Below are 57,671 nucleotides of genomic sequence, written 5' to 3' on the forward strand. Positions count from 1 at the left end.
TATTCTCCTAAAGACGACAGCGTCATCAATGTCCATCGATGCACTTTCTTTGCCAAAGGAAAGCCGCCCATCGATGGCGCCGTCTAGGCAGTAATGTATTTTTTGACGGCAGCGCGCAAATCGTCAATATCAAACGGCTTGGCAAAATGCATAAGCGCCCCGAGCTCTTTCGTTTCTTGAATCATATCAAGCTCCCCGTAGGCGGTCATGATGATCACCTTAATATCCGGATCGATGTCTTTTAACCGTTTTAAAATTTCAATGCCGTCCATGCCAGGAATTTTCATATCAAGAAGCACAAGATTGGGGTGATGTTTGCGGGCGATTTCGAGCGCCTGCATGCCGTTGGCTGCTTGATACGTTACATACCCTTCCCGCTGAAACACTTCATTGAGCAAAATGCGGATGCCATACTGGTCGTCGACAATCAAAATTTTGTTTCCCACCGTTATGCACCTCTATTCCCTGTTTTCTCCCTATTAATGTTTCGCATTTGGCAAACCCATTTCCTGCTTGCTTTTCTTGTTGTTTGCCGATTTTGTATAATAGCGGCGAAGGGAGGCCGAACCGTGAAAATTTTGACGACGCAAACGATCGGATTGTTGCAAAAAATCGCCGCGGACGAGGAGCTGGCGCTCGAAGACGGGGCGCGTCTGCTCGCTCAGGCCGCCATCGGCGATGGATGCATTTGGCTGTATGGCATAGGCGAACTCGATGCGGTCGTCACCGCCGCGCTTCTTGGCCCCGATCCGCTGCCAAAAGCCAAACGGCTTGAGCCGACAGCAACCGATGACTGGCAGGAGACGGACCGAGCGCTTTTGTTTGCCCGCTTTTCCAATGATCCTGAGGCCATTCGCCTTGTCGAACAGCTGCAGAAGCACGGCGTCGATGCAGTCGCCGTCGCGGCGCTCGTCAAGGATGAACCCGGACTGGCCGATATGGCCGCCGTCTTTATCGACAGCAAACTTTCCCGCCCGCTCGTGCCGACCGAAGACGGCCGCCGCATCGGCATGCCGACGATCATCACGGCTTCCTTTGTCTACTACGGGCTGCGTGTGTTGCTCGATGAAATTTTGGCGGAATATGAGTAACGGCCGCCATCCAAACGAGCCTCTCCCGCCGGCTGAAGGCAAAGAAGAAGAGAAGCCGTGCCTAGCCAAACGAGCATCGTGCTTGAAAAAAAGAAAGGGGGCTGAACCCAAAAGGCCGTTCGGCGGCTTTTTGGGACAGCCCCTTTTTCGTCACTGTTTCAGCGACGCTCTGACAAACTCGCGGAACAGCGGCTGCGGCCGCGTCGGGCGCGAGGTGAATTCCGGATGAAATTGCGCGGCGACGAACCACGGATGGTCCCTGAGTTCGATCACTTCAACCAACCGTCCGTCCGGGCTCGTGCCGGAAAAGACGAAGCCGTGCTCTTCCATGATCGGCCGGTATTGGTTGTTGAATTCGTACCGATGGCGATGGCGCTCGTAAATGACTTCATCGCCGTAGGCGGCGTAAGCAAGCGTTCCTTCCTGTAGCTTGCACGGATACAAGCCGAGGCGGAGCGTGCCGCCTAAATCTTCGACATCCTTTTGTTCCGGAAGCAAGTCGATGATCGGATGCGGCGTGTTCGGGTCAAACTCGGACGAATGGGCGCCGGACAACCCGACAACATGGCGAGCAAATTCAATCGAGGCGAGCTGCATTCCTAAGCAAATGCCCAAAAACGGCACGCGCTGCTCGCGGGCGTAGCGGATCGCCTCAATCTTCCCTTCGACCCCGCGGTCGCCGAACCCGCCCGGAACCAAAATGCCGTCCGCTTCTTTCAGCAACTCCGCTGCATTGTCGCGCGTCACGTGCTCCGCATTCACCCATTGAATGTCAATATCCGTATCAAACGCATAGCCGGCATGGCGAAGCGCTTCGACCACGGAAATGTAAGCGTCCGGAAGCTCGACGTATTTGCCAACCAAAGCGATTTTCGTCGTTTTCGATAAGTTGCGCACTTTCTCGACGAGCGCCTTCCATTCGGTCATATCCGCTTCGCGGCAGTTGAGGCGCAAATGTTCGCACACGATTTGGTCCAGCTTTTGTTCTTGAAGCATAAGCGGGACCGCATACAGCGTATCCGCATCGCGCGATTCAATGACCGCTCTCGGGTCAATGTCGCAAAAGAGGGCGATTTTTTCTTTCATTTCTTGCGGCATCGGCATTTCCGTGCGCACGACGATGACGTTCGGCTGAATGCCGAGGCTGCGCAATTCTTTCACGCTATGCTGCGTCGGCTTCGTTTTCATTTCCCCAGCAGCCTTGATGTACGGCACGAGCGTGCAATGGATGTACATGACGTTTTCGCGGCCGACATCGCTTTTGATTTGGCGGATGGCTTCTAAAAACGGAAGCGATTCAATATCGCCGACCGTGCCGCCGATTTCCGTAATGACGACATCGGCGTTCGTCTCTCTTCCGGCACGGAAGACGCGCTCTTTAATTTCGTTGGTAATGTGCGGGATGACTTGCACCGTGCCGCCCAAGTAATCGCCGCGCCGCTCTTTGCGGATGACGGCGGAATAAATTTTTCCTGTCGTCACGTTGCTGTATTTGTTCAAATTAATATCAATGAATCGTTCATAATGCCCCAAGTCCAAATCCGTTTCCGCCCCGTCGTCGGTGACGAACACCTCGCCGTGCTGGTACGGGCTCATCGTCCCTGGGTCGATGTTGATGTATGGGTCAAACTTTTGAATCGTCACGTTCAACCCGCGGTTTTTCAACAAACGCCCGAGCGAAGCCGCCGTAATCCCTTTTCCGAGCGAGGAAACAACGCCGCCTGTCACAAAAATGTATTTCGTCATTTTGTCTTCCCCCTTGCCGAAATTGCGGTAACAGTTTCAGTGTTTGCGAAAGGCGCAAATAAAAAACGCTCCGCTTACCGTACGTAAGGGAGCGATCCATTTGTTCGTTTTCAAGAGCCCAACACACATTGTACCGGGTTCCCCTGGCAAAGTCAAGCGGTTATTCGTCTTCCTCCGGCTCTTCGAGATCAAGTTCTTCATCGAGCGGTGCATCGTCGAGCTCAAACTCTTCATCGCCAAGGAGGTCGTCGTCAAACGCGACATCTTCGTCCAAATCGAATTCTTCATCTTCCAAGAGCTCGTCTTCATCAAGCTCGAGCTCTTCCTCATCATATTCATCCAAATCGTCGTAATCGAGATCTTCTTCGTCAAGCAACTCATCGTATTCATCGTATTCATCATCAAGCGCTTTTTTCTTCTTCGGCTTGACGATCGTCACCGTTTCGTCTTCTGTCTGGTCGAACGGATACCATGCGCGCAATCCCCAGACGTTTTCTCCAACGCAAATAAACCGGCCGTCGATGTTTAAATCGGTGTAATATTGGGCCAGCCGCGCCTCCATCTCTTCTTCCGATATGCCAGCCAGCGCTGCTGCTTCACGGACGAGTTGATCAAACGGCAGCGCCTCCCGCTTGTCAAGCAAAATAAGGTTCGCCAGCTCGACGAACGACATTTCCTGCAATTCCTCTTGAGAGTATTGCTGCTGCAGGCTCAAGTTCAGCACTCCCCTTCTATATAATGAAACCAATGAATGCAAGTGTGGAATACATACCATTCATTATAAACAAATTGTCGGGGTTTATGCTACCCATTTGCCGAAAAAAGCAAAAGAGGGCAACCCTGCGGCGAGGGCAGCCCTCCTTCCGACATATCCGTTGTCAAAGTCACCTTTGGTCACGCCGCTCCACTTTTCCTTACGAAGCCAATTCGTCTTGATCTTTTGGCCCAATCCGCGTTCCGTTCGTTTCGCTTCCGGCGGGCCGGCACGCCAACGGCCGTTGCTGATCATTCTACCGATCCACCAAAGGACAACGGGCCGTTGTCCATTGTGATCGAGGCCGCCCATCTAAAGCCGCAAACAACGAAACGCCCTTGAATTACATATTCCGCCGGTATTGTCCGCCAACTTCGTACAAGGCGCGGGTGATTTGCCCGAGGCTGGCCGTTTTAACCGTTTCCATCAATTCTTCGAAAATGTTGCCGCCGCTTGTTGCCACTTGTTTTAACCGTTCAAGCGCCGGGCCGGCTTTGTCTTTGTTCCGCTCTTGGAATTCGCGCAAGTTGCGGATTTGCGTCTCTTTTTCTTCATACGTCGCCCGGGCGAGCTGGATGTTGTTCAGTTCCTCCTCTGACGGCGGGTTCGGGTTTAAGAATGTGTTGACGCCGATGATCGGCAGTTCGCCGCTATGTTTCTTCGTTTCATAGTAAAGAGATTCGTCTTGAATTTTGCCGCGCTGGTATTGCATCTCCATCGCCCCGAGCACGCCGCCGCGGTCGTTGAGCCGTTCAAACTCTTGCAACACCGCTTCTTCGACCAAGTCGGTCAACTCTTCAATAATGAACGACCCTTGGAGCGGGTTTTCGTTTTTGGTCAGGCCAAACTCTTTCGTGATAATGAGTTGGATCGCCATCGCCCGACGAACCGACTCTTCGGTCGGTGTCGTGATCGCTTCGTCATAGGCGTTCGTATGCAGCGAGTTGCAGTTGTCATAAATCGCCAGAAGCGCCTGCAACGTCGTGCGGATGTCGTTGAAGTCGATCTCCTGCGCGTGCAACGAACGGCCGGACGTTTGGATATGGTATTTCAGCTTTTGGCTTCGTTCATTAGCGCCGTATTTTTCGCGCATGACGATCGCCCAAATGCGGCGGGCGACGCGGCCGATGACCGAATACTCCGGATCGAGGCCGTTGCTGAAGAAAAACGACAAGTTCGGCGCAAAATCGTCAATGTGCATGCCGCGGCTCAAGTAATACTCGACATACGTAAAGCCGTTCGCAAGCGTAAACGCCAATTGCGTGATCGGGTTCGCCCCCGCCTCGGCGATATGGTAGCCGGAGATCGACACCGAGTAGTAGTTGCGGACGCGGTGCTTGATGAAATACTCTTGAATGTCGCCCATCATTTTTAAGGCGAAATCGGTCGAGAAAATGCACGTGTTTTGCCCTTGGTCTTCTTTCAAAATATCGGCTTGCACCGTGCCGCGCACCGTTTGCAGCGTCCATTCCTTCACTTGTTCGTACTCTTCCGGCGTGAGCGGGCGGCCAAGCTCGGCTTCCTTTTTCTCGACTTGCTGGTCGATCGCCGTATTCATAAACATCGCCAGCAAAATCGGAGCCGGTCCGTTGATCGTCATCGACACCGATGTGAGCGGGTCGCACAAGTCAAACCCTTTGTACAGCTTTTTCATATCATCAAGTGTACAGACGCTGACGCCGCTTTCTCCGATTTTGCCGAAAATGTCCGGACGATAGTCCGGGTCTTCGCCATAGAGCGTCACTGAGTCGAACGCGGTGCTGAGCCGCTTCGCCTTGTCTTCTTTGCACAAGTAATGGAAGCGGCGGTTCGTGCGCTCCGGCGTCCCTTCGCCGGCAAACTGCCGTTTCGGGTCTTCGCCTTGGCGCTTGAACGGGAAGACGCCAGCCGTATACGGGAACGAGCCAGGGACGTTTTCTTTATACACCCAGCGCAAAATCTCTCCGTAGTCTTTGAATTTCGGCAAGACGACTTTCGGAATGTCCAAACCGGACAACGTTTTCGTCGTCAGTTCGGTGACGATTTCTTTATCGCGCACTTTCGTGACAAATTGTTTTGCCGCATATTTTGCTTTTGTTTCTTCCCATGTCGCTAAAATGCGCTTCGATTCGGGCGTCAATTTCGCCTCATAATCCGCTTTGAGCGTCTCGAGCGCGCGGATGACGTCTTCAGCTTCGCCCCGTTCCTTTGCCGCTTCGATGGCCCCTTCGATTTGGAAGAGGCGGCGCGCAACCTCGACTTGCTGCTCGGCGCGGCGGTGGTACGAGCGGACCGTTTCCGCGATTTCGCGCAAATAGTAGCGGCGCTCGTTCGGAATGATGACATTATGCTTTTCGACATTGGCGACCGTTTTTAAACTCGTCTTCCAGTTCGTGCCCGTTTTTTTGTTGATCGTATCAACGAGCGCGACAAAGAGCGTATTCGTGCCCGGATCGTTAAACTGGCTGGCGATCGTACCGTACACCGGCATTTCCGAAACATCGCGGTCAAACAGCTGATGGCTGCGCTGATATTGTTTTTGCACTTGCCGTTTTGCGTCTTCTGACCCTTTGCGCTCGAATTTATTAATGACAATCAAATCCGCGTAATCGATCATGTCGATTTTCTCAAGCTGCGTCGGCGCCCCGAACTCGCTTGTCATGACGTACATCGACACGTCGCACACTTCGGTAATGGCGGCGTCGCCTTGGCCGATCCCGCTCGTTTCAATGATGACAAGATCAAATCCGGCCGCTTTGACAACCGAAATGGCATCGCGGATCGCCGGCGACAGTTCCGTGCGGGAATGGCGCGTCGCCAAGCTTCTCATGTACACGCGCGGCGAGTTGATCGAGTTCATCCGGATGCGGTCGCCCAACAACGCCCCGCCCGTTTTTTGCTTCGTCGGGTCGACTGACAAGATCGCGATTTTGATATCAGGAATTTCGTTTAAAAAGCGGCGGACGAGCTCATCGGTGAGCGAGCTTTTCCCCGCTCCGCCTGTGCCGGTGATGCCGAGCACCGGCACGCGCTTCTCGAGCGCCTTCACTTGTTCAATGGCGGCTTCCGCCGCCGCGGCCGCCTCTTTGTTTTCCCCCTCGGCGCGATATTCGCACAGCGTAATCAGTCGGGCGATCGCCTGCACATCACCGGACGCGAGCCGTTCGATTTCATCGGTCACCGCCGTCACGGTCGGAAAATCGCACTCTTCAAGCATGACGTTGATCATCCCTTGCAAGCCGAGGCGGCGGCCGTCTTCCGGCGAGAAAATGCGGGCGATGCCATATTCGTGCAGCTCTTTGATTTCACGCGGAATGATGACGCCGCCCCCGCCGCCGTAAATGCGGATGTGGGACGCCCCCCGCTCTTGGAGAAGATCGTACATATATTTAAAAAATTCCATATGCCCGCCTTGATACGAGGAGACGGCAATGCCTTGGACATCTTCCTGAATGGCGGCATTGACGATTTCCTCCACCGAGCGGTTATGGCCTAAATGGATGACCTCGGCGCCGCTCGCCTGCAAAATGCGGCGCATAATGTTGATCGAGGCGTCATGGCCGTCAAACAAGCTCGATGCGGTCACAAAGCGGACGTGATGCTTCGGACGGTAAATGTGCGCCATTGTGTCTCTCCCCCTTTTACACTCGCTGTTTCTCCATAATCCCCTTTAATAAAAACTCGGTTTGCAGTTCGATATATTCATCGAGTGTATACATTTTCCGCAGCACCCAACGGCGGAACGCCCACATTTGCCCAAGAACGACGATGTTGTGGGCGAACAGGCGGATTTCGCTTTCAGAAAGCTGCAGCGCCCCGTTCTCAACGCATGCGCGCAAAATATGTTCGAAAATCGCCGCCATATCGAGTTCTTTATTCAACACATACGGCAGCGATTCTTTGCTTAGCGCTTTCACTTCTTGGTACATGACGAGCACTTCATCATCGAGTTCATCAACAACGCGGAAATAGTGGGCAATGGCGCGCCTCAGCCCTTCGATCGTGCCATGGTGGGCACCGAGGTCTTGTTCCGTCCGCTCCCGCACTTCGTCGTAAATGCGGTCGCACACGAGATAGAGGACGTCTTCTTTCTTGCGGATGTACTCGTACAACGTGCCGATGCTAAAGCCGGACGCTTTGGCGATCTCCCTTGTCGTCGTTTGGTGGAAACCTTTTTGTTTAAACAACGAAATCGCGCCTTTGATCATCTCATTGCGCCGTTTTTTCACGAGCTTTTCGTCTTTGACCGATGCAATCACTTCCCGTTTTTTCATGTTCGTTGTCTCTCCCCCATTCCCATTTGACGGCGGGGCGCCGCCCCGCCCCATGCCTATCCGTGCGCCCTTCCCCAAAGCGCCAAGCCACCGTTCAGCTCCAAAACCATTGAAATGACGCACAATGTTTCAATCGCGCGCTAACATGCGCGAAATGACAAGGCGCTGAATTTCTTGCGTTCCTTCGTAAATTTGCGTAATTTTCGCGTCGCGCATGAACCGCTCGACCGGGTAGTCTTTCGTGTAGCCGTTGCCGCCGAAAATTTGCACCGCTTCGACCGTCACTTTCATCGCCGTGTCGCCGGCAAACAGCTTCGCCATGGCGGATGCTTTGCCGTACGGCAAGCCGTTCGACTCAAGCCATGCCGCTTGATAGGTCAAGAGCCGCGCCGCTTCAATGGCTGTCGCCATGTCGGCGAGTTTAAAGGCAATCCCTTGCTGTTCGATGATCGGTTTACCGAACTGGATGCGCTGTTTCGCATAGTCCACCGCCGCATCCAGCGCGCCTTGGGCAATGCCGACCGCTTGGGCGGCGATGCCGTTGCGTCCGCCATCGAGCGTCATCATGGCGATTTTAAACCCTTCTCCTTCTTGACCGAGCAAGTTTTCTTTCGGAATGCGGCAGTCTTCAAAAATGAGCTCCGTCGTCGGCGACGAACGAATGCCGAGTTTCTTTTCTTTTTTGCCGAACGAAAAGCCCGGCGTTCCTTTTTCCACGATAAAGGCGCTGATCCCTTTATGCCGCTTTTCCGGGTCGGTGACGGCAAACACGACGTAAATTTCCGCTTCGCCGCCGTTGGTGATCCATACTTTTGAACCGTTTAAAATGTAATGATCCCCGTCTTTTACCGCACGCGTTTTCATCGAGGCGACATCCGACCCCGCCCCCGGCTCGGACAGAGCGTATGCCCCAAGTTTTTCCCCAGTCGCTAAGGCGCGCAAATACTTCTGCTTTTGTTCTTCGTTGCCGAACTTGTAAATCGGCCAGCTGGCGAGCGATATATGCGCGGAGAGCGTCACCCCGGTCGAGGCGCAGACGCGCGACAGCTCCTCAACGGCAATGACATAGGCCAAATAATCGCTGCCAATGCCGCCGTATTCTTCGGGCCACGGAATGCCTGTTAAACCGAGTTCAGCCATTTTGTTGAAAATGCCGCGGTCAAACCGCTCTTCTTCGTCGCGCTCAGCGGCAGTCGGCGCTACCTCATTTTCGGCAAATTCGCGCACCATTTTTCGCAGCATTTCATGTTCTTCGCTCAATCGAAAGTTCATCGTTTCATTCCCCCGTTTTTTCAATATCTAAAATCCTCGTCCCCCGTATTAGCGTGATCACTATTTCGCTATATCCACACAAGGGGAAAGTTTCACATATCGCTGTTCCAAAAGCAGGACATTGATTTGTCTACTGTCGAAAGCAAGCCTCCAGCTTGCCACGCCTTGGCGTAGCAGCACGGACAAGCAACTGCATCCTCGACTAATGCATGGGGCTGGAAGCGATGTTGTTCGGCCACCTGACTGTTGATGAATGTCGGTCGGCTTCTCCATTCCATACGTATGAATCATAAATGTTTGCTGATGACGATGCGCTGAATCTCGCTCGTTCCTTCGTAAATTTGCGTAATTTTCGCATCGCGGAACAGCCGCTCGACCGGGTAGTCTTTCGTGTAGCCGTTGCCGCCGAAAATTTGCACCGCCTCGATGGCATTGTCCATCGCTGTTTGTGAAGCAAAGAGCTTCGCCATCGACGCCTCTTTGCCGCACGGCAACCCTTGCGCGCGCAGCCAAGCGGCGCGGTAGACGAGCCATTTCGCCGCTTCCGCCGCCGTCGCCATGTCGGCAAGCTTGAAAGCGACGCCTTGCTGCTCGATGATCGGTTTGCCAAACTGCACCCGCTCTTTCGCGTAGGCGACTGCATGTTCGACCGCCGCCTCCGCGATGCCAAGCGCTTGGGCAGCGATGCCGATCCGGCCCACGTCAAGGTTCGCCATCGCGATTTTAAATCCTTCCCCTTCTTGACCGAGCAAGTTTTCCGCCGGCACTTCGGCGTCTTCAAACGTAATGGTCACCGTCCGCGACCCGTGCAACCCCATCTTCTTCTCATCTTTGCCGATCGACATCCCCGGCGTCCCTTTTTCGACGATAAACGCAGAAATGCCACGGCTTCCGATTTCTTCCGGGTTCGTGCGGGCGAAGACGATGTACGTATCCGCCTCCCCGCCGTTGGTGATGAATATTTTTGAGCCGTTTAGCACATAACGATCACCACGGCGCACCGCTTTCGTCTTCAAGCTTTTCGCGTCCGAGCCGGCGCTCGGTTCAGTAAGGCAAAACGCCCCCAAGTACTCACCTCGGGCGAGCTTTGTCACGTATTTTTGTTTCTGTTCTTCGGTGCCGAAATACAAGATCGGATTCGTGCCGACCGACGTGTGCACTGATAAGATGACACCGACGGTCGGGCTCACTTTAGAAATTTCATGAATGGCGATGATGTACGAAACAAAGTCCATACCCGCGCCGCCATATTGCTCCGGGACAGTGATGCCCATTAGGCCGAGTTCGGCCATTTTCGCTAAAATCGGGCGCGGAAACTCCCCTTGTTCCATGCGCTCGACAAATGGGGCGATCTCCGCCGCGGCGAACTCGCGCACCATTTGCCGCATCATTTCCTGCTCTTCGGTGAAGCGAAATTCCATGAAATGGCCTCCTTCCGATGTCGCTGACACAATGGTGTTTTCAGGCGCTCCTCCGCTCCATGGGGCAGCCAGCAGGCAGCTGAACGATTCTATAGATTTGCCTTATAGGCTGTAAAACAGCGTTCCCGCATGCACCTAACGTGCGGCGTTACGGTCGGCAGACAGCATAGCGGGCGCCGCCCCACGCACATTGCGGTACGCTTCGGCGTTGTCCTGGATCGACGCCAAGCGGTTTATTCATACGTGTAAAATCCGCGGCCCGTCTTGCGGCCGAGCCAGCCGGCTTTCACATATTTGCGCAAGAGCGGGCATGGGCGGTATTTGTCATCGCCGAACCCCTCATGAAGCGTTTCCATAATGTATAAGCACGTATCGAGCCCGATAAAATCAGCGAGCGTCAGCGGACCCATCGGATGGTTCATGCCGAGCTTCATCACTTCATCGATGGCTTCTTTGGTCGCCACCCCTTCGTACAAGGCGTAAATCGCTTCGTTGATCATCGGCATGAGAACGCGGTTCGAAATAAAGCCCGGAAAGTCGTTCACTTCGACCGGCACTTTGCCGAGCTTGCGGGCAACGGCTTCGATCGTTTCATACACGTCATCAGCCGTCGCCAATCCGCGGATAATTTCGACGAGCTTCATCACCGGCACCGGGTTCATAAAGTGCATGCCGATCACTTTCTCTGGCCGTTTCGTCGCGGCGGCAATTTCCGTAATCGGCAGCGACGACGTGTTCGACGCTAAAATCGTCTCCGGGCGGGCGAGCGCATCGAGCTCGGCGAACAGCTTTGTTTTCACGTCCATGTTTTCGACGACCGCTTCAATGACAAGATCCGCTTCAGCGGCGGCATGCAAGTCGGTCGAGCGGGCAAGCCGCGCGAGCGCTGCGTCTTTGTCCACCGCTGTCATTTTCCCTTTTTCCACTTGGCGGGCGAGCCCTTTTTCGATGTTGGCGATTCCTTTGTCCAACTGCGCTTCGCTAATGTCGTACAAAAACACTTGATAGCCGGCGACGGCGCACACTTGAGCGATTCCTGACCCCATTTGTCCGGCGCCGACGACCATGATTGTTTTCACATCCATCTTCTGTTCCCCCTATCGTCCGCTTTGCGTTTCCTGTTCCGCGCCTAAACTCATATGTCTCACTGCCGCCAGCAGCCAACGGCAACCGGTCTTTGCATCGTCATCACAACAACCCCTGCTGTCAACCGTTGATGCCGCGGCTGTTGCGGCAATGAGCAACGTGCCGTACGCTGCGGCAGAGACAGCGGCGGCATGCCGCACCATATGGCGCGATGCCTCATGACGCAACGCTTGGGGCAGACGGTCACACGCCGCATCCTATGCCTTGGCGCAACACTGGAAGGCGACGGCGGCATGCCGCTTGCCCGCCGCGCCCCGCTCGTTATACCTCGACCAAGATGGCGTCGCCTTGGCCGCCGCCGCTGCAGATGGCGGCGATGCCGAGGCCGCCGCCGCGGCGTTTCAGCTCATAAATGAGCGTGAGGATGATGCGTGCGCCGCTCGCGCCGATCGGGTGGCCGAGGGCGACAGCGCCGCCGTTGACGTTCACTTTTTCCGGGTCAAGGCCGGCGATTTGGATCGCAGCAAGAGCAACAGCGGCAAACGCTTCGTTTATTTCGAACAAGGCAATGTCGTCGACCGTTTTTCCCGTTTTGCGGAGCAGCTCGTTGATGACAAGTCCCGGCGTTTTTGGGAAATCTTTCGCCTCAACGGCGATGGCGGTGTGGGCGACAACAGTCGCGAGCGGCTCAAGCCCCTCGCGGGCGGCGCGCTCCTCGCTCATCAAGACGAGCGCCGCGGCGCCGTCGTTGACGCCCGGGGCGTTGCCGGCAGTGATCGTTCCTTCCGGGTCAAACACCGGCGGCAGTTTCGCCAACGCTTCAAGCGACGTGTCTTTGCGCGGCGCCTCGTCGTGTTCGACGACAAGCGGCTCTCCTTTGCGCTGCGGAATCGTCACCGGAACGATCTCTTCCGCGAGCCGACCGGCTTCGATGGCGGCAATGGCTCGCATATGGCTGCGGTACGCCCACTCATCCTGCGCCTCGCGTGTAATGCCAAGTTCACGCGCTGTATTCCCGCCATAAACGCCCATATGGACGCCGGTAAAACTGCATGTCAAGCCATCATACACCATTAAATCCTTCACCGTGCTGTCGCCCATTCGCAACCCCCAGCGCGCTTTCGGCAGCACGTACGGGGCGTTGCTCATCGATTCCATCCCGCCCGCGACAACGACATCGGCGTCGCCTAAGCGGATGAGCTGATCCGCGAGCGTCACGGCGCGCATGCCCGATGCGCATACTTTATTGACCGTCTCGGTGCGAACATGCCACGGAATGCCGGCATGGCGCATCGCCTGCCGCGATGGGAGCTGTCCTTGTCCGCCTTGCAAGACGGTGCCTAAAATGACATGATCGACTTGTTCCGCGCTCACATCCGCGCGGGCAAGCGCTTCTTTCACGGCAATGCCGCCGAGTTCTGACGCTGACAGCGCTTGCAAGGCGCCGCCCAATTTTCCAAACGGGGTGCGCGCCCCGCTGACAATCACTGTTTTTCCCATATTCCTCTCCCCTTTTCATCGGATAAGAAAGCGATTACAAAACACAGACTGAACGCTCGCTCGGTCGTGGTGCGAAAGAGAAGGTGTACGATCATACACCTTCTCTTTCATTATACTTATTATTTTAAAAAATAGAAATTGTCTTCGCAACTATTTTTACGACGCCGCTTCTTCTTTTTCTTCACCAAATACTGATTTTGCCAAAATCTCGGCGACATCGTACGTAAAGACGCGGTCTTCCACTTCCTTGGCCTTCGTGCCGTCTGACAACATGGTCAGACAGTACGGACAGCCGGAGCTGATGACCGTCGGATTGACAGCGAGCGCTTGCTCAGTGCGGGCGACGTTGATCCGGTTGCCGGTCGTCTCCTCCATCCACATGAGGCCGCCGCCGGCGCCGCAACACATGGCGCGTTCGCGGTTGCGCTCCATTTCGACAAGCTCGACGCCCGGGATAGCGCGCAAAATTTTCCGCGGCGCGTCATAGACGTCATTGTAGCGTCCTAAATAGCACGAGTCATGGAACGTAATGCGTTCATTCACTGGATGTTTCGGCACGAGCCGCCCTTCTTCGATGAGCTTGGCGAGCAGCTCGGTATGATGATACACTTCGGCCTCGAACCCAAAATCCGGGTATTCATTTTTGAACGTATTGTAAGCGTGCGGGTCGATCGTCACGATTTTCTTGACGCCCGCTTTTTCAAATTCCGCGATGTTGTTCGTCGCTAATTCTTGGAACAAAAACTCATTTCCTAACCGGCGCGGCGTATCGCCTGAGTTTTTCTCCTTGTTGCCTAAAATCGCAAACTTGACGCCCGCTTCGTTCAGCAGTTTGGCAAACGCAAGGGCGATTTTTTGGCTCCGGCTGTCATACGACCCCATCGAGCCGACCCAGAACAAGTACTCGATTTCCTCTCCCGCTTTCGCTGCCTCTTTGACGGTCGGCACATGCACATCATCGCGCAGCTCGCGCCAGTTCTCCCGCTCTTTTCGGTTCAAGCCCCACGGATTGCCTTGGCGTTCGATGTTCGTCATCGCCCGCTGCGCGTCCGGGTTCATCCGTCCTTCCGTCAGGACAAGATAGCGGCGCAAGTCGATGATTTTATCGACATGCTCATTCATGACCGGGCATTGGTCCTCACAGTTGCGGCACGTCGTACAGGCCCAAATCTCTTCTTCGGTGATGACATCGCCGATTAAGCTTGGCATTTCGATCGTCGCCGCCTGCTCCGACGCCGCGGCGAACGCGAGCTGATTGCCCCTTGTATGTTTGAAAGCGAACGCGGGCACCCACGGCGTGCGTGACGTGACGACCGCCCCTTTCTCCGTCAAATGGTCGCGCAATTTTAAAATCAAATCCATTGGCGACAACATTTTCCCCGTGCCGGTCGCCGGACACATGCTTGTGCAGCGGCCGCATTCGACACAGGCATACAAGTCGATCAATTGCTTTTGCGTGAAATCCTCAATTTTGCCGACGCCAAACGATTCTTGGCTTTCGTCTTCAAAATGGATCGGCGCAAGCTTCGGCCGCGTCAGCCGGCTGAAAAAGACGTTGATCGGCGCAGCGATCAAATGGGCGTGCTTTGATTGCGGCACGTACACGAGGAACGTGAGCAAAATCAACAGATGCACCCACCAGGCGATAAAGAAGAGCACCGCAGCCCCCGTTTCGCCGACCCAGGAAAACGCGGCAGCAATAAGCGAGGCGACCGGCTCGCTCCATGTCGCTTCTTCGCCGTGCCAAATGATGCTCATCCCGTTGCCGAACAACACCGACAGCATGAGCCCGGCGATGAAGATGAGGACAAGCCCAGCTTTCAAGTCGCGCTTTAAACGGACGAGCTTTTCAATGTAACGGCGGTAAAAGGCGGCGAGCACCGCGATCAAAATAAGCAAGGTAACGATTTCTTGGAAAAACGTAAATCCCGCATACAGCGGCCCAAGCGGCAAATGCGCCCCCGGCGCAAGCCCTTTGATGATGAAATCAATCGCGCCAAATTGGACGAGAATAAAGCCATAGAAAAAGACGACGTGGATCAGTCCGCTTTTTTTGTCCTTGAGCAGCTTTTTCTGGCCGAACACGTTGACCCAGATGTTTCGCAGCCGCTCTTTTACTTTGTGGTCAAACTCGAATTTTTTGCCGAGTTTGATGTACATCGCCCGCGTTTTTACGACATATGCAAACAAGTAAATTGCGTAAGCGGTTACAAGCAAAAACGCGAGCCAGTTCACCACCAACAAGGCATTCATCTTCTCTCCCCTTCCCCCGTTTTTCGAGCGAATGTGTTGCCATAACAAAAGAAATTTTCAGAATTCGCTTTATGTCTATTGTACAAATGAATGAGCATTCAGTCAATAGCCTTTTTTCATCCCAGCCGCGAAAACTTTCCCTTTGCAACGGAGCGGTCGCGGGGGAATCATCGATTTGTTCAGCCCTCTATAGACTCCCATGACGAAAAAAATTCATCAATATGGAAATTTTATTCATTTGGAGTTTGGGTATGTTCACGGTAGATGCAATTTGAAACGTTTTGCGCGTTCTCGGGCACATTAATAAATACCGAATCGACATAGGAGGAGAAGATATGGTCGTCATTTCCGTCATTGCCATCGTATTGCTGCTCGTTTATCTTGATGACAAGCTTGGACAGTTCATCTTCCGCAATGGGCGCAAAAAAGTCGTCTACCCGGAGCGGAGAAGCGATATTTCCCTCTATATCAACGGCAGGCATTTATTTTCTGATTACTTCGCTGAACTAGGCCGCGCCCGCGATCATATTCACGTCTTGTTTTACATTATAAAAAATGACGAAACGAGCGCGCCATTTTTCCAGATTTTAAAGGAAAAAGCAGCTGCCGGCGTGAAAGTGCGAGTGTTGACCGATTGGATCGGCAGCTTTGGACTGCCGAAAGCGCTCATCCGTTCGCTCGAGGAAAGCGGGGTGGAGTTCGCCTATGCCCGAAAGCCGCGCTTTCCGTTTTTCATTTACCGCCTCAACCGCCGCAACCATCGGAAAATTACGGTCATCGACGGTCGGGTCGGCTACATCGGCGGCTTTAACATCGGCCGTGAATACAACGGAAAAGACGCCAACTTCGGCGAATGGCGCGATTACCACTTAAAAGTGAACGGCGAAGGGGTTCACGACTTGCAAGAACAGTTTTTGCACGACTGGGAAGAAGCAACGGGCCGGACGGTGCCTGACAAATATCGCTACTTCCCGCCGCTTTCGGCCGGAGCCATTCGCCATCAGCTCGTCGCCACCGACGGCGCTGCCCTTGAAGAACAGTTTATCGAGGTCATCCGCCAGGCGAAAAAAGAAATTATGATCGGCAGCCCATACTTCATCCCAAGCCGACCGCTGTTTAACGAGCTGATGCAAGCGCTTCGGCGCGGGGTGCGCGTGACCGTCCTTGTGCCGCTGAAAGCGGACCATTTATTTGTCAAAGAGGCCGCCTATCCGTACTTTTATCGGCTCCTTAAAGCCGGCGCGCGCATTTACCGCTTTTACCAAGGATTTTACCATGCAAAAACGCTCGTCATCGATGAGGAGTGGTGCGACGTCGGCACAGCGAATTTCGATCGGCGCAGCTTGTTTTTGAACGGTGAAATCAACTGCTATGTGTTTGACCGCGCGTTTACCCGCCTCGTCAAACGGGCGATCGAGCGCGATTTGTTGCGCGCCGAGCCGCTGACGGTCGACTTTTGGCAAAAACGTTCGCTTCTTGACCGCGGCAAACAGTCGATTTCCCAGCTCATCTCCGCCTGGCTTTGACCGATCCGAAGTTCCATTTCTCTCCCAAACAACAGAGGAAGCAAAAAACCCGGCCGGCGCTTCCGGCGGCTTGATGCTGCCAAAACTGCGCCAGCCGGGATTCTGTTCCCCGCTTGATCATGCAGTGCTTACTTCCAAAGCATCATGAACCATTGAAACAGCCGCATGCCGAGATACACCCCGACGATGCCGGCGATGCCGGCCAACGCCGGGGGGGCGGGAATCGGCAACCGAAGCAAGGTGAACAAAAAGCCGACAACGATGCCGGTGATGAGCGATAGTACAACTTCTTTCATTTGTTGATCCTCCACCACTGTTTTTCTTTCGAATGCCCAAACAAAAGAGGGAGCAGTCGCTCCCCCTCGTTCGTTTACATTTGTTCCGGCGCTGAAACACCAATGAGCGCTAACGCATTTTGCAGCGTAATTTGCACCGCCTTGACAAGCGCGAGGCGGGCTTTTGTTTTTTCGATGTTGTCCAGATCAAGCACTTTTTCTGCGTTATAAAAGCTATGGAGCGCGGAAGCCAAATCGAATGCATAGGCGGTGACGCGATGCGGCATCCGCTTGAGCGCCGCCTCGGCGACGACATCGGGGAAATCGCCGAGCACTTTGAGCAGCTCGATTTCCTTTTCCGTTTCCACAAGATGGTGAAGCGCTAAGTCGCCGTCATAAGAAATGTGTTGTTCCTCCGCTTGGCGAAGAATGCTCGAAACGCGGGCGTGCGCGTATTGGACGTAGTAAACCGGGTTTTCATTCGACTGCGACACGGCCAAGTCCATGTCAAAATCCAAATGCGTATCGCCCGAGCGCATCGCAAAGAAATAGCGGACGGCATCGACGCCGACTTCTTCCATGAGCTCGCGCATCGTCACCGCCTTGCCGGTGCGCTTGCTCATTTTGACGCGCTCACCGTTTTGGTATAGGTTCACCATTTGAATGATTTCCACTTCGAGCGCCTCCGGATCGTAACCGAGCGCAGCGATCGCCGCCTTCATGCGCGGAATGTAGCCGTGGTGGTCCGCTCCCCAAATGTTGATGAGCTTTTTGAACCCGCGCCGCAGCTTGTCTTGATGGTAGGCGATGTCCGGAAGCAAGTACGTATATGTGCCGTCCTGCTTAATTAAGACGCGGTCTTTGTCGTCCCCAAACGCCGTCGAACGGAACCATGTCGCCCCGTCCTGCTCGTAAATGTAGCCGCGCTCGCGCAAAGTGGAAAGCGCTTCATCGATTTTTCCGCTTTCATACAACGATGTTTCCGAATACCAGACGTCAAACGGCACGCGGAAGTCGGCCAAATCTTTTTTGATTTTTTCAAGCTCATAGCGGAGCCCATAGTCGCGGAAAAAGGCAAGCCTCTCCTCTTCCTCCATTTCGACAAACCGGTCGCCGTACTCTTCGGCAAGCTTTTTGCCGATTTCGACGATATCGTCGCCGTAATAGCCGTCCTCCGGAAGCGGCATATCGGTGCCGAGCGCTTGGAAATAACGGGCTTCGACTGATTTCGCCAAATTGTAAATTTGCTTGCCGGCGTCATTGATGTAATATTCACGCGTCACGTCAAACCCGGCTTTCGCCAAAATGTTGCAAAGCGAATCGCCGACCGCCGCGCCGCGGGCATGGCCTAAATGCAGGTCTCCGGTCGGATTGGCCGAGACGAACTCGACTTGCACTTTTTCCCCATTGCCGACGTTCGATTCGCCATACGCTTGTCCCGCCTGCAAAATCGCCGGCACGACCGCCGTCAAATAGCGGTTGTCCATATAAAAGTTGATAAAGCCCGGCCCGGCGATCTCGATGCGCTCGACCGATATGCGCTCGCGGTCAAGCTGCCCGACAATGGCTTCGGCGATCGCCCGCGGCGGTTTTTTCGCGATGCGGGCGAGCTGCATGGCGATGTTCGTCGAGTAGTCGCCATGCACCTTGTCGCGCGGCACCTCAAGCAGCACTTCCGGCAGTTCGTCGGCTGAAGCCAGTCCTGCTCTCACCGCCGCCTGGCGGATTTCTTCTTTCATCTTTTCTTTTATTTGTCCGACAATGTTCACCGATTATACCCCCTTAAATGTCAACGTCAACGTATGGCGCCCGCTTCGCTCATGCTCTAACGCAAGTTCATATGAGAGAAAGAGCCGCCCCTTTTTCTGCCGGTCGTCATATTGAAATTCCATGGCGCTCGTTTTCGTCGAAAGCGCCCACCGCCCGAACACCGTCCCGTAATGGCCCGACGTTTCCTGGCGGCGGCGGAACGTTTGCCGCATCTCGACCGCTCCGGAACGAAGGACGGTTACCTCGTCAGGCGCGATTTTCACAATGTTGTTCACCCGCCCGAGTTCGTTTTCTTCGGCAAACTGCAAATAAACGGTTTCCCCTTTTATGTAATACATACCATCCGCCTCAAGCACGACTGTCTCTTGGCGCGGGCCGTCGCGAATGACAGCCACTTGGCGGAGCCGCACCGGAGTGCCGCTCGTTTCCTTCATCATGATGAACACACCTTTGCGAACAAGCAATCATAACAATAAGTATAAAGAACTGTTCCGCCCGATTCAAGGGGCCAAAAAGTTTGCAACCCTCGTCAGGGATTGATTCCGGAACTCCACCCACAAATATTTTACTCACACAGAACAAAGGAAGGACCCGAAGCTGACGCTTTGGGCCCCTCTTTTTTACGATGATGTCTTGACGTTTTGCAACACGTTAATAGCGAAAAGGATCCGCAACGACGCGGTATAGGCGCTTTTTCCTAATCTCAAGAAGATGTCCATTGCCGTGTTTCGGATCTCTGGTTCATCCAACCGGCTTTTTTGTCCCCATCTTGTCATACATACAAACCAAACGAAGGAAACGGCCCCATTCAACGGCTGGACGGCGGCCTGGCTCCTTCCTATTTCGTCCCCTTCGCCACCCAGCCAAGCAGCATTTCCCGAACAAGCTTGCTCGCCGTATTAGCCGTTTGTTCGGAATGGTCGTAAATCGGCGCGACTTCCACCAAATCGGCGCCAACGACACGCACATCGGAATGCGCGATCTCATGGATGGCCGCCAACAGCTCTTTTGACGTAATGCCGCCGGCATCGACCGTTCCGGTGCCTGGGGCATGAGCGGGATCAAGCACATCGATGTCAATCGTCACATACACCGGACGGCCAGCGAGCTTCGGCAGCACGGAGCGGAGCGGCTCGAGCACCTCAAACTTGGCGATGTACATGCCGTTTTCTTTCGCCCATTCAAACTCTTCCTTCATGCCGGAACGGATGCCGAACGAAAAGACATTCGTCGGGCCGATCAGGTCAGCGACTTTGCGGATCGGCGTCGCGTGCGACAGCGGCTCGCCTTCGTAATGTTCGCGCAAGTCCGTGTGCGCATCCATATGAATGACGGCCAAATCCGGGTAGTATTCATACACCGCTTTAATGACCGGCCAGGAGACAAGATGCTCTCCGCCAAGGCCGAGCGGAAATTTGCCGGCGTCAAGCACCTTTTTCACGAATTGTTCAATCAGCTCCAAACTGCGGGCCGCATTGCCAAATGGCAGCGGAATGTCCCCAGCGTCAAAGTAGCGGATGTCTTTGAGTTCGCGGTCCAAATATGGGCTGTACTCCTCAAGACCGATCGACACTTCGCGGATGCGGGCCGGGCCAAACCGCGAGCCAGGCCGGTAGCTGACCGTCCAGTCCATCGGCATCCCGTAAATGACCGCTTCGCTTTCTTCAAAATTCGGATGGCTGCCGATAAACACGTTGCCCGAATAGGCTTCATCAAATCGCATCGCCTGCGCCCCCTTACTTCGTTAAATCCGCGACAAATTTCGGCAAGACGAAACACGCTTTGTGCAATTCTTTCGTGTAATATTTCGTCTCAATGTCATGGAACCGGTCGTCGCTCACTGCGAGCGGGTCGTATTTTTTCGAGCCGAGCGTAAACGTCCATAGCCCGCTCGGGTAAGTCGGGATGTTCGCCGTATACAAACGGGTGATCGGGAAAATTTCTTTCACATCGCGGTATACGTTGCGAATCAAATCGGCCTTAAACCACGGGTTGTCCGTTTGGGCGACGAAAATGCCGTCTTCCTTCAACGCGTTGGCGATGCCGGCGTAAAACCCTTTTGTGAACAAGTTGACCGCTGGGCCGACCGGTTCGGTTGAGTCAACCATAATGACGTCATACTCGTTTTCGCTTTTGGCGATATGCATAAACCCGTCATCGACTTTCACTTCGACGCGCGGATCATCGAGTTTACCGGCGATGTCCGGCAAGTAGGTTTTCGAGCACTCGATCACTTTGCCGTCAATTTCGACAAGCGTCGCTTTTTTGACGCTTGGGTGCTTCAGCACTTCACGAATGACGCCGCCGTCGCCGCCGCCGACGACAAGCACGTTTTCCGGATTGGGGTGGGTGAACAACGGCACGTGGGCGACCATTTCATGATAGACGAACTCGTCTTTTTGCGTCGTCATGACCATGCCGTCTAGAATGAGCATGTTGCCAAACTCCGCCGTTTCAACCATATCAAGTTTTTGGAACGGCGTTTGTTCTGTATGTAAAGTGCGGATGATGCGTGCGGTGATGCCAAAATGCTCCGTTTGCTTTTCGGTAAACCACAGTTCCATCGGTAACATCCTTTCTCCGAACGTTGCTTACTATACAAGTTTTCCTTGCCAACAAAAAACTAAACATGAAAAAGTATAGAGCAATCTAGCAAAAATGCAAGAGGAACAAGTTTAAAATAAAAAAATTTTTTTCATACTGGTAAGAAAAAGCGGAAAACCTCGCTGGCGAAGCCTTGACAAAAGCAAGGCGGCGCATTCAGCCGGGCGTCCGCCCGCATGTCTGAAACAACGCCAAAACCGTTGAGGTGATGCGCAATGGAACCGATCCCGGGCAGCCGTTTTCGCGGCACGTGGAAATATGTGCGCGCCGCCGTCTTTATCGGCTTTTTTCTCGCCATCTTTGCCTTCGCCGTTCTCGGGAGCTTTGTTTTGTTCGCGAAAATCGAAGGCGCCCCGCCGGTCGCCGTGCCGCAGACGACGATTTTTTATGCCGCTGACGGCAGCAAAATCGGGGAAAGCGACCATGGGCAAAAACGCTATTGGGTTCGGCTCAAAGACATGTCCCCGCACGTCATCGAAGCGACGATCGCCGTTGAAGACCGGAAGTTTTACGAACATCACGGGTTTGATTTGAAGCGAATCGCCGCCGCCATCATTGCGAATGTCGAGGCGATGGCAAAAGTCGAAGGGGCGAGCACGATCACCCAGCAATATGCGCGCAACTTGTTTTTGACGCATGAAAAAACGTGGTCGCGAAAAATCCAGGAAGCGTTGTACACCATCCGGCTTGAAGCCAACTACAGCAAAGATCAAATTTTGGAAGGCTATTTGAATACGATTTACTACGGCCATGGCGCCTACGGGATTGAGGCGGCAGCCCGCTACTATTTCGGCAAGCACGCGAGCGAGCTGACGCTCAGCGAGGCAGCGATGCTCGCCGGCATTCCGAAAGGGCCGTATTACTACTCGCCGTTTGTCAATGAACAGCGGGCGAAAGCGCGGCAAAAAATCGTGCTCACCTCCATGGTGGAAGCCGGCTACATCAGCCGCCAAGAAGCGGAGCAGGCGTACCGCGACAAACTCGTCTACGCCCGGCACCGGGAACAAGAGCAGCCGATCGCTCCGTATTTTCAAGATGTCGTCAAACAGCAGTTGCGCACGAAACTCGGCCTGGATGAGCGGACGATCGAGCTTGGGGGGCTGCGCGTCTATACGACGCTGGATCGGCGCCTGCAGCGGATTGCCGAAGAGCAAATCCGTCGCATCATCGATCCGCACTCTGCCATTCAAGCGGCGCTTGTGGCGATGGATCCACGCACCGGGGAAGTAAAGGCGCTCGTCGGCGGACGCAACTACGAAGAGAGCCCGTTCAACCGGGCCGTGCAGGCGGAACGCCAGCCAGGGTCGACATTTAAGCCGTTTTTGTATTACGCGGCGATCGAGCAAGGATTCACCCCATCGACCCAACTGCGCAGCGAGCTGACGACATTTACGTTTAACGGCGGCCGATCGTCGTACACCCCCCATAATTACAATGACTACTATGCCAATGGCCCGATCACGCTCGCTCAGGCGCTCGCCGTATCCGACAACGTCTTTGCGGTGAAAACGCTCCAGTTCATCGGCGTCGACAAACTCGTCGACACAGCGAAAGCGCTCGGCATCACAAGCAGATTGAAAGCAGTGCCGTCGTTGGCGCTCGGCACCTCGCCCGTGAAAGTGATCGACATGGTGGCCGCGTACAGCACGCTGGCCAACTACGGCAAACAAACCGAACCGGTGTTTATTAAAAAAGTCGTTGATGCAAACGGAAACGTGCTGTATGAACATAAGCCGGAGAGCCGGCAAGTGCTCGACCGCGACGCGGCGTTTGTGACGACCCATTTAATGACCGGGATGTTCGACCCGAAGTTAAACGGCTATACAACCGTCACCGGGCAGTCAATCATCGATGACATCACGCGTCCGTACGCCGGCAAGTCGGGAACGACGAAAACGGACAGTTGGATGATCGGGTTCGCCCCGCAACTTGTCGCCGGCGTCTGGACCGGCTACGACCGCGGGGAAACGATGGATCGTCCTGCCGAAAGGCAATATGCCAAACAAATATGGGTTCACTTTATGGAACAAAGCCTCGCCGGCGAACCGAAAAAATCGTTCAAACCGACCAAAGGCGTCATCGGCGTCTACATCGACCCGCAAAACGGCAAGCTGGCCACCGACTCCTGTCCGGTGAAACGAAAAACGTACTATCTCATCGGTACAGAACCGACCGACTATTGCACCGACCATTTGGAAAAGAAAAAGAAGAAAAAAGAAGACGGAAAAAGCTGGTTCGAGAAATGGTTCCCATGGTTTTAAACAAGAAAATCCCCTGCGTTTGCCCGCAGGGGATTTTCTTGTCCTAGTTTTCCTGTGTTATACATGTAGATTTAGTTTATCCTTTTTTCCAAACAAGAACAAGCCCTTGAGCAAACATGTTCACAAAACCGTCACAATTCGCCTTCGAGCCCTTTTTTCAGTTCATCGCTCGAACGGTTCCACATCCCGATGTCATGCCCTTTCAAAAAGTCGGCGAGCACCCGTTTTGATTTCGCGTCCATATGATCGACAATAATGTGCCGCTTTAGCGATTTATCAAGCCGGTTAACATGTTCCGGCAATAACTTATAGCCGCGGCGCGCCTCACGGTCGATCGTCATTTCGCACGCCGTCACCCCGGCGTAATACGGGCCGTCTTCACGGCGCTCGATCGTCACCCAGACGATCCAATACGGCTTGCCGTTTGGCACGGCGGAACGGTCCGGCAAAAACTTGATGCCGCGCTCAACGGCGCTGCGCGCATGCATCGCCCCCATATCGACGAACGCTTCGCCCGCTTCGACGTCAATGATGACCGGCGAAACGTTTTCTAAGCTCAACGCCCCGGCGCCAAAGCCGCGGTGCCCGTCGGTCGGATCGTCTTTGATGATATTAAAGCCGATGTTTTTTTTCTTTTTTTGCTCCATTCCGCTTGTTCCTCCTTCCTTACATAAACAAATTGGCGACCAACGACTGCAAATTTTCCAATACAAACGGCAGCGCCACTTGAAACACCGGCTCAATCGTATATCGGTCAAGCGGCGTGAGCACAAGGATGAGAAAAATGAGCGCCCCGTAGCTTTCCCATTGCGTCATTTTCGCCCGCAGCCCGTCCGGCGCCAAGTCTTCAATAATACGATACCCGTCAAGCGGCGGAAACGGCAATAAATTAAACAAAAACAAAACAGCGTTCAAGCTGATAAAAATTTGGAAAAACAGATCAAACCCGGCGGCGAACCAATCCGGCAGCGCCCGCATGATGCCGAAGTCGATCATCGCGTACCAAATGACAAATCCAAGCGCGGCAAGCACGAGATTGCTCAGCGGTCCGGCAACCGACACGAGAATGCCGGCAAGGCGCGGATTTTTGAAGTAGAAGCGATTGACTGGCACCGGACGCGCCCAGCCAAACCCAGCGAGAAAGATAAGCAGGGTGCCAAGCAAATCCAAATGGGCAAACGGTGACAATGTCAGCCGTCCCTCGTTTTTCGCCGTCGGATCGCCGAACTTGTAGGCGACGTATGCATGAGCGAACTCATGCACGGAAAATGCTAACGCCAGCGTCAAGAGCACGTACGGAATTTCGCTTAACGAATACGGCAAAATTTGATCCACTTCATAAACTCCTTTTCCCTATATTCACTATCTTTAGTATACATGATTAGCAGAAAAAAGTGGACTGAACTTCCTCACCCCGTGGTATAATAAGCGCGACAGCACTCGACAATGAAATGGGGGGACAACCGTGCCGTACGTAACGATCAAAATGCTCGCCGGCCGCACGGATGAACAAAAGAAAGCGCTTGTTGAAAAAGTGACGGACGCCGTCGTCGAGACGACAGGGGCGAAACGGGAGAGCGTTGTCGTATTCATTGAAGAAATGACGAAAGACCATTATGCGATCGCCGGAAAACGGCTGAGCGACACAGAGTGACACAAAGGCGGGGATGACCCAAAACGCGAATGCGTTTTGGGTCATCCCCTTTTCTTCCACGATCAACCGATCATATGTTGAGCAACGAAGATGTCACGCTGGAGCAACTTCTTTCGCCTGACGACACCTTGCCAACGCCCGCCTACACGCGAGTTTTGTTGTGGCATCGGTTGCGCAGCGCATCAATGTACGCGTACGCCTCCTCGATTTCTTCTTCCGTATAGCGCTGCTTGCTTTTTAACACCGCAATTTTCTCTTTCACTTCGTCTTTCGGCAAATGTTCAAAATAAAGCACGGTGGACACAAGTTCCAAAAAACGGGCATTTTGTTCGTTCATCGCTTGCATGCACTCCGCCAAGCCCGGCATGTCCCAGTCATAATGGCGCAAAAACTGTTCGCCCGCTTCGGTTAATGTATAGCGATATTGCATATAACCGCTCTTTTTCTCTTTCACTTCATGCAAAAACCCGAGCGCGCACAGCTCTTCGATGCGGCATGTCAGCTCTTCCGAATACGGGCCGTAAAAGTGGAAATCGAATTTCTCGTAAAACGGAAAGTCGAGCTTTTTCGCGATGTAGATCATTTTTTGCAGCTTTTTGCGGCCGGCAATTTCCCCGGCGGCCGCCAACGCCTTCATTACTTTCGCATGCTCTGTGAGCACTCTCCGTCATCTCCTAACCCTTTAAAATTTCCATAATCTTTTTCTTCACTGTCCGCTTCGTCGACAAGTCTTCCAGGAAATCAGCTGGGAAATACAGCTTATGGTCGGTGCGCCGTTTCCCGGAAATGGCGTCAACGAGCACCGATTCGCGCGACAGCTCGCGAAGCTCCCCGTTTGGCATCAACAAATAAATCGGCAGGCGCTCGCCTTCCTCGCCCGGCCGGTAAAAGTCATACGGCAAATCGGACGACGAATCGACGACCAAGTAGTAGTCCGGGTCGATGCCCGCTTTTTTAAACAAACCGGTCAGCTCAATGAGCTTCGCCATTTGTTCGTTCGTCGGATGGAACTCCGTATATTTGAACAGGCGGCGGCGGACAAACCGCTGGCACAGATCGCTTAAAATCGGATCCCGTTCGTATTGCCATTGCTGGAAGTAAAACAAGATGACTGCCTCATCCAGCGCCAAGTAATCGCCAAGCGGCACGTTTCCCGCAAAGAACGATAAAAAGTGAACCGGCTTCGTCTGAAAACGATACCCCTCTTCATACAGCTTTTTCGCCCGATGCAAAATTTTCGTCAAAATGACTTCCGCACTGCGCGTCACGGGATGAAAGTACACTTGCCAGTACATTTGGTAGCGGCTCATGATGTAATCCTCGACCGCATGCATGCCGCTTCGTTTGATGACGACTTGGTCTTCGCGCGGGCGCATGACGCGCAAAATGCGCTCCATGTCAAAATAGCCGTAGCTGACGCCGGTGTAGTAGGCATCGCGCAACAAATAATCCATCCGGTCGGCGTCAATTTGGCTCGAAATGAGGCTCACAACAAGCTTGTTCGGGTACGTTTTGGCGATCACTTCCGCCACTTTTTGCGGAAAATCGTCGCCCACTTCGCGCAAGGCGGCGTTCACTTCTGTATCGCCTAAAATGATTGCCTGTGTAAAATCTTCGTGGTCGAGGCGAAACACTTTTTCAAATGAATGGGAAAACGGGCCGTGCCCTAAATCGTGCAAGAGCGCCGCGCATAGGCAAAGAAGGCGCTCGCTATGATCCCAATGATCGCGGCCGACAAACACGTCGTCAATGATGCGGCGGATGATTTCGTAAACGCCGAGCGAATGGTTAAACCGGCTGTGCTCGGCGCCGTGAAACGTCAAATATGTCGTGCCGAGCTGCTTGATGCGGCGCAGGCGCTGAAATTCTTTTGTGCCGATCAAATCCCAAATCACTTTGTCGCGAACATGTATGTATCGGTGCACCGGATCTTTAAACACTTTTTCTTCGTCAAGCTGCCCGCCGGAATACATCGCATCCTCCTCTTCCGTCTCCAACATACATCTATTATACGCCGTTTCTGGCGGCAAAGAAATAGTTGACTTTTTTCTCCGTCTTTCTCCATTATTGACGGAAAAGTTCCATGAGCAATTTTTGCTCTCCACCCGGGCATGAAAATGACTCATCGGGGCGCATGCATTTTCACGGAAAAAACAAAAAATCACCTTCTTTCGGCAAAGAAGGTGATCGGTTATCGCTTTTTCAACCTTTCGGCAATTTTATCAATCAGTTCGTCTTCCGTCAGCGCCGCCACCGGACGGTTGTTGACGAAAGCAAACGTCTTTTTCCGCCCCGGGCCGCAATACGACTGGCAGCCGATTTTGATGACCGCATCCGGATCCAGCTTTTTGAGGCGCGGAATCAATGTTTTTAAATTCGGCGCCTTGCAGTCGTCGCAAACGCGAAACTCATTCGCCATCACTCGTCATCCCTTTCCGCAGCGTTTGCTTTGTGTATTCTACCGCTTTTGCCGGAAAATTGCAAGTTGGCATGCTTTCACCCTTGTAATTTGCCAATCCCATAAACTTGCAACGTATAATTTTTTTCCTTTTGGTCCACCCTTTTACTAGCATGGGAAAAAGGAGTGAAGAACAATGAAACAACGGCAAGACGCTTGGACGGAAGAAGACGATTTATTGTTGGCAGAGACCGTATTGCGCCATGTGCGTGAAGGGAGCACCCAGCTGAACGCGTTTGAAGAAGTCGGCGACAAGCTGAATCGGACATCGGCCGCCTGTGGCTTTCGCTGGAATGCAGTCGTCCGCCATCAGTACGAAGAAGCGCTGCAGCTGGCGAAAAAGCAGCGAAAAGAGCGGCTGCGGCTGCTGGCCAAACAAGGCGGCGCGAAAAAGCGGCGCCTGTATGAACCGCCGATGCCGTCATTAGAGGAGTTGGGCGATGTGATGCAGCTGCCAGCCGTCGTCCCATCCTCTCCGCCGCAACAAGTGACGCTTGATCAAGTGATCGCTTTTTTAAAAACGTTCCAATCCCATGAGCGGAAACGGGAGGCGCTGATCAAAGAAAACGAGCGGCTGCGCCGCGAAATTGACGAACTAAAGCAAAAAAATAAAGAACTTGAAGAAAAGGTTGCTAAATTAGAAGAAAATTCGTCGACCGTCCAAGAAGATTTTGAGACGCTCGTGAAAATCATCAACCGAGCGCGCAAAATGGTGTTAAAAGAGGAAGAAGAGCGGGGGCTGACCTTCCGTATGGACCCGAACGGAAACTTAGAGAAAATCGCCGAGTAACGAAAAAGGATGCCGGGTGAAAAGCCGGGCTGATCCCAAAACGCACTCGCGTTTTGGGATCAGCCCCTTTTTTGTTGGCGAACGTCCATCATTCGCGCCAAGGTTGGGCAGGGCATGGGTCGCGGTCAGCAGCGACGAAGCGCCTCATCGAAGCTAAAAGGACTTTACGGCTCGACTTTTCTCATCGGCTCTCCTGAAGATACGTTGGCATTTCGTTCGACGATGCGCGCCCAATACTGCTCATACCAATTCCATTCGCCGTTCTCGAGGGCAGACGAATATAGCTCGCCGCCAAACGACTGCAGCGTGCGCCAAAGGGCGACAAGCAGCTCATCGATCGACAACTCGCAGCCGAGAAGCTCAGACAGCGACGCCATGACAGCTGGGACAACATCGGGGTAGGCGAATTTCGTTTTCTCTCCTTGGCGGCCGAGCTCATAAAAGCGGCGAATAAGCTCAGCCCGCGCGGCTCCGCTCCCGTTGACGCAAAGGTAGATTTGCACGGCAACGCCGCCGCGCACCCGTCGCTGCGAAATGCCGGCAAATTTTTTGCCGCTGATGCTCAAGTCATAGCTCCCCGGGCAATACGAACCGACGATTTCCCCCGCCTCAACGCGGGCGCCGTATGGCGCAAGCATGGCGGCAATGAGCGCATACATCGCCTCATACCCTTGCTCGATGGCAATCGTGTTTTTCATTTCCGGAAAAATGAGCGAAATATTCAACACCCCGCTGTCAAGGACAACGGCCAACCCGCCGGAATTGCGGACGACGACGCGATACCCTTCCTGGCGCAAAAACGAAATGGCCTCATCGATGTACGGAAGCTTCGTATCCGCGGCGCCTAAGACGACGGTATTCTCATGCACCCACGTGCGGACGACCGCATCCGACTGTCCCGCACCAACCGCGGTGCATAATGCATCATCGATGGCAAACGATTGTTTCGCATCAAACAGCGGACCGAAATGCGACTGGTCGATCACCCGCCATTTCGGTCGATGCAGCAATTCATGGCTCATCGCGAGTAACTCCTTGCATTGATCATTCCAACTCTATTCATTATAGCACAATCACAGCCTAAGCCGTTGGCGAATGGCGCAAAAAGAACGAGGAGGCGCATGCCCCCTCGTTTTCATCGGTTTCACCCAGTGGCGATCCCGTCACTCCCCAAGCGACTGGGCGGCGGTGATGAGCGCGAGCTTGTAGGCGTCTTCGGCGCTGCAGCCGCGCGATAGGTCGTTCACCGGCTTGTTCAGTCCTTGCAAAATCGGACCGACCGCTTCAAAGCGGCCGAGGCGCTGGGCGATTTTGTATCCGATGTTGCCTGCCTCAAGGCTCGGGAAAATGAAAACGTTCGCGTCGCCTTGAATGGGGGAATCCGGCGCTTTCTTTTTCGCCACCTCTGGCACAAACGCGGCGTCAAATTGAAACTCACCGTCAAGGATCAGATCCGGCGCCATTTCTTTCGCCAACCGCACCGCCTCAACGACTTTTTCCGTCTCCGGCGACGAAGCCGACCCTTTCGTGGAAAAGCTTAACAGCGCCACGCGCGGCTTAAGGCCGAACATTTTTGCCGTCCGGGCGCTCTCGACCGCGATTTCCGCCAAATCTTGGCTGTCAGGAGCAATGTTGATGGCGCAATCGGCGAACACATATTTTTCCTCGCCGCGCACCATGATGAACACGCCGGACGTTTTGCGAACGCCTGGCTTCGTTTTAATGATTTGTAAAGCCGGACGGACAGTGTCGGCCGTCGAGTGGGCCGCCCCGCTGACGAGGCCGTCGGCCGCTCCCGTATAAACGAGCATCGTACCGAAATAGTTTTCATCGAAAAGCAACTCGCGCGCGGCTTCTTCTGTCACTTTCCCTTTGCGGCGCTCCACAAATGCCGAAACGAGCTCATCAAACCCGCCATAGCGGCGCGGGTTGACAATCTCCACCCCTTCAAGCGGCAAGCCAAGCGCCGCCGCTTTCACCCGCACAGCTTGCTCATCGCCAAGGACGATCGGCTGAAGCACTTGCTCCGTCGCCAAACGGCTCGCCGCTGTAAGAATGCGGTCGTCCGTCCCTTCCGGAAACACGATTTTCCGTCCCGCGCCGGCCACTTTCGTTTTCAAAGCCGCAAACAAGTCGTTCGCCACGATTCATGCCTCCCTCAATTCCCCGCCGGCGCCTTTCGTTCGGAAACACGCCAGCCTTTCTCTACTATTAAGCATACCTCTTTCATAGGGAAACGCAACGCTAGTAAGCCTTTCCAACAAATAATTCACCTTTTGCCACAATTCAGTCTACTTTTTCCTTATGCACCAACGCCCGCGTTTTTGGGCAAACTATGATATAGTGATACTGTACATTGATCAAGAAGGAGTGATGACGGTGAGCGAAGCGGCCCAAACGTTGGATGGTTGGTATTGTCTGCACGATTTCCGCACGATTGACTGGAGCGCGTGGAAAACGCTGCCGAACGAAGAGCGCGAGGCAGCGATCAGTGAGTTTTTAGCGCTTGTCGACCAATGGGAGACGACTGAAAGCGAGAAGCAAGGAAGCCATGCCATCTACACGATCGTCGGGCAAAAAGCCGATATTTTGTTCATGATTTTGCGCCCAACGCTCGATGAATTGCACGAGATTGAGACGGCGCTCAACAAAACGAAGCTCGCTGAGTATTTGCTGCCGGCGTACTCGTACGTCTCGGTCGTCGAGCTGAGCAACTATTTAGCGTCCGGCAGCGAAGATCCGTACCAAATTCCAGAGGTGCGCCGCCGTTTGTATCCGATTTTGCCGAAAACGAACTACATTTGCTTCTATCCGATGGACAAGCGGCGCCAAGGCAACGACAACTGGTACATGTTGTCGATGGAACAGCGGCGCGAACTCATGCGCGCCCACGGCATGACCGGCCGAAAATACGCCGGCAAAGTGACGCAAATCATCACCGGCTCCGTCGGCTTGGATGATTTTGAATGGGGCGTCACCTTGTTTTCGGATGATGCGCTCCAGTTCAAAAAGCTCGTCTATGAAATGCGCTTTGACGAAGTGAGCGCCCGCTTTGGCGAATTTGGCTCCTTTTTCGTCGGCACCCGGCTGCCGGTGGAAAATGTTTCTTCGTTCTTCCATGTATAAAAAAGAGGGGCCCAAACCCGGCAGGGCCCCTTTGCTTATTTTCCTATTCTTCAAGTAACCGGCGAACTTCTTCCCCTGAAAGGTCAACCAAATGAGCGATTTCTTCCGCCGTCATTCCTTTGCACGCCATGTTACGGATCAGCCGTTTCATTCCTTGCTTCATTCCTTGTTTGATCCCTTGTTGAATTCCACGTTCGATCCCTTCTTCCAATCCCTTTTTCCTTCCCTTTTGCTCATAGGAAATGATCAGCTCCAACACTTTCTCTTTTTCTTTTGTTTCCATCTCTTTCACCTCTCTTTGCAGTTGTTGCTCTTCTTCCTCCGATAGCTTCACATACGTTTCAAAAAAGCCCAACAAGAGCCGCTGCCTCGCTTCGTCCAATTCCAGACGCACAAGCATGCGCAAAAATTCTTTTTTCAACTCGACTTTCTCACTTTCAGTATACCCCATTTTGCTGAGAAGGGCAGCTGCCACCGGATTGTCATGCCGGATGTAGTCCCTCCAATTTTTCTTGCGCAACTCCACTTGAAAAAAGCGAAATTGTAGCACCCCACCAAAGGGAAACTCGATCGAAAACACGGACGGTTCATCGCGAAGGGCCTCATAGCTGAAGACAGCAATCGGAACAATGCGGGTGCGGTATTTTTCGAACAAGCGGCTGAAATAGAGGAACATGCGCTCTGGAAACGACGGTTGCACGTAGCTTTGGTTCTCCACATGCACAATGATGAGCCCGTCTTCCCCTTTCAACTTCGTCTCAACCAACAAATCAACGCGATACTTCTCTCCTGCCGTCACATCGGTGAACAGCTCTTCAGACAAAAAAGAAAGATGGCGGAAATCGATATGCTCATGCATGTCGGGGAAAAAAAGAAGGATAAACTCTTCGAAAAACGTTTGGATCAATTCCTTGAACAATCGATCATGATCAATGGCCATCTGATCACCTCACAGCCAAAATATTCATCAAATCTATTCGTGAACGCGAATCAAAAATCCTGCTCCAAAGGATAAAAAATATTTCGTAATCTGATTTCCCTTTTTGGCCAACCGCCCCTGTTTCTGTCATATACAGCCCAACTGCCCCATACATATAAATCAGAAATTCCGTTTAAACCGTTTGTCCGCCTGTCACCATTTTCCCGCTCCATCAATAGCCTATTACTGTCGACATTGATGACAACCGAGGTGACGATATGGGTCAGATCGCTCCCTCCATTGTAGCCCACACAGAAGAGGAAGTAAAGTTGTTGGCTCGGCTCATGCGAGCTGAAGCGGAAGGAGACGGGCGGCTTGGGATGCTCATGGTCGGCAACGTCGGCGTCAACCGCGTCATCGCCGACTGCCTTGACTTTCGCGGCATCCGCTCTATCCGGCAAATGGTGTTCCAAAGCCCGGGCGGCTTTGAGGCGGTGCAAAAGGGCTATTTTTACCAACGGGCGCGCGAAGTGGATATAGGCCTAGCGCGTCAAGTGCTTCGCGGTTGGCGCTACCACCCAGCGACAAACGCCCTTTGGTTTTTTAAACCACCTGAAGGCCAACCGTGCCCACCGCAATGGTTTGGCCAGTGGAACGTCGGCCGCTACAAATCGCACTGCTTCTTCGCGCCAACCCCATCTGACTGCCCACGCGTTTATTAACATTTTTGATGAGGAGGTTTTTTATGTCTAACTATACAGAAAACAACTTTTATCCGCTTGATGAAGAACGGCAACAGCCGTATGCAGCTTATCCGTACGGCTATCTATATCCGCAGCCGTATTATCCGGCGGCGTACCCGTATTATTACTATCCGCAAGCGGCTGCCGCTCCAACCGTGACGCCGGCGACAGCCGCCGCTCCGACGTTCGGTTTGCAGGCGCCAACGTTCACGGCTCCGACACCGACGCCGACCACCGCCGCACCCGCCACCACCGGCCCATCGATTCCAGGGATGCTGCCGATTGAAGAATCGTACATTGAAAACATTTTGCGGTTAAACAAGGGAAAAGTCGCCACCATCTATGCGACGTTTGAAAACAACCGCGAGTGGAATGCCAAGGTGTTTCGCGGCGTCATCGAGGCGGCCGGGCGCGACCATGTCATCCTGAGCGACCCGCAAACGGGAACGCGCTATTTGATCCCGATGATTTATGTCGATTATGTCACCTTTGAAGGGGAAATCGCCTACGAATATCCGTTTGCCGGTGCCTCCGCCACGCCGCTCGCCACCTATTCGCCGCGCTGAGTGCAAGCGCAAAACCGATGTTCGATGAGCAGGCTGCCCTAGGGTAGCCTGCTTTTTTTCATCCGATGTGACGGCCATCACAAATTGCTGACGCCCAGCTGTATATAATGGTGGCAAACGAAACAAAAGAGGTGCCTTCTATGATTTGGACGGTGCGTGATTTCCTGCTCGGGGTACACCTTGCCCCGCGCTCCGCTTACAGCCATTTTAACGCCGCATAGCCGATCATCACCCAGGCGACCAAAAAGGCGACGCCGCCAAACGGAGTGATCGCGCCAAGCGGCTTAATCTGCGTTACACTTAATACGTACAAGCTCCCGGAGAACAACACGATGCCGGCAAACATCACCCAGCCTGCCGCGCCGATCAGCCCGACATTTGGCGCCTTGCCAGCGAGCAATCCGACAACAAGCAGCCCTAATGCGTGGAACATCTGGTATTGCACCGCCGTTTTCCAAATCTCCAAATAACGATCCGGAATTTTCCCTTCAAGCCCGTGTGCGCCAAACGCTCCCAATGCGACGGCTAAAAACGCATTGAGCGCGCCGAGAAGGACGAATGTTTTCATAGCTGTTCCACCTTTCTATATAAAAGGATTCCATCCTCATTATAAATGAGGATGGAATCCCGCCACAAATGAAAGGACCACCGAATGAGTTTGTCAGGCATGCGGAAATCAAGTACTGTCGATCGACTTGCCGAAAAAACTAACCCCTATGCACGCACTTCCTAAATAAATAGGAAAACTGTCTACCTGTCCTCATACATTGTTGCTATGCTCATTGACAACCGAACCCTGCCTTTTGAGACTAGCCTTCATTGGATGGAAAAGACGTGTTGCAAGTGTCGAGCGTCCGTACATTTAGATATCTTCCGGCTTTTTCACATCGAAATAACGCCCGCAAAAAAAGCCAAGGGCATCTCCGTCTCCATAGGTGTAGCGTTTCACTTCTCCTAAAAACAAAATATGATCTCCTCCGTCATATTCCCGCCACGGTGCACATTCAATAACGGCAAGGCTTCCTTCCAGGTACGGGGCGTATTCTCCTTCCACCCAAGGGATCGACAATTCCGGATTAGTCTTTCCGGCAAAGTGGTTGGACAACTCCTTTTGTTCTTTCTTTAAAATATTTACCGCAAAACGATTGCCTGTCATATATTGGCTCGCCTTCGTCTTTCGATCAACGGAAACGAGGATGAGAGGAGGCTCAAGGGAGACGGATGTAAATGAATTAGCGGTCATCCCCCGCGGGCCTTCCGGACTATTGTACGTAATCACCGTAACACCGGTTGCAAACTTGCCGAAGCATTTTCGCAACTCTTTCGTTTCGATCATGGTTTTCCCCCTGTCCATCGTTTAATATTCTCCCTGAATCCGTGACAGAAGTGTATCAAAAATGCTGGAAAACCCAATCATGCCAAAGTTTCAACTCAATTCCGAATGTTCACCTATTAGGTGAAGAACCCCGAGTGCAATATTTGTTGATTTATCAAGTTTTCTTGGCAGTTTGAACGCGTCTTTATCACGGATTCAGGATTCTCTATAGTTTTCCATAGGATAACGGTTTATTTTTCGTCCATGGTGACTCCACCGACGCTCCAATGCGACTTTGGAAGCTCGTAAATAGCAATGCGAATATTTTCTTTCGGAGCGTTCAACGTACGCGCAATTGCCTCGGTCACCTCGATGATCATTCGTTTTTTTTGTTCCTCTGTTCTTCCTTCGAGCATATGCACCTGCACAAGCGGCAATGTTTTCTCCCTCCCGTTGGAAATATATTGGACTTATACAAATAAAACTTCCACACCACCTAAATGGGCAAAACTTGCTTGCACCACATCCCCAGGCTGAACGGCAATCGCCTCAGTAATTCCACCAGCAAGGACGATATCTCCCGCTTTCAACCGTTCTCCTTTGCGCGCTAACATCTTTGCCAGCATCGCGACCGAGCGAGCAGGATGTCCCAATACATTCGCTGGAGTTCCCGTAGCTTTGAGTTCCCCATTGATGCGCAAAGCCATCCCGAAAGTCGCTACGTCTTCTTTTTTTGTACTAACAAGGCGGTGACCAAGGACAAATTTCGATGAAGAAGCATTATCCGCAATGACATCTGCTAATGTAAAGCGGAAGTTCTCATAACGGCTGTCAATGATTTCAATCGCCGCTACCAAGTGATCAGTCGCCTCTAGTACGTCTTTCTCTGTCAAATCTTCTCCATTCAAGTCTTTTCCTAATAAAAACGCCACTTCTGCCTCGACACGCGGGTGGATAAACGAGGCGTGGGAAAGACGCTCCCCGTTTTCTGCCAACATACTAGCCAGCAGTTTACCGTAAACCGGTTCTGATACGTTCATCTGCCTCATTTTCGCCGGGCTCGTCAGCCCCATTTTATAGCCGATCAGACGGTCTCCCGCCTTTTGTTTATACGCCATCCACGCCTCTTGAATCCCATATGCTTCTTCCATGTCAAAGCGATGTGATGAGCTAAGGAGCGGGATGGCTTGCCGCATCTTTTCCGCCTTCTCTAACGTACGGACTATTTCCCCTAACTTTCCAGCATCCACCAATCTTTGCCCTCCCATCCGTTCTTGAATTAGATGAAAGCAAGCGGGCGATCTATAATCCAATTGATCGCTTGCATTGATTAAAATGTTAACGTTAACGTTTCCCAATCGGAAAATTGAATGGCCACCTTATCGCCCGGGCGGACATCAACCGCAGCCGATAAAGCACCGGAAAGGACGATTTCCCCCGCTTCAAGCGGAATGCCAAACCGGCCTAAAAAGTTGGCAAGCCAAGCGGCACTGTATAAAGGGTTACCTAGCGCCGCCGCACCGGCCCCTGTATTGATTAATGTATCATTTACATACAGCGCCATTCCGATTTCCGTCAAATCAATATCTCGAAGCGGAATCGCTTCTTTCCCAAGCAGAAACAGACCTGATGAGGCGTTATCGGCAATCGTGTCAGGGAGTCGGATGTTCCAATCACGAACGCGGCTGTCGACAATCTCAATTGCCGGCACAATGCACTCAACTGCATTGATCACATCGAGATAGGTCAATCCAGGACCTTTCAGCGTCTTTTTGAGGATAAATGCAATCTCCCCTTCTACTTTCGGCTGCAGGAGCTTTTCCCATGGCACGCGATCCCCAGCTTTGATTTCCATCGTATCAAGCAAATGCCCGTAATCAGGCTCATTCACCCCAAGGAGCTGTTGCATCGCTTTTGATGTGAGTCCAATTTTTTTTCCTACCACCCGTTCTCCCCGATCAACTTTGCGTCGGATATTGATAAGCTGAATCTGGTACGCTTCCTCTGGTGTAAGGGAAGGGACAGAGGTGGTAAGCGGGGCAATGCCTTCTCTTGTTTCTTCCGCTTTCCAGAGACGTTCGGCCATCTCTTCTAATACAGGCACAAGCGACCCCCCTTTTTTTGCTGATTTTTCTTACTTCGTTGTAGAAAGGGTATGTTTTTTCTTCTTAATTTCTAAAGCGACGTCTACAATCATATCTTCCTGGCCGCCAACAACTTTCCGTTTGCCGAGCTCGACTAAAATATCGCGGGCGTCAACGCCAAATTGTTCCGCTGCACGAAAAGCATGTAGAAGGAAACTAGAATAGACTCCGGCATAACCCATCGTCAAACTTACTCGGTCGATTTGGACAGGGCGGATCATTTTTGGTTTCACGACGTCTTCAGCGGCATCCATAGCGCCATAAATGTCGACCCCTGTGTCGATGCCGTGCTTTTCCGCCGCAGCGGCGAAAACTTCTAAAGGAGTGTTGCCAGCGCCTGCACCAAGTCCGGCCAAGCTACAGTCGATACGGCTCGCTCCGGCATCGATGGCGGCAAATGAGTTGGCAATAGACAGCCCAAGATTGTGATGGGCGTGAAATCCTACTTCCACTTCATCGGATAATGCCTGGCGCAAAGCGCTCACTTTTTCTCCCGCTTCCTCAGGAAGCATAGCTCCGGCAGAGTCGACGATGTAAACAACATCAGCTCCATACGATTCCATTTTTTTCGCTTCTTCCACAAGAACGTTGGCTGAAACCATGTGAGACATCATCAGAAACCCAACGGCTTCCAGTCCTAAACGTTTTGCTTCTTTCATGTGCTGCTCAGAAATGTCCGCTTCCGTACAATGGGTGGCAATCCGAATCGTTTCAACACCGATCTCTTTCGCCCGAACCATGTCCTCAACAGTACCAATCCCTGGGAGCAAAAGAGCCGTCAGCTTCGCACGTCTGATCGATTCGCGGGCCGCTTTTAACAAATCTTCCTCTTTTTCTTTGGAAAAGCCGTATTGGATTGTTGATCCGCCCAAGCCATCTCCGTGGGTGACCTCAATATGGCTGACACCTAGCTGATCAAGCTTAGAGGCAATTTCCCTTACATCGTCCACAGAAAATTGATGTTTGACGGCATGCATACCGTCTCGCAACGTTACGTCGGTAATTTGAATAGATTTTTTTTTCATCGTTGCCTCCTCCGTTCCTTTACTTGTTTTTTAACACAGCTAGCCGGTGTTTGGCCATCTCTTCTGCCACTTTGACCGCTGCCGTCGTCATGATATCCAAGTTCCCAGCATAGACGGGGAGAAAGTCGCCAAGGCCTTCTACTTCTATAGAGACGCTTACAACACCATCACGGAAAAGAATGTCCCTATTGAGACGGTAACCTGGTACATATGTCTGGATATAAGACACCATTTCTTGGATCGAATCGACGATTTTCTCCTCAGTGTCCTTATCTACATCACCGACTTGGCAGTAAATCGTATTACGCATCATAATCGGCGGTTCGGCCGGATTAAGAATGATGATCGCTTTTCCTTTTTTCGCCCCGCCGATCACTTCGTGTGCTTTCGCTGTCGTTACCGTGAACTCATCAATGTTTTGTCGTGTACCAGGCCCGGCGCTTTTGCTTGCAATGGTAGCAACGATTTCGGCATATTCTACTGGGGTCACTCGTTGCACCGCATAAGTGATGGGCACGGTCGCCTGCCCGCCGCACGTAATCATGTTCACATTTAACGTATCTAAATGTTCATGAAGGTTCACGGCCGCACAAACATAAGGTCCGCGCGCTGCCGGGGTGAGATCGATTGTTTGAATCCCCAGTTCCCTCAATATTTTTGCATGGCGGACATGAGCCTTGGCGCTTGTAGAGTCAAATACAATGTCCGGCCGTACTCCAGCGTCAATCGCTTGTTTTAACCCTTGGTCAAACGTCTCCAAGCCTTTATTTCTCGCCCGCTTCAATCCTTCTGATTCCGGATCAATGCCAATCATCCATACAGGTTCGACCCACGGGCTTCGCAACAGTTTATACATCAAGTCTGTGCCGATATTTCCTGATCCAATGATCGCAGCTTTTAGCTTTTTGGTTGTTGGCATGTTTTTTCTTTCCTCCCTTAAAGTTTAATCGTAATATTAGTTAGCTCAGAATAAAAGTCTACGCTATGTGCTCCCCCTTCTCGACCGATGCCGCTATGTTTCATCCCGCCAAATGGCGTGCGTAAATCACGTAAAAACCATGTGTTCACCCATACAATCCCGGATTCGATTTGATGGGCGACACGATGTGCACGTTTCAGGTTACTTGTCCAAATCGTTGCACTGAGCCCATAATCGCTGTCATTCGCCCGAGCGATGACCTCTTCTTCTGTATCAAACGGAAGAACGGCAGCTACCGGACCAAAAATTTCCTCCTTAACTACACGGCATTGTTCATCTAAATCAACTATAATGGTTGGTTCTAAATAGTAACCTTTTTTAATACCTTGCGGCCGCTCCCCGCCTACAATAATACGCCCTTCTCTGCGAGCGATGTCTAAATATCCGGACACTCGCTCTAAATGTTCCTTGCTGATTAAGGCGCCTACATCGGTTTTCGGATCGAATGGATCGCCGACAACAAGTTGTTTTGTTCGTTCGACAAACCGTTCGAGGAATTGATTGTAAATCGGGCGCTGGACGTAGATGCGCGACCCGGCTAAGCACACTTCCCCTTGGTTGGAAAAACTCGATTTGATCGTTGTCTCGATGACATCATCTAAATCGGCATCGCTGAAAATGATATTCGGGTTTTTCCCACCTAATTCAAACGAGAGACGCTTTAATGATTTCGCCGCTGCAGCCATGATCGTTTTCCCTGTGTGAGTCTCTCCAGTAAAGGAAATTGCATTGACATCAGGATGTTCAGTCAAAAACTGCCCAGCTGAGTCAGGGCCGAAGCCGTGAACGATATTGACAACTCCATCAGGTACACCGGCATCTTTTATCACTTCGGCAAGAAGTGTCGCTGTCATCGGAGTTAACTCTGCCGGTTTCGCAACGACCGTGTTTCCCATGGCAAGAGCTGGGGCCATTTTCCAAGTAAGTAAAAGCAACGGCAAATTCCATGGATTAATTAGCCCAACGACACCGACCGGCCGGCGAATTGCATAATGGAACTGACTGGAATCCATCTGGTATGATTCCGTTCCCACAGAGTGGAGATAGTCCGCAAAAAAGTGAAAGTTATACGCTGCCCGAGGAATATCAAGATTAAGAGATAACGAGTACGGCTTCCCTGTATCTAAAGATTCTAATCGGGCGAACTCCTCTTTTCGTTCTAAAATTAAATCACCAATCCGTCTGATAACAGCAATGCGGTCACGGACCGAATATTTGCCCCATTCTCCTTTCAATGCGCGCTTCGCGGCTTGTACTGCGCGGTCGATTTCTTCCTTTCCGCCTTCAGCGACCCAGCCAAGTTCTTCTTCTGTCGCAGGATTAATGTTGACAAAACGTTTTCCATCCCCCGATTCTATAAATTGACCATTAATAAAATGACGGCAATGGAAGGTGAAATCCATTTTCTCTGATCCCCTTTCAATAATGAAATGATCTTATGAATATAATATCATATATAATATATTATATCAAATTTTCTGAACCTATTCCATACTTTATGGTCCTCTTCTAGTAACCTAGATTGTTGACAGCAATCACAGTATTTGCTTTTTTGTTTCACTGTTCAACTTTGGAGACTCAGTGAAGCACTAAACCTTTCAACTTTCTGCTATTATTTTTAAATCTTCCCTGCTAAAAATTGAAGAACTAGCTGATGAAACGCATTGCGATGCTCGATTTGTGTCCAATGGCTGCATTGTCCAAAAATCATCATTTTCATATTCGGCAGATGTTGTGATAAGTAGTAACTTGTTTCTACTGGTATAATAGGATCTTGGTGCCCATGTATGATCAAAACTGGTTGTTCAATTTTCCGCAACGACGCGGCTGGAACGACTAAATCGTCAACATGCTGTTGTCGCGGAGCCGGGAACATTGCTTCATAGGAGCGGCGGATTTCTGGTTGAAGGGACGATGCCAAGCGCATCTCAACAATCTCGCTTAATTGATCTTTCAACAAACCATTATCATAAGCAAACCAATGGATAATTTGCATCATTGATTCCTTTGAAGCATCCTCGTAAAAGCCCCAAATACGATCCAGCTCCGTCGTAATTCGAAATGGAGCGCCGACTGAGCCCATGAGCACAACACGGTTGATCCGTTCAGGAATATGAAGCAATAGATGAAGAGCTATAGCCCCCCCTAACGAATTTCCCACCACATGTGCACGTTCAATGTTTAAAGCATCCAAAAGTTGTTTCAATTGTTCAATCCATATTTTTAGCCACGTCCGTGCTCCATGTGGAGGGGGATCGGGGTGGTCACTTTTGCCAAAGCCGATCAAGTCAGGTGCGAGGCTATAGAACCCCTGTTCACTGAAAAAGGGAAGGGCATACTGCCAGTTGGAGAAAGCTGTCGCGCCTGGGCCTGACCCATGAATAAACAGAATCGCATCTTTTCCGCCACGACCAGCTTGGTTCACATATGTTTTATATAATCCTGTCTGAATATAGGTATAATTCATATTTCCCATACAAATCCCCCTCTATAAGTGCAAAATCCAAAGAGCACAGTATTCGCATCCTGTCAAGGGTCGTTTCTCAACATCACTCCTATGCTCAATGAGCTATTCGCGTGTTTCCAACGATTGTTTCACTTTAGCAAGATAATCGCTAAATGCCCGTTGCTTCTGAATGCGCATCCACTTCTCCATCTCTTCTTCATTTTGTTCTTTCAATGCCCGAATCATCATCCAATGTTCCTTTTGTGATTCAACCATGCTCGCCGGTGTTTGGACAAAAATCCAACGCGATCGCGCCGATTTTTCCCATACTGTATTAACGATACGGTACAGTTCTTTCCACGATGATAAACCGTACAACAATTGGTGGAATTGGTAATTTACTTGAGAATATCGAGCCGCATCGTTTTTTTTCATAAGTATATCCATTTCTTTGACAAGCTCTTCGAGTTGCGTAATATCCTTCTCACTTACGTTTTTTACCGCAGTACGAGCTAAAATTGGCTCTAATGCCAATCGAATGGTAAATAACTCTTCCATCTCCTCGAGGCGGATCGGCGCCACTCTCGCACCGACAAAAGGTGTCCTTTCAACCCATCCCTCTGCTTCCAAGCGACGAAGCGTTTCCCGTACCGGTATGGAGCTAGTGCCCAATTTGCGGGCAAGATGATCAACGACAAGACGTTCACCAGGGGCCAATTCCCCAGACAAAATCGCCTCCTTTAATTTTTCATATACCCACTCTGAACGAGTTAATGGCATTCGTGCCACCTAAACACCCCCACTTTCATCCATAAAAGACAATATTATCATTTATTTTTACTATCATCGTATATTTTATATCATATTTTTTATTCAATCACCACCATTTTTTATTTTTTTACTCATCGTCGATGCAACTCGACTCGTCAACTGGCATAGTTTTTTCATCTGACATAGAATTTTGCTCAGTATCCTCTTTTCTGTATGATCCTTTTCAAAGGACCGGGGGGAAACGAAACCGTCTGCCTCACTAGTCCTTCATATTACCCAATAGTTCCCTCGCCTCTTCTAATCGACCAGCAGCGATCAACGACCGAATTCGCGTCGACGAAATAGTTTCGCCACAGTTGCAACAAATAGGATCAATAGTCTTCACGTTAAAAACAGCGGATAACTCATCAAGACCCCCTGCGCGATTTCGGCCGAACCGAAAATCACGTCCGACCCATATTTCAACAGGATTCAGCATCTGCAATTCTTCAATAAAGGATTCGGCACTACGTGATAAATAGGCCTCATCAAAGCGAGCAAGGATCGCATAATCAACTTTCAGATGTTTTAAACGCTTTAGCTTCTCATCCGGAGGTGTTAGCATAGGAACCTTTTGGAAGTAACATCGGGGCGGAGGATCGAAAGTATAGACGACAGCTGGAATACCAAAAGTCTTTGCCCTTTCAACCACTTTCCTAATAAGCGCTTGATGCCCCAAGTGAACCCCATCGAATGCACCTATCGTCACTATGGATGAAGGAAGAAAGAGCGTATAGGGTGAGCACGAATGCATAACCATCACATCCTTCCTACTCACTTTCGAGAGCTTTATGAGCCTCTCACCGTAGCCTCCAGTTCATATCTCGCGTAAGATCGTAATAGGCGCTACGATCAAGTTTAGGCATCAAATTTCCCTCCTCTATATGGATTTCAATTTATCGGAGTTTATGAAAGATTGATTTCTTAAGATGTCACGTCAGTCTATCACTTCATAAACACGACCAACAATATCCATTCCCGGCCGAAGTGTCTTTTTGCCGCGCATCCATCCCGCAGGGCAGGCCGACCCAGGATTTTCCCGAACATATTGAAATGCCTCAAGAAGACGGAGCGTCTCCTGCGCATTGCGCCCCACATCATACCAAGTTACCTCTTGAGCACGAAGGACACCATCTGGATCAATAATAAAAGTGCCGCGCATCGCTGTTCCATCTGCCTCGTTATAAATGTTGAGCAATCTTGCTAGGTGGCCGTTATGATCAGCAGCCATCGGAAAACGTACATCACTAAGAAGTTTCTCAGAATCCAACCACGCTTTATGTGTATATACAGTGTCTGTGCTGATGCCAATTACCTCCGTTTTAACAGATTGGAATTCTCTGTAATATCGAGCAAAATCAGCTAATTCCGTTGGACAGACGAAGGTGAAATCAGCCGGATAATAGACGAGTACCTTCCATTGCTTTGGCGTCGACGAAGGACCGATTTGGATTGTTCCTTCCATTTTTGTCTCTGGGAAGTAAGCAGGCAGTGTAATATCCGGAACAACATCCCCTACTTTCATGAAAATCTTCCCGTCGCTCATCATTCATGCTTCCTCCCTCTCGTCTACTAAGTTTCGGAAAGAATTCTTAACAAATTGCATTGGCCAGCTCTTAAGAAGGGAAGGATGTTCTTCCCTCCTCAGGAAGCCGGAACATCGGGGTTGGGCTTTTCTATATAGATGCAATTTGAAACTTTAACATTTGCAGCTTTTACAGAGCTAACCGGCATTTGATCGACTGTCGGGCGACCGAACAACGCCGCTTCCAGACCCATGCATGGGTCTGTGAAGCGGGTGGTTGTTCGGTCTTCCGTCACGCCAAGGCGTGACGAAGTCTTGCCTCCGACAGTCGAGAAAATAGACAAGCTACTTTTTCGTCAAGGATATGTTAAACTTTTTCGTTGCATCTATATAGAGCGCTTTTACCAAACACCCCGACCCCGGTTTGATATGGCCCAACCCTAAGCCGGCTAGTTTCAAGCATCATCACAGTACTATTATCTTTTTAATTCCTGATTTCTGTTAATTTGTACTTATCGCTTACGAATGATATTTACATCATCTGGGTTAATAAGGTCCGGTACTTTCCATCCGTTCAGATCATATTCATCCATGCACTGTTCGGCAAACTCCTTGAATCGATCCGCATCACCAGTATTGAGTGCTGTTAAAAGCACCTCGAGTCGAATATTTTCATGGTTACCGGCATAGTTGCGCTCATACAGCTCATGACGGCCACCAAATTCAGATCCAACGGCATCCCAGAGGAGTTTTAACAGTTTTACGCGACTTTCCGCATCATACCCATTCGACCCACGCACATATTTTTCGAGATATGGTCGAATTTCTGGTTCAAGAAAGTCAGCAGCATTTGAAGGCAGATAAATGAGTGAACTAGCCAAGTCTTTTTCAATCAAATCTTTAATTTTCGGATAAGCTTCGCTCGCAAACACGCGATAAGCCAGACCAGCTGAGAGATTAGGTAGCACATAATCGTCTACCCAAGGTTCAGGATTACGAACTTGGGCTTCGGACAGCGACCAAAATAGATGACGCCAAGCCAATATCTCACCTACGCGAGCCTGTACACCGCGGAAATCTTTAACACCCGTCGCTTCTGTTGCTTTGAGTACCAGACCAGCGATAAAGTCGAGTTTAACTGCCAATCGCGTTAACCCATGCAAGGTAAAGCGATTGATAAACCCAGAACGTGGGAAGAAGGTATTTACTTTTTCAACATCCTCGTAAACAAAGATGTTTTCCCACGGAACGAGGACTTTGTCAAAGACTAGGATGGCATCATTTTCATCTAATCGGCTGGATAATGGATAGTCAAACGGACTTCCTGTCGCCGCTGCCACAAATTCATAAGATGCCCGGCTGATCAACTTAACACCTGGGGCGTTCATCGGAACAGTGAAAATTAAAGCAAATTTCTTATCTTTAACAGGAACCGGGCCATATTGGCCAATGAAGTTCATATGCGTCAGTGCGCTGCCCGTAGCTACTACTTTAGCACCGGAAACGACGACACCGGCATCAGTTTCTTTTTCAACGTGCATAAATACATCGCCGACTTCTTCAATCGGTTTGTTTCGGTCAACAGGTGGGTTAACAATGGCGTGGTTCCAAAACAACAACCGCTCTTGAGTTTCATTATACCACCGTTTAGCATTCTCCTGATAAGGAGCATAGAAATTACTGTTCGCCCCCAGAGTTCCGACAAAAGCCGCCTTATAATCTGGAGACCGTCCGAGCCAACCGTAGACAACTCGCTGAAGTTCGGCAATCGTATCGCGCCCCTTGATCAGATCTTCGGCACACCTCGCGCCGATAAAATATGGGTGCGTCCATCCCCCGTTTCCGGTATCGGTCGGCACTGTCCACTTCCAGTTTTCCGGTCCACCTCTTTGTTCATCTTCAGCATGTAACTGATGCAATCGATCATACCAACGGGCAAACATCCGAGCTGCATTCCGATAAGCTGGATGTGTCGTGATGTCCTTGACCCGCTCACCATAAACGTAAACCTCGCGTCCATCACGCAAACTCTCTAAATACTCTTCCCCCGTAAACGGCCGAACCCCATTTTTTTGCTTGACTGTCATCTAACATCCCACCTTTTGGCTGATTATAATACACCTGAATCCGTGATAGCAGCTCATCAAAAGCGCCGGAAAAACCTATTATATCAAGGTTTTAGCCCAGTTTCGGATATTCACTTATTGAGTGAAAAAGCAAAAAGCGTGATATTTATTGATTTATCAAGTTTTCTCAGCAGTTTGAGCGTGTTTTTATCACGGATTCAGGATACAACTGGAAGACTGAAAATATCGTCATCCAAAAAGCATGGTATTGACTTTAATATGGCGTTAAGAAGGATGCTTATCAAGTTGTCACACCTGTGAAGCCTTCGATCCACTCTTGGCGATGATTAAAGTAGAAGATGCCCCGGGCAAGTTGATCTACTGTCCATTTTACGACTGGCATATCAGGATAAGCGATGTAGCCCCCCGTAAAGACTTCATTTCGATTACCGGACGGATCAAAGTAATAGATCGTCTGTCCACGTGTAATGCCGTGACGCTCGATTCCTACGTCAATCGGTACATCGTGTTTGGAGAATACATCCCCAGCTTTGCGCAATTCATTAAATTCATCGAGCCAGAACGCAAAGTGATGAAGCTTTTCATCTTTTCCTGGGATGATGGCAATATCGTGAGGAGTATAGCTTCTAAACAACCAAGCAGCGATTGGTGTTTCAGATCTTTCGTTTTCAACAACTTTTTCGCTCATATAGAAGTTAAGTGCCTTCATAAGGAAATCAACAGTTTCATGTGGTCTTTCCGCTGTGATCAAAAGATGATCAATTCGCGGAGCACCAACGCCGATGAGTCCTTCCGGCCACGGTGCTGGATTAACTTGCGGCAGCGCCTTGCCCTTATATTCCATCTCAACAAATAGTTCCATCGTATGCCCAGAAGGAAGACGGAAGCGCAGTCCTTCGCCAACTTTATGGTTTTCACCTTTTGAAACACGTTGAACTGAAGCACCGTATTGTTGCAATTGTTTCTCCAACTGTTCCATATCTTCATACGTGTGCACTTTAAACGCCATTTTATCCAGACCGGCACGATTCGATTGGCGCAAGACAATCGAATGGTGATCGTATTCATCCCATCCTTTTAGATAGATTTCATTTTCAGTGCGGTCCGTCATTTGCATACCCATCACTTCAACATAGTGTTTCCGCGCAGCCTCTAAGTCTGTTACATTCACAGAAACGAAACCTAAACGCATAATTCCTTCTCCCATAATAAAACCTCCTTAGTTATTGCTTAAATCGCTTTATCAGTTAATTTAAGCAAATGAGATAATCGATTTTCCTTCTTTAACAAATAAATAGTCAAATTGGAAAGCGGTCGTGATTGGCAAGTAAGGATAAGATTCTTTTCTCGATCCTCATCAGTTAAAGCAGCATGGGAATAAACATCATGATGGTCTACCTTTCCATCAAGCAACTCTGCTTTGCAAAAAGCACAACCTCCTCTTCGACAACCTTGAAACGACGGTTGTCCATCCTTACCATAGAAATGAGTTCTCAAAGTTTCTAAAACAGTTTCCCCTTTGTTTCCTACAACCTCCTTTCCGTAAGGCTCAACACGAATGATGTATTGATTTTCCACATGCATCACAGCCTTTTTGACATGTTAAAACTTTTTCACCCTCTGCGCTTGTTTTGACGTAAAGGACACTTAATGCTGCTTGGCCAATGGCCTCGTCCTCTTCTTCTGTGCCTCCACTGACACCAATCGCACCGATCACCTCACCACCAACTTCAATTGGAAACCCACCACCAAAAATAACTAAATCAGGAGTGTGAGGAATTCCATGCAAAAGACGGGGATGATCTTTGATCAGATCAAACCATTCCCCGGTCGGAATTCCAAACGCAGAAGCCGTATACGCTTTGCGCTGAGAAATACCGATCGACAGTAACGGGGCACCATCCATTCTACGGAAAGCTTTTAAATGTCCACTTTGATCGGTAATTGCCATATTGACGGCTACTTTCAGTTCTTTCGCCTTTTCCTCAGCCCGATCGAGCATTGCTTCCGCCAGTTCAAGGGTAATGCTTTTGATAACTTGATATTTTTCCATCTTTATTTCCCTCGAGATCGTAATATGATTTTCTCGTTAATAATCTTATGGAACCTCAGAAAATAACAACCGACTCTTAATGATCAAGTCAAACCAATATGACCGCCAAACATGAAGACAACGCGAAACACCCAAAACAATATCTAAGCGCTTTCAAAGAGATGCATGTAACAGTTTCAGAAGCTAATGTACACCTCACTGCAAGACCTGTATTGCCCAATCTCACCTCCTATTATTAAAAGATTTAAGGTCTTGACCTGTACGATAGTTATAATATCAGATATAATATCAAATATCAATAATTTTTTCTGAATATATTAAATTTTTTATATTTCAGAGAGCTATATAGACTTCCTTACCGTAGGAAACTCGTCACCATCAGAAGGATAACATACCCTTCTGTCGAACATTACACTTAGAGCTTGGATATTTTCAGGATAGGACATAAAACGTTCAACAATGATATTTAAGCGCTTTCAAAGAATGCACACACGGTTTCGGAAACCAACGCACACCTCACTGTAAAGTGTTTTCTCGTCAATTCAACCTCACCCCCTACGCTTTTTAGAATGTAGCCTTGTACGACAGTTATAATATCATATATAATATCAAATGTAAATATTGAATATTTAAAATATAGAAAACCCGTGGTGCTAGATAAACTTGATCAAGCATAAAAATAGCCCTTGCTGGCGGATCTCCAGTAGAATGAAAGTGTCACCCAACATTCGAAAGGAGAGATCCCCCATGCAAGAGCACTTTCATTTTACTACAGATCCAGCCAAACTTCAAAAACAATATGCCGCCATTTTCTGTTTTGTTTCTGCCCAACTGTCGTTGATTCAAATGTATCTTCATCGCCGCAACCGTCACTTGGTCAAGCAAGAAGACGAAGTGGTCATGGCGGTTCACCTTTTGGGGAAGCTGCTGGGCTTTTCTTCCGAACGAGCCTGGCATCGCTTTGTCACGGGAAATTTGTTCACAAACGGCTCGTTTCTTGAACGCTCCCGATACAACCGCCGCTGCCGAGCGCTTGGCTTCGCGGTCAAATGGATTCGTCATGAACTGGCGAAACGTGGCCAACACCATGCTAGACATTGTCGACAGTTTGCCTCTTCCGTTGTGCCATCCCGCGAGAATGCAGCGCGTCAAGCGATTTCGAGGGATCGCGGATATGGGGTATTGTGCTTCCAAAAAGCAATGGTACTACGGTTTCAAGCTGCATCTTCAAGTGACCAATCAAGGGCTGGCCATGGGCTATGTCGTGACGGAAGCGTCCTGCCACGACGTCAAAGCCGCTGAAACGGTGATGACTCAAATCCCTCATCCCTACAACTTTGGGGACAAAGGGTACATCAGCCACGCTCTTCGAGAAAAGCTGTACGAAGAACACCAAGCCGCGTTCTGGACACCGTCTCGACACAATCAAAAGCACGGCCCATCCAAGGCATGGGAAGAATGGATCAGGAAAAAACGCAAAGTCATCGAGACGGTGTTTTCGATTCTCGTAGACCAATACCGGATCACCGACATTCGAGCGAATTCCATTGCCGGGTTTGAAGTGGCACTCGATGGCATCTTGTTGGCGTATTCCCTGGTCACACTAGGGCTGGTTGAGCGCTGACGCTCAACTAGCACCACGGGTAAGAATAAATAATCCTCCGGTTATTCCCGTTGCAAAAAATAAAAATGTGAATTTAGCTGAACCGTAGATTCGTTCAAGCGGAGGTCCAAAAATTATTAAGCTGGCTACATTCGACAAGAGATGTTCTGTTCCGCCAATTTGTACAAAAATAGATGTAATAAGACGAAACCATTCTGCTGGTGCTGTATCTGTTGTTTGGATAGCGCCAAAACGCCGGGCTGTTTCTAAATCAGTTGGGCCATTACCAAAATAATAGGTCGTAAGCTGTATAATAATGATTGCACATACTAAGAAAAATACAGCGGGATAACGACGAATAAATGTTCGTAAATTTTCATATCTAGTAAAAACCGTCATTGGTTCTGACTTAAACCTTCTAAATAATGGCCGTGAAGAGTCAGCCATAATAATTTTTTTTAATTCATCTTCTATGTAAATATCAATATCTGCCTGCCTAATGTTTTTTAATTTTATGTTGGCTTCTAACTCGTTTTTCACTTTTTCTTTTAAACTTTCGAGTAATTGATGGTTGATATTTCCTGTACTCTCAAACCTATTTTTTAAAAAATTTAACGACTTAGGATTATTAATTATAATTTTCTGTATTTCCGTTCTCAATTTTTTTTGGCGCCCTGTTATGGTGTCTAGTATGTTTATCTTAAGTTGGGTTTTAATTGCCTTTTTCAATGTTGGGCTGGTTCCGAAAAATGACAAAATCACTAATAAAACTACTATGAGCAAGCCGATTGTATCTGTGGAGTTAATTATCAAATTTGCCCCTTCCACTATGGGTCTCTCTCCTCTCTGGCTAATTAACTATTCTTAGGCAAATTGATTGTATAACGATTACTATATACATGCAACATGAAGAGTTAACTTCTCAGTCATCCTGCACACCCTAAGCGCTGCAGCACTTCCTCCGGACGTTCGTGGATGTAGTTGACAAACCGAGTAATGGCTTGAATGATATCGTTGCGATCCTTGTGAAATACATTGGCAATCACCGTATCTTTCAGCCATTTCCATAAGCGTTCGATCGGGTTCAGTTGCGGAGAATACGGAGGAAGGTAAATAAAGTGAAAACACTGTCCTTCTTCCCGCAAAAACTCCTTGACCATTTTGGCATGGTGAATGCGGGCGTTATCCAACACCAAAACCATGAGACGGTCTAAATAGCGCTGTTTGAGCATTCTCAAGAAATCCAAGAACGTCGCGGCATTGGCAGCGGTCGTTTGATGAAGCACCGTTTCACCATCATGGACGTTGACCGCGCCAAACAGCGATACGTGGGCATGATGGCCAAACGTCGGCACTTGTTTTTGGCGGCCGACTTCCGACCATGTGGACCGCAAGACATGGTAAGAGCGGATATGGGTTTCATCGATGGACAGAAGAACAGCATCTTCTGTCTCCTTGGTGATCAAGTTTTTTTTTTTTTATCAGATCCCAGGCGTGTTGATTATCCAATAAAATCCAAAGGGTATAGAAAAAAGAGCACCTTTCCTGTAGAATGTGAGTAACGACACAAACAAACCTAGGAGGTGCTCTCTATGAACAAGCATACCACACTCCCGAATTTGATGCAAAAACTTGTTTCGGATGAAGAGATTCAACGGATTGCCGAAGCGGTTGGGTATCGTGATTCGTCTCGAACCTTTACGTTGCGCGAGTTGATTCACTTCTTCCTGCTGGCCGCCATGCATCAATGGAAAAGCTTTCGCCAYGGAGCYGAYGTGGGGCCTCTGTATGGATTGCCGCGATTCCATTATTCCACAGTATCCAAGAAAGCGAAAGAAGTTCCCTATGACATCATGAAACGCTTGTTGGCGTTGATCATTTCCAAGTGCAACCGCCAAACCCGCCGCTCGCTTCGGTTTCCCAAACCGCTTCGGGTGGTGGATTCGACGACCGTCACRGTCGGGAAAAACCGCCTCCCATGGGCTCCGTATCACGGCGAACGCGCCGGAGTGAAGCTGCACGTCGCGTATTCGCCGGAATCCTCGYTGCCGGCAGACGTGGTGGAAACGACCGGGCTGCGTCACGATGGCCCAGTGGGAGAACAGTTGACGAACCCTCAACAAGTGCTCGTGGAAGACCGGGCGTATTTCAAAATCGAACGCCTCGATCGATTTGTAGAGCAGCATCAGCTGTTTGTCATTCGGATGAAGGACAACATCGAACTTCATCAGAAAAAAAGCTTGAACCGCCTTCCGAGCGCATCTTCATCGGTTCAAGCCGACTTCACGTGCCAGTTGGGAACGAAACAATACCGCTCCACCAAGCGTCACCGGGTGGTGATCTTTCGAGATGCGAATGGCCGCGACATTCGGGTCGTGACGAACCTCTTCCATGCGTCTGCGGAAACCATTGCCGACATGTACCAACAACGTTGGACTGTTGAGGTCTTTTTCCGTTGGGTGGAGCAATATCTGAATGTCCCGACCTTGTTTGGCACGACGGAAAATGCGGTATACAACCAACTGTTTGCGGCATTCATCGCGTATGTGCTGTTGCGATGGCTGTATGATCAAACCAAAAAACGGACGAACGTCTCTCTTTCCTTCATTTCGTTCGTTCGCCGTTTTTTCTCTGGGCAGCTTCCTCTCGATTGGAAATCCGGGATGGCCGCTGCTTTGTTTGAGTATGCCCAAATTTATGGAAGGCGTATGTCTAATTTTGGATAATCAACACTCGTGTAGCGGCATATTGTTTTTGAAGTTTGGCTGGATCTGTAGTAAAATGAAAGTGCTCTTGCATGGGGGATCTCTCCTTTCGAATGTTGGGTGACACTTTCATTCTACTGGAGATCCGCCAGCAAGGGCTATTTTTATGCTTGATCAAGTTTATCTAGCACCACGGGTGAAATAAAAAATTCTTTCTTTCAGCCCTGCTAGGGTGCGAAATGTGAGGTGAAATTTCATCAAAAAGGGGCTTTTGCGTCAGCCCCTTTTCGCTTGCGTTGATTTTATTTCCCCCACTCCTCCGGATTCTCCCGCCATTTTCGCAATGTCGCCAAGTCGTGCTCGCTGACGGCGCCAAGGCGGACGGCCGTTTCGATGAGGGTGTTGTAGTCCGTAAGCGTGTAGGCAGGCAAATTCTCTTCGGCAAACGCCTGTTTCGCTTTTTCGAGCCCGTATGTGAAAATGGCGGCGACGCCCAGCACCTCACAGCCCGCTTCTTTCAAGGCGCGGACGGCCGCAAGCGAGCTGCCGCCCGTCGAGATTAAGTCTTCGATGACGACGACGCGCTGGCCCGGTTCGGCTTGGCCTTCGATTTGTTTTCCTTTGCCGTGCGCTTTCGCCTGGCTGCGGACGTAGCACATCGGCAGCCCGAGCCGTTCGCTCACCCAAGCGGCGTGCGGGATGCCGGCGGTTGCCGTGCCGGCGATGAGATCCGCTTCGGGAAACTGGGTGCGGATGAGTTCGGCGAGGCCGGCGGCGATCAGGCGGCGCACGTCGGGGTAAGCGAGCGTCAGGCGGTTGTCGCAGTAAATCGGCGATTTCAAGCCCGAGGACCAGGTAAACGGTTCGTTCGGCTGCAGGGCGACCGCCCCGATTTCAAGCAATTTGGCGGCGATGTCGTGTTTCATTCTTTCTCTCCTCCGTTCCATTCGTGCTGCAGGCGTTCGTAGGCTTTCAGCGGATCGGCGGCGCGGGTGAGGCTGCGGCCGACGACAATGTAGTCGGCGCCGAGCTCGCGGGCGCGCTTTGGCGTGACGACGCGCACTTGGTCGTGCGCTGCCTCATCGGCAAAGCGGATGCCCGGGGTGACGGCGAGGAACGAGGCGCCGCACCGTTCTTTGATGAGCGGCGCTTCGTTCGCCGAGCAGACGACGCCGTCAAGGCCGCTTTCGTTCGCCAAGGCGGCGTAATGGCCGACTATTTCCACAAGCGGGCGGGAAATCCACAGCTCCTCATGAAGCATCCGCTCGTCCGTGCTCGTCAGCTGGGTGACGGCGATGCAGCGCGGTCGGGCGGCGCCGCTTGGCGTGCCGGCGTCAAGCCCCTCGATCGCCGCTTCCATCATGCGCCGGCCGCCGGCGGCGTGGACGTTCACCAAATCGGCGCCGACACGGGCGAGCCCTTTCATCGCCTGTTTCACCGTATTTGGGATGTCATGCAGTTTTAAGTCTAAAAAGACGGCATGTCCTTGTTCTTTGAGAAACGCGACGATGGCTGGACCTTCCTGATAGTACAGCTCCATGCCGACTTTGACGAACAGCGGCGTTCCGGCAAACGGCCGCAAAAACCGCTCCACCTCTTGTTTTGATGGGAAATCAAGCGCGACAATGAACGGCGTGTGCACCGGTCTTCCAGCTCCTTCCTATGCATTCGGAAATGTGGCCGATCCCGAGGTCGTCCAACAGCGCCGGCAGGTCGGCGATGATCGTCGGGCAGACGAACGGATCGACGAAGTTGGCCGTGCCGACCGCAACCGCGCTCGCGCCGGCGTAGAAAAACTCGAGCACGTCTTCCGCCGTTTGAATGCCGCCCATGCCGATGATCGGAATCGACACCGCTTGGCTCACTTCATAAATCATGCGAATGGCGATTGGTTTGACCGCCGGGCCAGATAAGCCGCCGGTGCCGTTGGCCAAAATCGGCCGGCCGGTTTTCACGTCGATGCGCATGCCAACGAGCGTGTTGATCATCGTCAAGCCATCGGCGCCCGCTTGTTCAATGGCTTTCGCCATCGCGACGATGTCCGTCACGTTAGGCGACAGCTTCACATACACTGGGACAGCCGACACTTCCTTGACAAGCCGCGTCAGCTCGGCGGCCACCTCCGGCACGGTGCCGAAGGTGATGCCGCCTTTTTTCACGTTCGGGCAAGAAATGTTGAGCTCTAACGCATGGACGTTCGGCGCTTTGGAAATCGCTTCGGCTACCTCGACGTACTCTTCCACCGTCGAGCCAGCGATGTTGGCGATGATCGGTACGTCAAACTGTTCAAGCCACGGCAGTTCTTCCGTCAGCACCTTGTCAAGGCCGGGGTTTTGCAGGCCGATGGCGTTTAACATCCCGCCCGGCGTTTCTGCCACCCGGGGCGTCGGGTTGCCAAAGCGCGGCTCTTTTGTCGTCGCCTTGATCATCATGGCGCCTAACACGCTTAAATCGTAAAACTGGGCGTACTCGCGGCCAAACCCGAAACAGCCGGACGCCGGCATGATCGGGTTTTTGAGGGAAAGACCCGGCAGTTCGACCGCCAGCCGGTTCATAATACCACCTCCCCGGCCCGAAACACCGGGCCGTCGCTGCATACTTTTTTATACGCCGTCTCGCTCCCTGGCACATGGCAGACGCAGGCGAAACACGCCCCGACGCCGCAGCCCATCCGCTCCTCGAGCGACACGTACACCGGCCGGTTCGGAAACCGTTCCGCAAGCGCCCGAAGCATCGGCTTCGGACCGCAGGCGTACAAGACGTCAAACTCAAGCGAGCGCGCTTCGATCACATCGGTGACGCGCCCGGCCGTTCCGTGCGAGCCGTCATCGGTCGCGACATGCGTCTCGCCGAACGCGGCAAATTCCTCTTCGTAAAAGACCGCCGCTTTCGTTTGAAACCCGAGCACGCTCACCACTTTGACGCCGCGCTTTGTGAGCTGTTTCGCCAGTTCATAGAGCGGCGGGACGCCGATGCCGCCGCCGACTAGCAGCGCCCGGCTGCCCGCCGGCGCGGCCTCGAGCGGAAAGCCGTTGCCGAGCGGGCCGAGCACATCGACCGTGTCGCCCGGCTGTTTTTGCGCCAACAGCGCCGTGCCTTTCCCTTCCTGGCGGTAAATGATCGTGCATTGCCCCTGCTTGTGGTCGATATGGCAAAGGCTGAGCGGGCGGCGCAGGAGCGGATCGGCGGATGCGGCCACTTTCACATGAACGAACTGGCCCGGTTGGCGCATCTCTTGCACGAGGCGGCCTGAAAGCGTCAATTCATACGTCCGCTCGGCGATCAACCGCTGGCTTGCGACCGTCATTCGTTCGCGGCCGATCATGACCGCACCAGCCCTTCCGTCATCGCCGTCGTTGAAAACGTCATCGATTCGAGCACTTGCAGCATCGCCCGGGCCGTATCGAGCGACGTCAAGCACGGGATGCCGTTTTCGACCGCTTCGCGGCGGATGCGGAAGCCGTCGCTTTCCGGCTGCTTTCCTTTCGTCAGCGTGTTGATGACGACTTGCGCCTTCCCTTGGCGGATGACATCCAAAATGTTCGGCGACGCCGAGTGGATTTTATTGACGACCGTCACCGGAATGCCGGCCGCTTTCAACGTTTCCGCCGTGCCGTTCGTCGCCAACAGCTGGTAGCCGATGTCGGCAAAGCGGCGCGCCAGCTCGACCGCTTCTTCTTTGTCTTTGTCGGCCACCGTCAACAGCACCGCTCCGTGCGGCTGGATATGGATGCCCGAGGCGACAAGCCCCTTATAGAGCGCTTTTTCAAACGTCACGTCCTTGCCGATCACTTCGCCGGTCGATTTCATTTCCGGGCCGAGCGAAATGTCGACGTTGCGCAATTTCGCAAACGAGAACACCGGCACTTTCACGTACACGCCAGGGCGCACCGGGCAGACGCCCGTCTCATAGCCCATCTCGGCGAGCTTCGTCCCTAAAATGGCTTTCGTGGCGAGATTCGCCATCGGCACGCCGGTGATTTTGCTTAAAAACGGCACCGTGCGGCTTGAGCGCGGGTTCACTTCCAAGACGTAGACATCGCTTCCCGAGACGACAAACTGAATGTTCAACAGCCCGACAATATGCAGCCCGCGCGCCAGTCGGATCGTGTAATCCGCGATCTTGTCGATCACTTCCGCGCTTAATGTCTGGGGCGGGTAGACGGCAATCGAATCGCCGGAATGGACGCCGGCCCGCTCGATATGTTCCATGATCCCGGGGATGACGACCGTCTCGCCGTCGGCGATGGCATCGACTTCGACTTCCTTGCCGGTGATGTAGCGGTCGACAAGCACTGGGTGCTGCGGATTGACGCGCACGGCGTGTTCCATGTAATGAAGCAGCTCGCCGCGATTGTACACGATTTCCATCGCCCGGCCGCCGAGCACGTACGAAGGACGGACGAGCACCGGGTAGCCGATTTCTTCGGCGATGGCGACCGCTTCTTCGACCGAAACGGCGGTTTTGCCGGCCGGTTTGGGAATGCCGAGTTCCGAGAGCGCCTGTTCAAATTTGTCGCGGTCTTCGGCGCGGTCCAAATCTTCGAGCGTCGTCCCAAGCAAGCGGACGCCGCGCGCCTCGAGTTCCGCCGCCAAGTTGATGGCCGTCTGACCGCCGAATTGGACGATGACGCCGACCGGCTGCTCGAGGTCGATGACATGCATCACGTCTTCGGCCGTCAGCGGCTCGAAATACAGTTTGTCCGACGTGCTGAAGTCGGTCGAGACCGTTTCCGGGTTGTTGTTGATGATGATCGCCTCATAGCCGGCCTGCTTAATGGCCCAGACGCAATGGACGGTCGCATAGTCAAATTCGATCCCTTGGCCGATGCGGATCGGGCCGGAGCCAAGCACGATGACGCTCGGTTTTTCCGTCACGATCGATTCGTTTTCTTCCTCGTACGTGCTGTA

General features: G+C 51.6%; 56 protein-coding genes and 1 pseudogene (1 of these 57 cut by a window edge). 10 read left to right on the plus strand and 47 right to left on the minus strand.

Annotated elements, in window-relative coordinates:
* Positions 1-83: 83 nt before the first annotated feature.
* Positions 84-446: a response regulator gene (locus tag B1A75_RS01900; protein ID WP_074042866.1), complete on the minus strand. Its 363-nt coding sequence runs from the start codon at positions 444-446 to the stop codon at positions 84-86.
* A gap of 123 nt (positions 447-569) precedes the next feature.
* Here B1A75_RS01900 and B1A75_RS01905 point away from each other — a divergent pair, with 123 nt between their 5' ends.
* The gene (locus tag B1A75_RS01905; protein WP_074042867.1) at positions 570-1,091 is read left to right on the plus strand and encodes a DUF2529 domain-containing protein; all 522 of its coding nucleotides are present in this window, start codon (positions 570-572) and stop codon (positions 1,089-1,091) included.
* Positions 1,092-1,241: 150 nt separating this feature from the next.
* On the opposite strand, the gene B1A75_RS01910 is transcribed toward B1A75_RS01905, so the two are convergent.
* The 10 genes from B1A75_RS01910 to B1A75_RS01960 all read right to left on the minus strand — a co-directional run bounded on the left by B1A75_RS01910 (position 1,242) and on the right by B1A75_RS01960 (position 15,376).
* On the minus strand, positions 1,242-2,837 hold the full coding sequence (locus B1A75_RS01910; protein WP_079935640.1) for a CTP synthase: 1,596 nt from the start codon (positions 2,835-2,837) through the stop codon (positions 1,242-1,244).
* Between the two features lie 160 nt (positions 2,838-2,997).
* Entirely contained in the window at positions 2,998-3,552 is a 555-nt protein-coding gene (rpoE, locus tag B1A75_RS01915) for a DNA-directed RNA polymerase subunit delta (protein WP_074042869.1), read from the minus strand.
* Positions 3,553-3,934: 382 nt separating this feature from the next.
* Positions 3,935-7,195 carry a fused isobutyryl-CoA mutase/GTPase IcmF gene (gene icmF / locus B1A75_RS01925; RefSeq protein WP_074042871.1) on the minus strand — a complete coding sequence of 1,087 codons (3,261 nt, stop codon included), beginning with the start codon at positions 7,193-7,195 and terminating at the stop codon, positions 3,935-3,937.
* 16 nt (positions 7,196-7,211) lie between these two features.
* Positions 7,212-7,844, minus strand: coding sequence for a TetR/AcrR family transcriptional regulator (locus B1A75_RS01930; RefSeq protein WP_013146628.1), 633 nt, complete (start codon positions 7,842-7,844; stop codon positions 7,212-7,214).
* 129 nt (positions 7,845-7,973) lie between these two features.
* Complete coding sequence (locus tag B1A75_RS01935; protein WP_074042951.1) at positions 7,974-9,116, minus strand: acyl-CoA dehydrogenase; 1,143 nt, start codon at positions 9,114-9,116, stop codon at positions 7,974-7,976.
* Positions 9,117-9,403: 287 nt separating this feature from the next.
* A complete protein-coding gene (locus tag B1A75_RS01940; RefSeq protein WP_079935641.1) occupies positions 9,404-10,537 on the minus strand; it encodes an acyl-CoA dehydrogenase in 1,134 nt (377 codons plus the stop codon).
* Positions 10,538-10,770: 233 nt separating this feature from the next.
* Positions 10,771-11,622, minus strand: coding sequence for a 3-hydroxybutyryl-CoA dehydrogenase (locus tag B1A75_RS01945; RefSeq protein WP_011232862.1), 852 nt, complete (start codon positions 11,620-11,622; stop codon positions 10,771-10,773).
* Between the two features lie 12 nt (positions 11,623-11,634).
* Positions 11,635-11,826: a hypothetical protein gene (locus B1A75_RS01950; protein ID WP_079935642.1), complete on the minus strand. Its 192-nt coding sequence runs from the start codon at positions 11,824-11,826 to the stop codon at positions 11,635-11,637.
* Positions 11,827-11,944: 118 nt separating this feature from the next.
* Complete coding sequence (locus B1A75_RS01955) at positions 11,945-13,123, minus strand: acetyl-CoA C-acetyltransferase (protein WP_079935643.1); 1,179 nt, start codon at positions 13,121-13,123, stop codon at positions 11,945-11,947.
* A 156-nt stretch (positions 13,124-13,279) separates the two neighbouring features.
* The gene (locus B1A75_RS01960; protein WP_014196973.1) at positions 13,280-15,376 is read right to left on the minus strand and encodes a heterodisulfide reductase-related iron-sulfur binding cluster; all 2,097 of its coding nucleotides are present in this window, start codon (positions 15,374-15,376) and stop codon (positions 13,280-13,282) included.
* Positions 15,377-15,711: 335 nt separating this feature from the next.
* Here B1A75_RS01960 and cls point away from each other — a divergent pair, with 335 nt between their 5' ends.
* The gene (gene cls, locus B1A75_RS01965; protein WP_079935644.1) at positions 15,712-16,902 is read left to right on the plus strand and encodes a cardiolipin synthase; all 1,191 of its coding nucleotides are present in this window, start codon (positions 15,712-15,714) and stop codon (positions 16,900-16,902) included.
* A gap of 128 nt (positions 16,903-17,030) precedes the next feature.
* On the opposite strand, the gene B1A75_RS01970 is transcribed toward cls, so the two are convergent.
* From B1A75_RS01970 to speE, 5 genes are all read right to left on the minus strand, one after another.
* Positions 17,031-17,198 (minus strand): XapX domain-containing protein, encoded by a 168-nt coding sequence (locus B1A75_RS01970; RefSeq protein WP_074042877.1) that lies wholly within the window; start codon positions 17,196-17,198, stop codon positions 17,031-17,033.
* Between the two features lie 74 nt (positions 17,199-17,272).
* A complete protein-coding gene (gene argS / locus B1A75_RS01975; RefSeq protein ID WP_079935645.1) occupies positions 17,273-18,946 on the minus strand; it encodes an arginine--tRNA ligase in 1,674 nt (557 codons plus the stop codon).
* 3 nt (positions 18,947-18,949) lie between these two features.
* Positions 18,950-19,381: a YwiB family protein gene (locus B1A75_RS01980; RefSeq protein ID WP_074042952.1), complete on the minus strand. Its 432-nt coding sequence runs from the start codon at positions 19,379-19,381 to the stop codon at positions 18,950-18,952.
* Positions 19,382-19,785: 404 nt separating this feature from the next.
* Positions 19,786-20,670 (minus strand): agmatinase, encoded by an 885-nt coding sequence (speB, locus tag B1A75_RS01985; RefSeq protein ID WP_074042879.1) that lies wholly within the window; start codon positions 20,668-20,670, stop codon positions 19,786-19,788.
* Between the two features lie 13 nt (positions 20,671-20,683).
* Positions 20,684-21,511, minus strand: coding sequence for a polyamine aminopropyltransferase (gene speE / locus B1A75_RS01990; RefSeq protein WP_074042880.1), 828 nt, complete (start codon positions 21,509-21,511; stop codon positions 20,684-20,686).
* A 255-nt stretch (positions 21,512-21,766) separates the two neighbouring features.
* Between speE and B1A75_RS01995 the strand changes: the two genes are divergently transcribed.
* Complete coding sequence (locus B1A75_RS01995; RefSeq protein WP_079935646.1) at positions 21,767-23,812, plus strand: transglycosylase domain-containing protein; 2,046 nt, start codon at positions 21,767-21,769, stop codon at positions 23,810-23,812.
* 131 nt (positions 23,813-23,943) lie between these two features.
* Here the strand turns inward: B1A75_RS01995 and B1A75_RS02000 are convergent, their stop codons facing one another.
* A complete protein-coding gene (locus B1A75_RS02000; RefSeq protein ID WP_013524825.1) occupies positions 23,944-24,459 on the minus strand; it encodes a YwhD family protein in 516 nt (171 codons plus the stop codon).
* Between the two features lie 19 nt (positions 24,460-24,478).
* A complete protein-coding gene (locus B1A75_RS02005; RefSeq protein ID WP_074042882.1) occupies positions 24,479-25,147 on the minus strand; it encodes a site-2 protease family protein in 669 nt (222 codons plus the stop codon).
* Between the two features lie 130 nt (positions 25,148-25,277).
* Between B1A75_RS02005 and B1A75_RS02010 the strand changes: the two genes are divergently transcribed.
* Positions 25,278-25,466, plus strand: coding sequence for a 2-hydroxymuconate tautomerase (locus tag B1A75_RS02010; protein ID WP_014196981.1), 189 nt, complete (start codon positions 25,278-25,280; stop codon positions 25,464-25,466).
* Positions 25,467-25,608: 142 nt separating this feature from the next.
* Here B1A75_RS02010 and B1A75_RS02015 read toward each other — a convergent pair whose 3' ends face one another.
* The 3 genes from B1A75_RS02015 to B1A75_RS02025 form a co-directional block, all read right to left on the minus strand.
* Positions 25,609-26,127: a YwgA family protein gene (locus B1A75_RS02015; RefSeq protein WP_074042883.1), complete on the minus strand. Its 519-nt coding sequence runs from the start codon at positions 26,125-26,127 to the stop codon at positions 25,609-25,611.
* 13 nt (positions 26,128-26,140) lie between these two features.
* Positions 26,141-27,439: an HD domain-containing protein gene (locus B1A75_RS02020; protein WP_074042884.1), complete on the minus strand. Its 1,299-nt coding sequence runs from the start codon at positions 27,437-27,439 to the stop codon at positions 26,141-26,143.
* A gap of 218 nt (positions 27,440-27,657) precedes the next feature.
* Entirely contained in the window at positions 27,658-27,885 is a 228-nt protein-coding gene (locus tag B1A75_RS02025; protein ID WP_011232879.1) for a YuzB family protein, read from the minus strand.
* A 175-nt stretch (positions 27,886-28,060) separates the two neighbouring features.
* Here B1A75_RS02025 and B1A75_RS02030 point away from each other — a divergent pair, with 175 nt between their 5' ends.
* Positions 28,061-28,714: an RsfA family transcriptional regulator gene (locus B1A75_RS02030; protein WP_014196985.1), complete on the plus strand. Its 654-nt coding sequence runs from the start codon at positions 28,061-28,063 to the stop codon at positions 28,712-28,714.
* 164 nt (positions 28,715-28,878) lie between these two features.
* Here B1A75_RS02030 and lipL read toward each other — a convergent pair whose 3' ends face one another.
* A complete protein-coding gene (gene lipL, locus B1A75_RS02035; protein WP_079935647.1) occupies positions 28,879-29,736 on the minus strand; it encodes an octanoyl-[GcvH]:protein N-octanoyltransferase in 858 nt (285 codons plus the stop codon).
* A gap of 141 nt (positions 29,737-29,877) precedes the next feature.
* Positions 29,878-30,858, minus strand: a complete 981-nt coding sequence (gene pta / locus B1A75_RS02040) for a phosphate acetyltransferase (protein ID WP_074042886.1) — start codon at positions 30,856-30,858, stop codon at positions 29,878-29,880.
* Positions 30,859-31,093: 235 nt separating this feature from the next.
* On the opposite strand from pta, the gene hemQ reads away from it, so the two are divergent.
* The gene (gene hemQ / locus B1A75_RS02045) at positions 31,094-31,840 is read left to right on the plus strand and encodes a hydrogen peroxide-dependent heme synthase (protein ID WP_074042887.1); all 747 of its coding nucleotides are present in this window, start codon (positions 31,094-31,096) and stop codon (positions 31,838-31,840) included.
* 43 nt (positions 31,841-31,883) lie between these two features.
* Here the strand turns inward: hemQ and B1A75_RS02050 are convergent, their stop codons facing one another.
* Complete coding sequence (locus tag B1A75_RS02050; protein WP_074042888.1) at positions 31,884-32,780, minus strand: Rpn family recombination-promoting nuclease/putative transposase; 897 nt, start codon at positions 32,778-32,780, stop codon at positions 31,884-31,886.
* Positions 32,781-33,037: 257 nt separating this feature from the next.
* Here B1A75_RS02050 and B1A75_RS02055 point away from each other — a divergent pair, with 257 nt between their 5' ends.
* Together B1A75_RS02055 and gerQ are read left to right on the plus strand one after the other, a co-directional pair.
* On the plus strand, positions 33,038-33,481 hold the full coding sequence (locus tag B1A75_RS02055) for a cell wall hydrolase (RefSeq protein WP_066232264.1): 444 nt from the start codon (positions 33,038-33,040) through the stop codon (positions 33,479-33,481).
* Between the two features lie 23 nt (positions 33,482-33,504).
* On the plus strand, positions 33,505-34,068 hold the full coding sequence (gerQ, locus tag B1A75_RS02060; protein WP_074042889.1) for a spore coat protein GerQ: 564 nt from the start codon (positions 33,505-33,507) through the stop codon (positions 34,066-34,068).
* A 196-nt stretch (positions 34,069-34,264) separates the two neighbouring features.
* Here gerQ and B1A75_RS02065 read toward each other — a convergent pair whose 3' ends face one another.
* The 16 genes from B1A75_RS02065 to B1A75_RS02140 form a co-directional block, all read right to left on the minus strand.
* Positions 34,265-34,636 carry a DUF423 domain-containing protein gene (locus tag B1A75_RS02065; protein ID WP_015376087.1) on the minus strand — a complete coding sequence of 124 codons (372 nt, stop codon included), beginning with the start codon at positions 34,634-34,636 and terminating at the stop codon, positions 34,265-34,267.
* Positions 34,637-34,930: 294 nt separating this feature from the next.
* On the minus strand, positions 34,931-35,404 hold the full coding sequence (locus B1A75_RS02070) for a flavin reductase family protein (RefSeq protein ID WP_079935648.1): 474 nt from the start codon (positions 35,402-35,404) through the stop codon (positions 34,931-34,933).
* 230 nt (positions 35,405-35,634) lie between these two features.
* Positions 35,635-35,844 carry a 4-oxalocrotonate tautomerase gene (locus B1A75_RS02075; RefSeq protein ID WP_079935649.1) on the minus strand — a complete coding sequence of 70 codons (210 nt, stop codon included), beginning with the start codon at positions 35,842-35,844 and terminating at the stop codon, positions 35,635-35,637.
* A 9-nt stretch (positions 35,845-35,853) separates the two neighbouring features.
* Entirely contained in the window at positions 35,854-36,579 is a 726-nt protein-coding gene (locus B1A75_RS02080) for a 2-keto-4-pentenoate hydratase (RefSeq protein WP_254866589.1), read from the minus strand.
* Positions 36,580-36,713: 134 nt separating this feature from the next.
* Positions 36,714-37,469 (minus strand): 2-keto-4-pentenoate hydratase, encoded by a 756-nt coding sequence (locus tag B1A75_RS02085; protein ID WP_079935689.1) that lies wholly within the window; start codon positions 37,467-37,469, stop codon positions 36,714-36,716.
* 48 nt (positions 37,470-37,517) lie between these two features.
* On the minus strand, positions 37,518-38,552 hold the full coding sequence (gene dmpG / locus B1A75_RS02090; protein WP_079935650.1) for a 4-hydroxy-2-oxovalerate aldolase: 1,035 nt from the start codon (positions 38,550-38,552) through the stop codon (positions 37,518-37,520).
* A gap of 19 nt (positions 38,553-38,571) precedes the next feature.
* Positions 38,572-39,471, minus strand: coding sequence for an acetaldehyde dehydrogenase (acetylating) (locus tag B1A75_RS02095; RefSeq protein ID WP_079935651.1), 900 nt, complete (start codon positions 39,469-39,471; stop codon positions 38,572-38,574).
* Between the two features lie 17 nt (positions 39,472-39,488).
* A complete protein-coding gene (locus B1A75_RS02100; protein WP_079935652.1) occupies positions 39,489-40,934 on the minus strand; it encodes an aldehyde dehydrogenase in 1,446 nt (481 codons plus the stop codon).
* 215 nt (positions 40,935-41,149) lie between these two features.
* Positions 41,150-42,007 carry an alpha/beta fold hydrolase gene (locus tag B1A75_RS02105; protein WP_079935653.1) on the minus strand — a complete coding sequence of 286 codons (858 nt, stop codon included), beginning with the start codon at positions 42,005-42,007 and terminating at the stop codon, positions 41,150-41,152.
* Positions 42,008-42,100: 93 nt separating this feature from the next.
* Positions 42,101-42,757, minus strand: coding sequence for a GntR family transcriptional regulator (locus tag B1A75_RS02110; protein ID WP_079935654.1), 657 nt, complete (start codon positions 42,755-42,757; stop codon positions 42,101-42,103).
* Positions 42,758-43,007: 250 nt separating this feature from the next.
* Positions 43,008-43,547 carry an FAD synthetase family protein gene (locus tag B1A75_RS02115; protein WP_079935655.1) on the minus strand — a complete coding sequence of 180 codons (540 nt, stop codon included), beginning with the start codon at positions 43,545-43,547 and terminating at the stop codon, positions 43,008-43,010.
* 177 nt (positions 43,548-43,724) lie between these two features.
* A complete protein-coding gene (locus tag B1A75_RS02120; RefSeq protein ID WP_217700885.1) occupies positions 43,725-44,336 on the minus strand; it encodes a peroxiredoxin in 612 nt (203 codons plus the stop codon).
* A 488-nt stretch (positions 44,337-44,824) separates the two neighbouring features.
* Positions 44,825-46,399, minus strand: coding sequence for a 4-hydroxyphenylacetate 3-hydroxylase N-terminal domain-containing protein (locus B1A75_RS02125; protein WP_079935656.1), 1,575 nt, complete (start codon positions 46,397-46,399; stop codon positions 44,825-44,827).
* Positions 46,400-46,679: 280 nt separating this feature from the next.
* Positions 46,680-47,606, minus strand: a complete 927-nt coding sequence (locus tag B1A75_RS02130; RefSeq protein WP_079935657.1) for a catechol 2,3-dioxygenase — start codon at positions 47,604-47,606, stop codon at positions 46,680-46,682.
* Positions 47,607-47,629: 23 nt separating this feature from the next.
* A complete protein-coding gene (locus B1A75_RS02135; RefSeq protein ID WP_217700887.1) occupies positions 47,630-47,977 on the minus strand; it encodes a 2Fe-2S iron-sulfur cluster-binding protein in 348 nt (115 codons plus the stop codon).
* Positions 47,949-48,452, minus strand: a complete 504-nt coding sequence (locus B1A75_RS02140) for a GlcG/HbpS family heme-binding protein (RefSeq protein ID WP_079935659.1) — start codon at positions 48,450-48,452, stop codon at positions 47,949-47,951. Before B1A75_RS02140 ends, B1A75_RS02135 begins: the two co-directional genes overlap by 29 nt.
* Before the next feature lie 747 nt (positions 48,453-49,199).
* Between B1A75_RS02140 and B1A75_RS02145 the strand changes: the two are divergent.
* Positions 49,200-50,076, plus strand: a pseudogene (locus B1A75_RS02145) (IS982 family transposase).
* Positions 50,077-50,079: 3 nt separating this feature from the next.
* On the opposite strand, the gene B1A75_RS02150 reads toward B1A75_RS02145, so the two are convergent.
* Together B1A75_RS02150 and B1A75_RS02155 are read right to left on the minus strand one after the other, a co-directional pair.
* Positions 50,080-50,883: a rhomboid family intramembrane serine protease gene (locus B1A75_RS02150; protein WP_079935660.1), complete on the minus strand. Its 804-nt coding sequence runs from the start codon at positions 50,881-50,883 to the stop codon at positions 50,080-50,082.
* 98 nt (positions 50,884-50,981) lie between these two features.
* On the minus strand, positions 50,982-51,521 hold the full coding sequence (locus tag B1A75_RS02155) for an IS630 family transposase (protein ID WP_079935661.1): 540 nt from the start codon (positions 51,519-51,521) through the stop codon (positions 50,982-50,984).
* Positions 51,522-51,647: 126 nt separating this feature from the next.
* Between B1A75_RS02155 and B1A75_RS02160 the strand changes: the two genes are divergently transcribed.
* Positions 51,648-52,781 (plus strand): IS4 family transposase, encoded by a 1,134-nt coding sequence (locus tag B1A75_RS02160; protein ID WP_079935662.1) that lies wholly within the window; start codon positions 51,648-51,650, stop codon positions 52,779-52,781.
* 281 nt (positions 52,782-53,062) lie between these two features.
* Here the strand turns inward: B1A75_RS02160 and pyrE are convergent, their stop codons facing one another.
* The 5 genes in view from pyrE to carB are tightly spaced (each overlapping or abutting the next) and all read right to left on the minus strand, a layout consistent with a single transcriptional unit that may run on beyond the window.
* Complete coding sequence (gene pyrE, locus B1A75_RS02165) at positions 53,063-53,686, minus strand: orotate phosphoribosyltransferase (RefSeq protein WP_079935663.1); 624 nt, start codon at positions 53,684-53,686, stop codon at positions 53,063-53,065.
* Positions 53,683-54,402, minus strand: a complete 720-nt coding sequence (pyrF, locus tag B1A75_RS02170; RefSeq protein WP_079935664.1) for an orotidine-5'-phosphate decarboxylase — start codon at positions 54,400-54,402, stop codon at positions 53,683-53,685. Before pyrF ends, pyrE begins: the two co-directional genes overlap by 4 nt.
* Complete coding sequence (locus B1A75_RS02175) at positions 54,374-55,315, minus strand: dihydroorotate dehydrogenase (RefSeq protein ID WP_079935665.1); 942 nt, start codon at positions 55,313-55,315, stop codon at positions 54,374-54,376. The genes pyrF and B1A75_RS02175 overlap by 29 nt, the downstream gene beginning before the upstream one ends.
* A complete protein-coding gene (locus B1A75_RS02180) occupies positions 55,312-56,085 on the minus strand; it encodes a dihydroorotate dehydrogenase electron transfer subunit (protein ID WP_033025052.1) in 774 nt (257 codons plus the stop codon). The genes B1A75_RS02175 and B1A75_RS02180 overlap by 4 nt, the downstream gene beginning before the upstream one ends.
* Positions 56,082-57,671 carry the end of a carbamoyl-phosphate synthase large subunit gene (gene carB / locus B1A75_RS02185; RefSeq protein ID WP_079935666.1) on the minus strand. 1,608 nt of this gene lie beyond the right edge of the window, so only the last 1,590 of its 3,198 coding nucleotides appear in the window; its start codon lies beyond the right edge, outside the window; its stop codon occupies positions 56,082-56,084. The genes B1A75_RS02180 and carB overlap by 4 nt, the downstream gene beginning before the upstream one ends.

The sequence above is a fragment of the Geobacillus sp. LEMMY01 genome (assembly GCF_002042905.1).
GTDB classification, from domain to species: domain Bacteria; phylum Bacillota; class Bacilli; order Bacillales; family Anoxybacillaceae; genus Geobacillus; species Geobacillus proteiniphilus.

What these genes read in the sequence shown, in the direction of transcription:
- icmF (WP_074042871.1), bottom strand. Translation starts at nt 7,195, where the DNA reads ATGGCGCACATTTACCGTCCGAAGCATCACGTCCGCTTTGTGACCGCA.
- speE (WP_074042880.1), bottom strand. Translation starts at nt 21,511, where the DNA reads ATGGAACTGTGGTTTACCGAAAAGCAAACGGAGCATTTTGGCATCACC.
- cls (WP_079935644.1), top strand. Translation starts at nt 15,712, where the DNA reads ATGGTCGTCATTTCCGTCATTGCCATCGTATTGCTGCTCGTTTATCTT.
- B1A75_RS01945 (WP_011232862.1), bottom strand. Translation starts at nt 11,622, where the DNA reads ATGGATGTGAAAACAATCATGGTCGTCGGCGCCGGACAAATGGGGTCA.
- B1A75_RS01980 (WP_074042952.1), bottom strand. Translation starts at nt 19,381, where the DNA reads ATGAAGGAAACGAGCGGCACTCCGGTGCGGCTCCGCCAAGTGGCTGTC.
- B1A75_RS02100 (WP_079935652.1), bottom strand. Translation starts at nt 40,934, where the DNA reads ATGGATTTCACCTTCCATTGCCGTCATTTTATTAATGGTCAATTTATA.
- B1A75_RS01970 (WP_074042877.1), bottom strand. Translation starts at nt 17,198, where the DNA reads ATGAAAGAAGTTGTACTATCGCTCATCACCGGCATCGTTGTCGGCTTT.
- lipL (WP_079935647.1), bottom strand. Translation starts at nt 29,736, where the DNA reads ATGAGCCATGAATTGCTGCATCGACCGAAATGGCGGGTGATCGACCAG.
- B1A75_RS02050 (WP_074042888.1), bottom strand. Translation starts at nt 32,780, where the DNA reads ATGGCCATTGATCATGATCGATTGTTCAAGGAATTGATCCAAACGTTT.
- B1A75_RS02065 (WP_015376087.1), bottom strand. Translation starts at nt 34,636, where the DNA reads ATGAAAACATTCGTCCTTCTCGGCGCGCTCAATGCGTTTTTAGCCGTC.
- speB (WP_074042879.1), bottom strand. Translation starts at nt 20,670, where the DNA reads ATGCGATTTGATGAAGCCTATTCGGGCAACGTGTTTATCGGCAGCCAT.
- B1A75_RS02025 (WP_011232879.1), bottom strand. Translation starts at nt 27,885, where the DNA reads ATGGCGAATGAGTTTCGCGTTTGCGACGACTGCAAGGCGCCGAATTTA.
- B1A75_RS02115 (WP_079935655.1), bottom strand. Translation starts at nt 43,547, where the DNA reads ATGGTTATGCATTCGTGCTCACCCTATACGCTCTTTCTTCCTTCATCC.
- B1A75_RS01935 (WP_074042951.1), bottom strand. Translation starts at nt 9,116, where the DNA reads ATGAACTTTCGATTGAGCGAAGAACATGAAATGCTGCGAAAAATGGTG.
- B1A75_RS02070 (WP_079935648.1), bottom strand. Translation starts at nt 35,404, where the DNA reads ATGATCGAAACGAAAGAGTTGCGAAAATGCTTCGGCAAGTTTGCAACC.
- dmpG (WP_079935650.1), bottom strand. Translation starts at nt 38,552, where the DNA reads ATGAAAAAAAAATCTATTCAAATTACCGACGTAACGTTGCGAGACGGT.
- B1A75_RS01995 (WP_079935646.1), top strand. Translation starts at nt 21,767, where the DNA reads ATGGAACCGATCCCGGGCAGCCGTTTTCGCGGCACGTGGAAATATGTG.
- B1A75_RS02085 (WP_079935689.1), bottom strand. Translation starts at nt 37,469, where the DNA reads ATGGCCGAACGTCTCTGGAAAGCGGAAGAAACAAGAGAAGGCATTGCC.
- B1A75_RS02030 (WP_014196985.1), top strand. Translation starts at nt 28,061, where the DNA reads ATGAAACAACGGCAAGACGCTTGGACGGAAGAAGACGATTTATTGTTG.
- B1A75_RS01955 (WP_079935643.1), bottom strand. Translation starts at nt 13,123, where the DNA reads ATGGGAAAAACAGTGATTGTCAGCGGGGCGCGCACCCCGTTTGGAAAA.
- B1A75_RS02125 (WP_079935656.1), bottom strand. Translation starts at nt 46,399, where the DNA reads ATGACAGTCAAGCAAAAAAATGGGGTTCGGCCGTTTACGGGGGAAGAG.
- B1A75_RS01910 (WP_079935640.1), bottom strand. Translation starts at nt 2,837, where the DNA reads ATGACGAAATACATTTTTGTGACAGGCGGCGTTGTTTCCTCGCTCGGA.
- B1A75_RS02095 (WP_079935651.1), bottom strand. Translation starts at nt 39,471, where the DNA reads ATGCCAACAACCAAAAAGCTAAAAGCTGCGATCATTGGATCAGGAAAT.
- B1A75_RS02080 (WP_254866589.1), bottom strand. Translation starts at nt 36,579, where the DNA reads ATGCGGCAAGCCATCCCGCTCCTTAGCTCATCACATCGCTTTGACATG.
- B1A75_RS01950 (WP_079935642.1), bottom strand. Translation starts at nt 11,826, where the DNA reads ATGGTGCGGCATGCCGCCGCTGTCTCTGCCGCAGCGTACGGCACGTTG.
- B1A75_RS02120 (WP_217700885.1), bottom strand. Translation starts at nt 44,336, where the DNA reads ATGATGAGCGACGGGAAGATTTTCATGAAAGTAGGGGATGTTGTTCCG.
- B1A75_RS02000 (WP_013524825.1), bottom strand. Translation starts at nt 24,459, where the DNA reads ATGGAGCAAAAAAAGAAAAAAAACATCGGCTTTAATATCATCAAAGAC.
- B1A75_RS02110 (WP_079935654.1), bottom strand. Translation starts at nt 42,757, where the DNA reads ATGCCATTAACTCGTTCAGAGTGGGTATATGAAAAATTAAAGGAGGCG.
- B1A75_RS01960 (WP_014196973.1), bottom strand. Translation starts at nt 15,376, where the DNA reads ATGAATGCCTTGTTGGTGGTGAACTGGCTCGCGTTTTTGCTTGTAACC.
- pyrE (WP_079935663.1), bottom strand. Translation starts at nt 53,686, where the DNA reads ATGAAACACGACATCGCCGCCAAATTGCTTGAAATCGGGGCGGTCGCC.
- B1A75_RS02105 (WP_079935653.1), bottom strand. Translation starts at nt 42,007, where the DNA reads ATGGGAAATATGAATTATACCTATATTCAGACAGGATTATATAAAACA.
- B1A75_RS01940 (WP_079935641.1), bottom strand. Translation starts at nt 10,537, where the DNA reads ATGGAATTTCGCTTCACCGAAGAGCAGGAAATGATGCGGCAAATGGTG.
- B1A75_RS01930 (WP_013146628.1), bottom strand. Translation starts at nt 7,844, where the DNA reads ATGAAAAAACGGGAAGTGATTGCATCGGTCAAAGACGAAAAGCTCGTG.
- B1A75_RS02180 (WP_033025052.1), bottom strand. Translation starts at nt 56,085, where the DNA reads ATGATCGGCCGCGAACGAATGACGGTCGCAAGCCAGCGGTTGATCGCC.
- B1A75_RS02140 (WP_079935659.1), bottom strand. Translation starts at nt 48,452, where the DNA reads ATGGAAAAATATCAAGTTATCAAAAGCATTACCCTTGAACTGGCGGAA.
- B1A75_RS02130 (WP_079935657.1), bottom strand. Translation starts at nt 47,606, where the DNA reads ATGGGAGAAGGAATTATGCGTTTAGGTTTCGTTTCTGTGAATGTAACA.
- B1A75_RS02020 (WP_074042884.1), bottom strand. Translation starts at nt 27,439, where the DNA reads ATGTATTCCGGCGGGCAGCTTGACGAAGAAAAAGTGTTTAAAGATCCG.
- B1A75_RS02175 (WP_079935665.1), bottom strand. Translation starts at nt 55,315, where the DNA reads ATGAACCGGCTGGCGGTCGAACTGCCGGGTCTTTCCCTCAAAAACCCG.
- B1A75_RS02055 (WP_066232264.1), top strand. Translation starts at nt 33,038, where the DNA reads ATGGGTCAGATCGCTCCCTCCATTGTAGCCCACACAGAAGAGGAAGTA.
- gerQ (WP_074042889.1), top strand. Translation starts at nt 33,505, where the DNA reads ATGTCTAACTATACAGAAAACAACTTTTATCCGCTTGATGAAGAACGG.